Here is a 57,671-nt window from a genome sequence, read left to right as displayed (position 1 = left end):
CGGAACTCCCGTGATTGTTCATTATTAGAATGAGATATAAGATGATCTTCCCTGCGGGGAAGATCATCTCATGAAAAGCTGGTATTTTACCAAGGGATTCAGACAAGAATGAAAGGTAAGGAAATAAAGGAAGCTATGTACGAATTAATCAAAAGAGACGGTCTTGCTAAGCGGGGCCGTTTTCACACGGTTCACGGAGTTATCGAGACTCCGGTATTTATGAATGTAGGAACTGCTGCGGCGATCAAGGGTGCGGTTTCTACCGATGATCTGAGAGGGATCAAGACCCAGGTGGAATTATCGAATACCTACCATCTGCATGTCCGCCCCGGAGATGAAGTTGTTAAAAAAATGGGCGGCCTGCACAAGTTTATGAATTGGGACAAGCCGATCCTTACGGACTCCGGTGGATTCCAGGTGTTTTCACTGGCGGATTTACGGAAGATCAAAGAGGAAGGAGTCCATTTTCATTCCCATATAGACGGCCGCAAGATTTTTATGGGGCCGGAGGAAAGCATGCGCATCCAGTCTAATCTGGCATCTACCATCGCAATGGCCTTTGACGAGTGCCCGTCCAGCATCGCGGACCGGGAGTATATGAGGGATTCCGTAGCGCGGACAACACGATGGCTTAAGAGGTGCAGGACAGAGATGGACCGGCTCAATTCTCTGCCGGATACGATCAACAAAGAACAGCTTCTGTTCGGAATTAACCAGGGAGGCATTTACGAGGAGATCCGTATCGAGCATGCAAAGCAGATCACAGAGCTGGACCTGCCGGGGTATGCAATCGGCGGTCTTGCGGTAGGAGAGAGCCATGAGGAAATGTACCGTATCCTGGACGCAGTCGTGCCTTACCTGCCGGTGGAAAAGCCCACATATCTGATGGGGGTCGGTACTCCGGCCAATATCCTGGAAGGTGTGGAAAGAGGCGTTGACTTTTTTGACTGTGTGTATCCGACCAGAAACGGAAGGCACGGACATGTATATACCAACCATGGAAAACTCAACCTTTTTAACGCAAAATTTGAACTGGATGACAGACCGATCGAGGAGGGATGCCAGTGCCCGGCATGCAGAAGCTACAGCCGGGGATATATCCGTCATCTGTTAAAGGCGAAAGAAATGCTGGGAATGCGCTTATGTGTCCTGCATAATCTGTATTTTTATAACACAATGATGGAAGAGATCCGGGCAGCCATAGAGGCTGGAGAATTTAAGTCATACAAGAAAAAGAAGCTGGAGGGCATGGAGCAGGGGAAAGATTCATGACCTTAAGTCAGGATATGGCAAAAGAAACGTAAAAAAGGCAAAAAAGTGGCGGAAATTCCAAAAGAATACTTGAAGATTTCTCCATTTTTGTGTATAGTTAACTTATTGTTTTGAAGATAGTAGTTAGGAGGAAGTAAGATGAATGGTTTATTAGCTGCAAGCGGAGCAACAGGAATGGGTGGTATCATCCTGATTTATGTTGTAATCATCGGTGGTATGTGGTTCCTGCTGATGCGCCCTCAGAAGAAGGAGCAGAAGAGAGTGCAGGCAATGCTTTCAACGATGGAAGTGGGCGATACCGCACTGACAACAAGCGGTTTTTACGGTGTAATAATCGACATCACAGATGACGATGTGATCGTGGAATTTGGGAATAACAAAAACTGCCGTATACCAATGCAGAAAGCTGCGATCGCACAGATAGAGAAACCTTCCGCAGAGTAGAGCTTTGGATGGTTGATGGATTTAAAAGAGTGGGTCCGCCTGTCAGGAGACACAGAGTGTTTTCCGGGGCGGACCGTTTGCGAAGAGGCACTGACAGTGAAAGAGCGGGGTTGAATGGCCCGCTCTTTTACTGTCAGTGCCTCTAATCGCTTACTATACACCCTGTGTCTTCTGACAGGCTGCGCCGTATCCGTTCAGAACGCAGCTGACAGGACAGGGAGGGGGCTTGGCTGCGGGCATCTTTGGAGGATTAGCAGCCCTTATAAAAACAGCACAGGAAATACAGACTGAAATCAGGCTCACAAAGCCTGATTTCAAGCAGACCTACAGGGTAAACGCATCCGGCGTTTACCCGCATGTCTGCGGTGTCTGCATTTCCTGTGCTATTTTCATTAGGGCTGTTTATCCCCCAAACAAGCCTGCAGCCAAGCCCCCTCCCTGTCCTGCCAGCGCCCCCCTTAACAAAAACTCCCTCCCCCCATATTTTCCACTTTTACGAATTAAAGGGTTGAAACGTGCCGAAAAATAAGTTATCATAGAAAATAGCATTTTTAATTCTATTTTTGGAAGGAAGTAATGGGTTATGAGATTGAATATTGGAGTGATTAAAGGGGACGGTATTGGACCGGAGATCGTGACGGAGGCCATGAAGGTCCTGGATAAAGTAGGTAAGGTATACGGACATGAGTGTTGTTATACCCAGTTATTAATGGGAGGCGCTTCGATCGATGTGCACGGAGTTCCTCTTACGGATGAGACGATTGCGGCGGCAAAGGCAAGCGATGCAGTGTTGATGGGGTCCATCGGAGGGGACGCGAAGACTTCACCGTGGTACCGGCTGGAGCCATCCAAGAGACCGGAAGCCGGACTTTTAAAGATCCGCAAGGAGTTGAATCTTTTTGCAAATCTTCGCCCGGCCGTATTGTATGATGAATTAAAGGGTGCGTGTCCGCTGAAAGAGGAGATCACAGAAGGTGGATTTGACATGATGATCATGAGGGAGCTGACCGGCGGGCTGTATTTCGGGGAGAGAAAGACAGTGGAAGTAGACGGGGTGATGACAGCTTTCGATGAACTTACATATAACGAGAATGAGATACGCCGTATTGCAAAGCGCGGGTTTGATATCGCGATGAAGCGCAGAAAGAAAGTGACCAGTGTGGATAAGGCGAATGTGCTGGATTCCTCCAGGCTTTGGAGAAAGGTCGTAGAAGAGGTTGCAGAGGAGTATCCGGAAGTAACATTGGAGAATATGCTGGTGGATAACTGTGCGATGCAGCTTGTGAAGGATCCGGGACAATTTGATGTCATCCTGACAGAAAATATGTTCGGCGACATCCTGTCTGATGAGGCCAGTATGGTGACAGGCTCCATCGGAATGCTGGCATCGGCAAGTCTGAATGAGACAAAATTTGGTCTCTACGAGCCAAGCGGCGGTTCCGCACCGGATATTGCAGGCAAAGGGATCGCCAACCCGATCGCTACGATCTTATCCGCTGCAATGATGCTGCGGTTCTCTTTCGATCTGGATAAAGAGGCAGATGCGATTGAGAATGCGGTTGCGCAGGTGTTGAAGGATGGATACCGTACGATCGATATCATGTCTGAGGGAAAGACTCAGATCGGAACAAGTGAGATGGGAGACAGGATCTGTTCTTATATAAGCAGATCATAAGTATAAGCAGATTATAAATATAAGCATATCATAAGCCGATACGGCATAAGTAGAAAGTGAGGTTTTTAAGATGAGAAGTGATACAGTAACCAAGGGGTCACAGCAGGCACCCCACCGTTCCCTGTTCAATGCACTGGGAATGACGCAGGAAGAATTGGACAGACCACTTGTAGGTGTTGTCAGTTCCTATAACGAGATCGTTCCGGGACATATGAACCTGGATAAGATTACAGAAGCAGTAAAGCTGGGCGTTGCAATGGCAGGCGGTACTCCGATCATGGTACCTGCCATCGCTGTCTGTGACGGGATCGCCATGGGGCATGTGGGAATGAAATATTCTCTTGTGACCAGAGATCTGATCGCAGATTCTACGGAAGCACTTGCAATGGCACATCAGTTTGATGCACTTGTTATGATCCCGAACTGCGATAAGAACGTACCGGGACTTTTGATGGCAGCTGCCAGAATTAATGTGCCGACGATCTTTGTCAGCGGAGGGCCGATGCTTGCAGGGCATGTAAAGGGCGGAAGGACCAGTCTTTCCAGTATGTTTGAGGCAGTTGGATCATATGCTGCAGGTACGATCACAGAAGAGGATCTATGTGAATTCGAGAATAAGGCATGTCCGACCTGTGGTTCCTGTTCAGGAATGTATACAGCTAACAGCATGAACTGCCTGACAGAGGCGCTTGGAATGGGACTGAAGGGAAATGGAACGATCCCGGCTGTCTACTCAGCAAGGCTTCAGCTCGCAAAGCATGCAGGAATGCAGGTCATGGAGCTGGTGAGAAAGAATATCCGTCCGAGAGACATCATGACAGAAGAAGCGATCCTCAATGCGCTGACGGTAGATATGGCACTTGGATGTTCCACAAACAGTATGCTGCATCTTCCGGCCATCGCCCATGAGATCGGCATGGACTTTGAGATTGAATTTGCAAATAAGATCAGTGAGAAGACACCGAACCTCTGCCATCTTGCACCGGCAGGTCCTACCTATATCGAAGACCTGAATGAAGCAGGCGGTGTCTATGCGGTGATGAATGAGTTGAATAAGAAGGGGCTTCTGAACACAGACTGTATGACAGTAACCGGAAAGACAGTGGGAGAGAATATCAAGGGATGTATCAATAAGAATCCTGAGGTGATTCGTCCCATCGATAATCCATACAGTGAAACAGGCGGTATCGCTGTCCTGAAAGGAAATCTTGCGCCGGACGGAAGCGTGGTAAAACGTTCCGCAGTCGTACCGGAGATGCTGGTACACGAGGGGCCTGCAAGGATCTTTGAGAGTGATGAGGCTGCAACAGAGGCGATCAAGACGGGTCAGATCAATCCGGGAGATGTGATCGTCATCCGCTACGAGGGACCAAAGGGAGGCCCGGGAATGAGGGAGATGCTCAATCCAACCTCCGCGATCGCAGGATATGGCCTGGGGTCCACGGTTGCCCTGATCACAGACGGACGTTTCAGCGGCGCATCCAGAGGCGCATCCATCGGTCATGTTTCACCGGAAGCAGCCGTAGGAGGACCGATCGCCTTAGTAGAAGAGGGAGATATCATCAAGATCAATATCCCGGAATTAAAGCTGGAATTAGATGTTTCAGATGAAGAGCTGGAAGCAAGAAGGGCAAAATGGCAGCCAAAAGAGCCTGAGATCACAACCGGATACCTTGCAAGATATGCGGCGATGGTCACATCAGGAAACCGGGGAGCTATTCTGGAAGTACCAAAGAAGAATTAGGAGGTCTTAGTATGCATTTAACCGGAGCAGAAATTGTCATTGAATGTTTAAAAGAGCAGGGCGTGGATACGGTTTTCGGGTATCCGGGCGGAGCGATTTTGAATGTTTATGATGCATTATATAAACACAGTGATGAGATCAGACATATCCTGACTTCCCACGAACAGGGGGCTGCACATGCGGCAGACGGATATGCAAGGGCCACCGGAAAAGTAGGGGTATGTTTTGCTACGAGCGGACCGGGAGCAACGAATCTGGTGACAGGTATTGCTACCGCTTATATGGATTCTATCCCTGTGGTGGCGATCACCTGTAATGTAGGTGTCTCTCTCCTTGGAAAGGATAGTTTCCAGGAGATCGATATCGCGGGGATCACGATGCCGATCACAAAGCATAATTTTATCGTAAAGGATGTCAATAAGCTGGCAGAAACGATCCGCAAAGCTTTTCGGATCGCGCAGACAGGAAGACCGGGACCGGTCCTGATCGATATTCCTAAGGATGTGACCGGGAATAAGACAGATTACAAACCTGTTAAGATCGAGCCAGTGGCGCCGATGGACCCGGCAGAGATCTGTGAAAAGGATGTGGACTCCGCAGTCGCCATGATCAGCAAAGCGAAACGTCCTTACATATTTGTTGGTGGAGGAGCCGTTTTATCAGGTGCCAGCAGAGAATTGATGGAATTCGTCAATAAGGTGGACGCTCCGGTTACCGATTCGCTGATGGGAAAAGGTGCATTCCCTGGAACAGACAGCCGTTATACGGGCATGCTTGGAATGCATGGAACCAAAACCTCCAACTATGGAGTCAGTGAATGCGATCTGCTGATCGTGATCGGCGCAAGGTTCAGCGACCGTGTGACAGGCAACACAAAGAAGTTTGCGAAAAATGCTAAAATCCTGCAGTTTGATATTGACGCAGCGGAGATGAATAAAAATGTCCTGATCACGGAGGGCGTTGTTGGTGATCTGAAAGAAGTATTGAAGAAGGTCAACGCTAAACTGGAACAGCAGTCCCATCCTGAATGGATGAAGAAGATCCAGGATTATAAGGAAAAATATCCGCTGAAATACCATGCAGATGTCCTGACCGGACCGTTTGTGGTAGAAGAGATCTATAAACAGACCCATGGGGATGCAATCATCGTCACAGAGGTCGGACAGCATCAGATGTGGGCAGCACAGTTTTATCAATATACAAAGCCGCGTACCTTCCTGACCTCAGGAGGTCTTGGGACAATGGGATATGGTCTCGGTGCATCCTTAGGTGCCAAGACGGGATGCCCGGATAAGCTTGTTGTCAATATCGCGGGGGATGGATGCTTCCGCATGAATATGAATGAGATCGCGACCGCGGTCAGACATCAGATCCCGGTCATCCAGGTGGTGATCAATAACCATGTACTCGGTATGGTTCGCCAGTGGCAGAATCTATTTTATGAACAGCGTTATTCCGCGACTGTGTTGAATGATGCGGTTGATTTTGTTAAGCTTGCCAAGGCTATGGGAGCAGCGGGAATCCGCGTCACCACACAGGAAGAATTTAAGGAAGCGTTTGCAAAAGCGTTGGAGATGAAAGCGCCGGTTGTCATTGATTGTCAGATCGACTGTGATGACAAGGTATGGCCGATGGTAGCTCCGGGTGCTGCCATCAGTGAAGCTTTTGACGAAAATGATATCAGCCACAGTTAAATATCTTTTCCTGCAGCTTTGCAGCATATCGGTGTGTATCCGGCGTCAATTATGGCTATGGATGCAGTCTCGCCGGATATGCGGCAAAGCTGTATGTTAAGGTGCTAATATATTTAAAAGTTCAGGAGGAAATAAGAAATGGGTAGAGTGTACAATTTTTCAGCAGGACCGGCAGTTTTACCGGAGGAAGTATTAAAGTCAGCAGCAGAAGAGATGTTAGATTATAACGGGACCGGAATGTCAGTTATGGAAATGAGTCATCGCTCAAAGGCTTTCGAGGAGATCATCACAACGGCAGAGGCCGACTTAAGAGAGCTGATGAATATTCCTGACAATTATAAGGTACTGTTCCTTCAGGGCGGTGCATCACAGCAGTTTGCCATGATCCCAATGAACCTGATGAAAAATAAAGTAGCAGATTACATTGTAACAGGACAGTGGGCAAAGAAAGCGGCCAGCGAAGCATCCAAATACGGGAAGGTGAATAAGATCGCATCTTCTGAGGATCAGACATTTTCCTATATTCCGGACTGCTCAGATCTGCCGGTCTCCGAGGATGCAGATTATGTATATATCTGTGAAAATAACACGATCTACGGAACTAAATTCAAGGAACTGCCGAATACCAAGGGGAAGACGCTTGTGGCAGATGTCTCCTCCTGCTTTTTATCCGAGCCGGTTGATGTGACAAAATATGGTATAATCTACGGCGGAGTCCAGAAAAATATCGGACCTGCAGGTATGGTCATCGTGATCATCCGCGAGGATCTGATCACAGAGGACGTTCTTCCGGGAACACCTACCATGCTTACATATAAGACACATGCAGATGCAAAGTCACTTTACAATACCCCTCCGGCATACGGGATCTATATCTGCGGCAAGGTGTTCAAATGGCTCAAAGCCATGGGAGGCCTTGAGGCGATGAAGGCACGCAATGAGAAGAAGGCAAAGCTTCTGTATGATTTCCTGGATCAGAGCAGACTGTTTAAGGGCACAGTAGAGAAGAAAGACCGTTCTCTGATGAATGTACCCTTTGTCACAGGAAATGCAGACTTAGATGCGAAGTTCGTAAAGGAAGCAAAGGAAGCAGGACTTGAGAACCTGAAAGGCCACAGAAGTGTAGGCGGCATGCGCGCAAGTATTTATAATGCAATGCCATATGAAGGGGTAGAAGCACTCGTTGCATTCATGAAGAAGTTTGAGGAGGAGAATCTGTAAGATGTATAAGTATAATTGCCTGAATCCGATCGCCCAGGTGGGATTGGAGAAATTTGATGAAAACTATGTTAAAACAGAGAAAGTAGAAGAAGCGGATGCAGTGCTGGTCAGAAGTGCAAGCATGCATGAGATGGAGTTTGGCGCAAATTTGAAAGTTATTGCCCGTGCAGGAGCAGGGGTCAACAATATCCCTCTCGATAAATGTGCAGAGAAAGGTATCGTTGTATTTAATACGCCGGGAGCGAATGCCAATGGGGTAAAGGAGCTTGTGATCGCAGGTATGCTCCTCGCTGCCCGTGATATCATCGGCGGCATCAACTGGGTCCAGGAGCACGAGGAAGACGGCGATCTGGTGAAGATGACAGAGAAGAAAAAGAAAGCTTTTGCAGGAACAGAGCTGGAAGGGAAGACCCTGGGTGTCATCGGACTCGGTGCAATCGGTGTACTGGTGGCAAATGCAGCGACACATCTGGGGATGGAGGTATACGGCTATGACCCTTATGTCTCTGTGGATGCAGCCTGGAAGCTGTCCAGGAATATCCATCATGCAAAGACGGTGGATGAATTATACAAGGAATGTGATTATATCACGATCCACGTGCCTGCATTAAAGGATACCATTGGCATGATCAATAAGGATGCGATCAGCCTGATGAAAAAAGATGTGGTCATCTTAAACCTTTCAAGAGACCTCCTGGTTAACAGTGAGGACATGGTAGATGCACTTGTATCCGGCCAGGTAAAATGTTATGTAACAGATTTCCCGACACCGGAGATCGCCGGAGTGAAGGGGGCGATCGTGATTCCTCATCTGGGAGCCTCCACAGAGGAATCCGAGGACAACTGTGCGATGATGGCAGTCAAGGAGACAAAGGATTACCTGGAGAACGGTAATATTACTCACTCGGTGAACTATCCGGACTGTGATATGGGTGTAAAAGGAGATGGTTCCAGGATCACCATCCTGCACCATAATATCCCGAACATGCTGGGACAGTTTACAGCACTGCTGGCAAAGGCAGACATGAACATTTCTCTGATGGCGAATAAGAGCAAGAAGGAATATGCTTATACCATGATCGATGTGGACGGGGATGTTGCTGCGGATGTAGCAGAAGAGCTTGAAAAGATCGAAGGGGTCTTAAAGGTCAGAGTGATCAAATAGGTCGTTTAGAAGATATTTGGGGAGAATGCATGAGGCGTTCTCCCCTTTTAGCTTTGGAAGGTCTTCTAATAATTCTGTGATTTAGTGTGTTAACGTATTGACAAAAGTTGTATGTTTGTATACAATTATACAAGGATGCAAAATATAAGAGCGTCCGAATATACTGACACGAGATAACAGAATGTTTTAGGAGGAATTTTATGATGGAAAACAGACAGGTTTATTTGAATAAGCATACAAATCTATTGGAACTCGAGGAGTACATGTACCCGCTGGTGGATGTGGAGACTCCGAATGTGTTCAGGAATCTATTCCATTATGATGAGATCCCGAAGATCGCCTTTAATGACAGGATCGTGCCTCACCACATGCCGGAGGAGATCTGGATCACAGATACGACCTTCCGGGACGGGCAGCAGTCACGGGCTCCTTATACAACCGAGCAGATCGTAACGATTTTTGACTATTTACATAAATTAGGCGGACCTAATGGGAAGATCAGACAAAGTGAGTTCTTCCTGTACAGCAAGAAGGACCGTGATGCAGTTTATAAATGCATGGAAAGAGGATATGAATTCCCGGAGATCACGAGCTGGATCCGCGCGAATAAGAAGGACTTCCAGCTGGTGAAGGATATCGGCTTGAAGGAGACGGGGGTTCTGGTAAGCTGCTCCGATTATCACATTTTCTACAAGCTTAAGATGACCAGGAGAGAAGCTATGGAGCATTATCTTTCTGTGATCAGAGAATGTCTGGAGACAGGTGTGCGCCCGAGATGTCATCTGGAAGATATCACAAGATCAGATATCTATGGATTTGTGATCCCGTTCTGTCTGGAGCTGATGAAGCTGATGGAAGAGTATAAGATTCCGGTGAAGATCCGCGCCTGCGACACTATGGGATATGGTGTGAACTATCCGGGAGCAGTGATCCCGCGTTCCGTACCTGGCATCATTTATGGACTGAGGACCCATGCAGGTGTTCCAAGTGAGCTGATCGAATTCCACGGACATAATGATTTCTACAAGGCTGTCAATAACTCTACAACAGCATGGCTGTATGGGGCATCCGGCGTGAACTGTTCTCTGTTTGGTATCGGGGAACGTACAGGGAATACTCCTTTAGAGGCAATGGTCTTTGAATATGCCCAGCTCAGAGGAACTCTGGACGGTATGGATACAAGGGTCATCACAGAGCTGGCAGAATACTATGAGAAAGAGATCGGATATGAGATCCCGGCCAGCACACCTTTCATCGGAAAGAACTTCAATGTGACACGTGCAGGTATCCACGCAGACGGTATGTTGAAAAATGAAGAGATCTATAATATTTTTGACACGGATAAGTTTCTGAACCGTCCGGCGCTTGTATCCGTTTCAAATACGTCCGGCATTGCAGGCATCGCATATTGGATCAATGCTTATTACAAGCTTGGGGCTGACCGTCAGGTGGATAAAAATTCCGAGCTTGTGAAGGCGGTGAAGCTGTGGGTGGATAAAGAATATGAAGAAGGTCGCGTTACGGTCTTGACAGATGAGGAATTAGTTGCCAAAATAGATAGTATATGCAGTGAACTGCATATGACACTCTAACTTGGGAGGACATAATAGTAAAATGGGAGAATATCAGGATAATTCCTTAAGCAGCCGCGTTTTCCAGAGAATCAGGGACGATATTCTAAAAGGAAAGTATAAAGAAAACGATGAATTAAGGGAGAACACTATTGGGAAAGAGCTTGGGGTCAGCCGTACTCCTGTTCGTGAGGCTTTAAGGCAGCTCGAGTTAGAGGGGCTTGTTTCTATCATTCCCAATAAGGGAGCGTATGTGACGGGAATCTCACCGAAAGATGTCAGCGATATCTACATGATCCGTTCTATGCTGGAAGGGTTGTGTGCAAGGTGGGCAACAGAGAATATTACTGAAGAACAGCTGGATGAGCTGGATGAGATCATGCTTCTTTCTGAATTCCATATGAAGAGAGAAGGGGGAGGCAGTGCGGAGCAGATGGCAGAATTGGATGGAAGGTTCCATGCGATTCTTTATGAAGCCTCTAATTCCAGGATCTTAAGCCATGTGCTGCTTGATTTCCACAAGTACGTCCAGATGGCAAGAGAGACTTCTGTTGTCTCAGAAGACCGTGCGCGAAAGTCTATCCGGGAGCATAAGCAGCTTTTACGTGCCATCCGGGATCAGGACGCAGACCTTGCGGAACAGCTCGCTAACGAGCATATTCTGCATGTGATACAGAACCTGAAAAAGCAAGGTTACGACGAAATTTTAGGAGGAGACAGATAAGATGGAAAAGATTAAGATGACCACACCGATTGTTGAGATGGACGGCGACGAGATGACACGGATTCTCTGGAAGATGATCAAGGATAATCTTCTGGAGCCATACATTGAACTCAACACAGAGTATTATGACCTGGGGCTGGAGCACAGAAATGAGACGAACGACCAGGTGACCATTGATTCTGCCAATGCTACGAAGAAATATAAAGTAGCCGTAAAGTGTGCAACTATCACACCGAATGCCGCACGTATGGATGAGTATGATCTGAAAGAGATGTGGAAGAGCCCTAACGGGACGATCCGTGCGATCCTGGACGGAACTGTTTTCCGTGCGCCGATCGTAGTTAAAGGAATCGAACCATGTGTAAAGAACTGGAAGAAGCCGATCACCATTGCAAGACATGCATACGGAGATGTGTACAAGGGTTCTGAGATGAAGATCCCGGGTGCAGGTAAGGTGGAATTAGTTTATACGGCAGAGGACGGAACCCAGACAAAAGAGCTGGTACATAATTTCGCAGGCCCCGGGATCGTACAGGGAATGCACAATATCAACCAGTCCATTGAGAGCTTCGCGAGAAGCTGCTTTAACTATGCGTTGGACACAAAGCAGGATCTGTGGTTTGCAACAAAGGATACGATCTCTAAAAAGTATGACCATACATTCAAGGACATCTTCCAGGAGATCTATGATGCGGAATATGATGAGAAGTTCAAGGCAGCTGGAATCGAATATTTCTATACACTGATCGATGATGCCGTTGCACGTGTGATGAAGTCAGAGGGCGGTTACATATGGGCATGTAAGAATTACGATGGAGATGTCATGAGCGACATGGTTTCCTCTGCATTTGGATCTCTTGCTATGATGACCTCAGTGCTGGTATCTCCGGACGGATATTATGAGTATGAGGCTGCCCACGGTACAGTGCAGCGTCACTACTACAAGCATTTAAAAGGCGAGGAGACCTCCACGAACTCTGTGGCAACGATTTTTGCATGGACAGGAGCGCTTAGAAAACGCGGAGAATTAGACGGAAACAAAGAGCTGATGGAATTTGCGGACAGACTTGAGAAGGCAACCATCGATACGATCGAATCAGGCAGCATGACAAAGGATCTGGCATTGATCACGACGATCGAGAATCCAACGGTATTAAACAGCGAAGACTTTATCAAAGCCATCGCAGAGCGTTTATAAGAAAAGAAGGCATAAAAAGGGGAAGGACAGCCTTCCCTTTTTTATGCCTCTCTCTTTTTCATCTCTGCAAGAGTCACCTATTCTGCCAGTTCCTCCCATTTCTCATAGAGGACTTCTAATTCTTCTTCATTTTCTGTCTTTTCCACAGCCAGTTCCTGACATTTTACAGAATTGGAATAGACATCCTCGTGGGTCATGAGCTCATCGATCTCAGCGTTTCGTTCTTCTAAAACAGCGATCCGCTCTTCGGTCTTTTTTAACTCATTTTGCCGCTTACGTTCCTTTGCCTGTTGTTCCTTTTGTTCCTGCCAGCTAAGTTTACCGGCTGAAACCGTCTCACCCGGGGCAGATTCTCCGGCCGGGCTTATGGATGCACCGGATAGGGCAGAAGCACGGTCTGACCTGGATATCGCGGAAGTACCTTTGGCAGGTGCGGCGTATACAGCGGTCAGTTCTTCTTTTTTCTCCAGATAGTAGTCGTAATTACCGATGTAATTTACAAAAGTCTGGTTCACCAGCTCTAAGATGCGTGTTGCAGTCTGGTTGATGAAGTAACGGTCATGGGACACATACAGGACAGTCCCGGTATACTCATTCAAGGCCTTTTCCAGGATCTCCTTTGAGGTGATATCCAGATGGTTGGTGGGCTCATCCAGGATCAGGAAGTTGGCTTCGGAGAGCATCAGCTTCGCCAGGGAAACGCGCCCCTTTTCACCGCCGCTCAGGTCGCCAACCAGCTTATAGACATCATCCCCGGTAAATTGGAAAGCAGCCAGGGTATTGCGGATCTGCGTATTGGTTAGTGTTGGATAATCATCAGAAATCTCATCAAAGATATTCTTATCCTCGTGCAGGACATGGTGCTCCTGGTCGTAATAGCCGATCTTTACCTTGGAACCGAGGGTGAAAAAGCCTGTATCCGGAGGAACTACCTGGTTCAGGATCTTGAGAAGAGTGGTCTTTCCTGTTCCGTTGTCACCGATCACGGCCACGTGCTCCCCGCGTTTGATCTCAAAGCTGATATTTTGGAATAATACCTGGGAATCGAACGCCTTGGAGAGGTCCTCGACCTTTAGTACGTCATTTCCACTGATGCAGGAGGGCTCCAGTGTCAGGTGCATCTCCTTTGCCGCATCCTGCGGCTTTTCTACCAGTGACATCTTGTTGAGCATTTTTTCCCGGCTCTCCGCACGCTTGATCGATTTCTCACGGTTGAAGGAGCGGAGCTTTTCGATGACTGCCTCCTGGTGCTTGATCTCACGCTGCTGGTTTAAATATTCCTTGAGCATCGCATCGCGGATCTGCTGTTTTTTATCGGCGTAATCCTTATAATTTCCGGAATACATACGCACAGCACCGTTTTCCACTTCAATGACCTTTGTGACGACCCGGTTCAAAAAGAAACGGTCATGGGACACGATCAATACAGCCCCCGGATAATTCAACAGATAAGTCTCCAGCCAGGTGATAGAGTTTAAGTCCAGATGGTTGGTAGGCTCATCAAGAAGCAGGATATCCGGCTTGGTCAGAAGCAGTTTCCCAAGGGAAACACGCGTTTTCTGACCTCCTGAGAGGGTATCAGTTCTTTTGGAAAAGTCCTCCTCGGTAAATCCGAGTCCCTTTAAAACACCGACGATCTCACTCTCATAGGCGTAACCGTTTAGTGCCTCAAATTGTGACATGAGGCGGTTGTAGGTCTCCAGACGCTTGGCAAGCTCCTCACCGCTTAAGGACTTTAATTCATGCTCGATCGAACGGATCTGGAGCTCCATCTCAATGATATCAGCCTTTGCCGTCTTCACTTCCTCATAGACCGTACGTCCGCCTTCCAGATTCTGCTGCTGGGCCAGATAACCTAGGGTGCGCCCCTTGGTCAATACGATCTCGCCGCTGTCAGCAGACTCCTCTTTTACGATCATCTTTAAAATAGTGGATTTGCCTGCGCCGTTTACGCCGACTAAAGCCGCCTTTTCTCTGTCTTCTATATGGAAAGAGCCATCCTTTACGATCAGCTGTTCTCCGAATGATTTATTGAGATTATGACATGCGAATATCATAAAAAACCTCCTGTATCTTAAGTGTATCTTGAGATTCCATTTTTGCGGATGCCCCAAGAGAATGCATACCCGGGAGCATATATTACAGGATGCCATTAGGGTACACTCCTTTCATTATAACGAAAATAGAGTAAAATACAACTAAAAAATTGACTTTGTCCACGCAATTCTATATAATAAAGTCTGGTACATTGTTTTGTAAACACCTATGTATGGACATATGATGCTGTCATAGATCTTTACAAAGCAATGTATTAGACTAAGTTTGGAGGGTGAATGCTGTGGAAGAGAGAGAAATATCACGTGCAGTAATAGGACGGCTGCCAAGATATTACAGATATTTGGGAGAGTTACTGGATGCAGGCGTAGAAAGGATCTCGTCAAACGATCTGAGCAAGAAGATGAATGTCACTGCTTCACAGATCCGGCAGGATCTGAACAATTTCGGTGGTTTCGGTCAGCAGGGATATGGGTATAATGTAAAGTATCTCTATACAGAGATAGGGAAGATTTTAGGATTGAACAGAGAACATAATATGATTATTATCGGCGCGGGTAATCTTGGACAGGCACTTGCCAATTATGCTTCATTTGAGAAGAGCGGTTTCCTTCTGAAAGGATTATTTGATGTGAATCCAAGACTGGAAGGGGTCAGCATCCGCGGCATACCGGTACGCATGATGGATGATTTAAAGAACTTCTTAAAGCATAACGATATCGAGATCGCAGCACTCACGATTCCGAAATCAAAAGCGATCGAAGTGGCAGACATACTGGTGGACAGCGGGATCAAAGCAATCTGGAACTTTGCACACACAGACCTGAATCTGCCGGATGATGTGATCGTAGAAAGCGTACATTTGTCAGACAGTTTGATGAAGCTTTCCTACAATATCAGCCGCTACAATGAAGAACATGGTAAATGATAGAGAATACAAAGCGTGTAACGAAGGCAGACTGCCTTTTTTACACGTTATTTATTTCAAACGAAGTTAGGATGGTGATAATATGAGATACCTCCCTACAGGAGAATGGATGCAGAAGGCTGATAATTACACGATCAACAAGATCGGGATTCCTTCTATGGTTCTGATGGAGAGAGCGGCCCTTGCTTTTGTGGATGTCATGGAAAAGGAGCAGCTAAATCTAAATAAAGTGCTTGTTTACTGCGGCTCAGGCAATAACGGGGGGGATGGGTTTGCCATTGCCCGGCTCTTGAAGGAAAAAGGATATGATGCAAGAACGGTTTTTGTGGGCCGGGAAACTTCTATGAGTGCCGACTGCAGGTGCCAGAGGCAGATTGCGGAAAATTGCGGTGTTCCCATGGTCACAACTGAGGAAGATGAGGAATATACTACTATAGTGGATGCTGTTTTTGGAGTGGGGCTGAACCGGGAGATCACCGGAGATTACCGGGATGCCATTGCCAGAATGAATGCACACAAGGGGACAAAGGCAGCCGTGGATATCCCATCGGGGATCTGCTCAGCCACAGGGAAAGTGCTGGGGACGGCTTTTGAAGCAGACTTAACCGTTACGTTCCAGTGTGAGAAGCTGGGCTGTATCCTTCATCCGGGGCATCTCTATGCGGGAAAGACCGTGACTGTGGATATCGGGATCAGCAAAAGTCTTTTCGAAGATGAGAATGCACTGTGTTACACCTACGAGAAGAAGGACCTGCCGGGACTGCTCCCGCCGAGGAGACCGAATTCCCACAAAGGGACATATGGCAGGGTGTTGATGATTACGGGAAGCACGGGAATGTCCGGTGCCGCATATTTAAGTGCGAAGGCCGCGTATATAAGCGGTGCAGGACTGGTACAAATCTATACGTCTGAGGATAACCGTGTGATCCTGCAGCAGCTCCTGCCGGAAGCGATTATTTCTACCTATACAGAGTTTGAAGAAGAAAAACTCAAGAGGCTTCTTTCCTGGGCAGATGTAGTCGGGATCGGATGCGGCCTGGGCCAGAACAGGATTTCAGAACAGATATTGAAGACGGCTCTGACAGAGGTGAAGGTCCCCTGCGTAGTGGACGCGGATGGATTGAATCTGCTTGCCTGCCATCTTGAGCTGCTTAAGGAAAAGGAGTCACCCATCGTTCTGACTCCGCATATGAAGGAGATGTCCGGGCTGCTTGGCTGCTCTGTGGCAGAGCTGATAGAAGATCGGTTCGTAAGGACCAGGGCCTTTACAGAAAAGTATGGGGTTGTCTGTGCTCTCAAGGATGCACGGACGATCGTGGTTAAAAGGAATCATCCTATTTTTGTCAATACGGCCGGCAACAGCTCCATGGCTAAGGCAGGTTCCGGTGATGTGCTGGCCGGTGTGATCGCAGGACTTCTTGCACAGCATATGGAAATCTATGATGCAGCGGCCTGCGGGGTATATCTGCATGCCTGCGGAGGGGATGAGGCTAAGAAAATGAAAGGGTCTTACAGTGTGCTGGCAGAAGACTTAATAGCAGGAATCGCCTGCTGTACGAAAAAGACAGAGGAGTGTATGGACAGATGAAACAATACAGCAGAGTGTATGCCAGGGTGAACCTGGATGCAGTCGAATATAATATGGAACAGATGAAAAAGCACATCGGGGAGGACGCAAAGATCATTGCTGTTGTAAAGATGGACGGCTACGGGCATGGTGCGGCTCCGATCGCGAGAATGTTTGAGGAGAAGGATTATATCTGGGGGTATGCGACAGCAAGCCTTGAAGAAGCTGTTTCCTTAAGGAAGGCAGGTATTGAGAAACCGATCCTTGTGCTGGGATGCATTTTCCCGGAACAGTACGAGGAGATGCTCGCCTATGATATCCGTGCTACTATTTATATGGAAGAAACAGCTCAGGAATTATCTGAAACGGCCGGCAGACTTGGGAAGACAGCCTGCTTTCATATTAAGATAGATACAGGGATGGGAAGACTTGGGTTTCTGCCTGACCAGGATAGCATTCAAAAGATCGCCAGGATCAGCCGGCTGCCTCATGTAGAGGTGGAAGGTGTTTTCACACATTTTGCAAAGGCAGACGAGACAGATAAAAGTTATACGCTTGCACAACATAAAAAGTTTGCCTGGGTGAAGGAAGCCCTGGAAGATAAGGGGATTCATATTACATATTATCATTGCGACAATAGCGCAGGAATCATTGATTTTCCTGAAATGAAACATGACCTGGTGCGGGCCGGGATCGCGACCTACGGCATGTACCCTTCCGATGAGGTGCAAAAGGAGTCATTAAGCCTTCGCCCGGCGCTGGAGCTGATCAGCCACGTCACTTTTGTAAAAGATGTTGAGCCGGGGGAATCTATCAGCTACGGCGGGATCTTTACAGCCGAGAAGAAGATGAGGGTGGCCACGGTGCCTGTCGGATATGGAGACGGCTATTCCAGAGGACTGTCCAATAAGGCAGACGTACTGATCCATGGAAAACGTGCCCGGATCCTGGGACGTGTCTGCATGGACCAGTTCATGGTCGATGTGACAGATATTCCGGACGTAAAGTTCATGGATCAGGTGGTGCTTGTAGGCTATGACCAGGATGAACATATTCCGGTGGAGGAATTAAGCGCGGTCTGCGGGCGTTTTAACTATGAATTTGTCTGCTGTCTCGGCAGGCGGATTCCGAGAGTTTACACAAAAGGCGGGAAAGTCGTGGAACAGGTAGAATATCTGTCCTAGTAAATTTTCCGTGCACTTGCATACATCCGAAAAAGCAGGGAATACTTTAGTATGCTTTCCAACCAGATAACAGGGAGGCATATATAACAGAAAGTATTCCTATACAGGGTGCTGTCCGGCTGAAAAAGCCATAGGGCATTCCTGCATATGAGAGTATGAGAATCGGAGTGTGAAGTGATTTGGTGATAAAAAGAGGAGATATATATTATGCGGACTTAAGTCCGGTGGTAGGTTCGGAACAGGGCGGCATCCGTCCGGTATTGATCATTCAGAATGATGTGGGAAATAAGCACAGCCCTACGGTAATCTGTGCTGCGATCACATCCAGGATGAATAAAGCAAAGCTGCCGACCCATATCGAGATCAGTGCGGAGAAATACCATATTGTCAAAAATTCAGTGATATTACTGGAACAGATCCGCACCATTGATAAACAAAGACTCAAAGAATTTGTCTGCCATGTAGACAGTGGATTGATGAGAAAAGTAAATGATGCAGTAAGGATCAGTCTGGAACTTTCTACATAACGAGAAATAAAAAAGTAATGTCAAGAAATAATTGAAATATTGGATAAAGAGTGATAAAATTGTAAAGCGAGTTTATCGGTTAATGTATGATAGAAAAAATATGATAGAACGAAAAGAGGAGATTAGAGATGTCAGGACATTCTAAATTTGCGAATATTAAGCATAAGAAAGAAAAAAATGATGCTGCCAAGGGTAAGATCTTTACAAAGCTTGGCCGTGAGCTTGCTGTTGCAGTAAAAGAAGGCGGCGGTCCGGATCCTAACAACAACAGCAGACTGCGCGATGTGATTGCAAAGGCAAAGTCCAATAACATGCCCAACGATACCATTGAAAGAAATATTAAAAAGGCAGCCGGGGAAGGCTCCGGGGATAACTACGAGCATATTACATATGAAGGGTATGGTCCGAACGGTACGGCGATCATCGTTAAGACCCTGACAGACAATAAGAACCGTACAGCTTCTAATGTAAAGAATGCATTTACCAAGGGAAGTGGAAATGTCGGAACACCGGGCTGTGTATCCTTTATGTTTGACGAAAAGGGACAGATCCTTGTGGATAAAGAAGAATGTACTATGGAGGCAGATGAGCTGATGATGCTGGCTCTGGATGCAGGTGCAGAAGATTTCGTGGAAAATGACGACAGCTTTGAGATTCTCACCTCACCGGAGGATTTTAGTGCAGTGCGTCTAAAGCTGGAAGAAGAAGGGATCGCTATGGCAGATGCAGAAGTGACGATGATCCCTCAGACATATGTAGAACTTACAAGCGAAGAGGATATTAAAAACATTCAGAAGACATTAGACTTACTGGATGAAGACGATGACGTACAGGACGTATACCACAACTGGGACGAATAACAGATCCTGTGAAACGTTATGGACGATCAGGATGACCGGGGGATGCTGAGAACAGGCATCCTCTTTTCTTTTTTACAAGGCATACAGACAGGCTTGAATAAAAGTCATCCTGTAAAATATCTTGCCTGCCTTACAGGGATATGGTACAATATTTGGTGATATAAAAATGAATTCTAATGTATTTACGTTAAGAGGAGATAAAATGAACCATGAAAACCTAAGGGCAGATATGATTTCCCTGTTTGGGGAGACTGCCGATTATGCGAAGAAGTTTCATAAGAGCACTTATGAAGCAGATATGGATACCCTGCTGAACCGGCATGGTGCACTGCTGGGGAGGATCCGGGAGGCTTTCGAGGAATCTGACGAATCTTTGGATAAGACTGCTTCCTACATCCCGGAATATGTGGAAGAGCTGCTTAATGCAGTGCCATCAAAGAGAAAAAGGGACATCGTATGTCTGGATCATAATATGAATATGGTGTCCTATTTTGTCCCGCTGATGGGAGAGATCACAAGTGTGAAGACAAAGGAGTTTACGGACCGGATGATCACACTCTGGAATCAGAAGATGCCGGGGAACAAGATCGGCCATTCCAGCCGGGAGCAGATCCAGGGCGGGTTTAAGAAGGGACTGTGCTATATCACCACGGCTGTCTGCAAGAGCCTTGACAAGCCGGATGACTGTTATGAGCTGTCTCTGCTGCGTACTTACCGCGATCAGTATATGCTGGGATCCAGGGAAGGGAAAGAGACGGTGGAGGAATATTATAATATTGCACCAACGATCGTGAAACGCATTGACCGTCAGGAGGATGCAGCCCAGATCTATGTAGGCATATGGGAGGAGTATTTAAGCCCGTGCGTCAGAATGATCGAGGAAGGCAGAAGGAAAGAGTGTCAGGAGCTTTACAGTGATATGGTACACAAGCTGGAAAAGAAATATTTATATTCATAGGAGGAAGAAAATGAGCAGCTATAAGATGGAAACAAAATGTATACAGTCCGGTTATGAACCGGGCAACGGGGAACCGAGAGTTCTTCCTATTTATCAGAGTACGACCTTTCGATATACAAGCAGCGAACAGATGGGAAGACTGTTTGACTTAGAAGAGTCCGGGTATTTTTATACCAGACTGCAGAACCCGACCAATGATGCGGTTGCGGCTAAGATCTGTGATCTGGAAGGCGGGGCAGCTGCAATGCTGACTTCATCCGGACAAGCTGCCAATTTTTATGCCATTATGAATATCGTGCAGGCAGGCGATCACATTGTCTGTGCATCTGCTCTTTACGGTGGTACATATAATCTCTATGCCCATACGATCAAAAAGATGGGAGTGGAAGCAACCTTTGTTGATCCTGACTGCACAGCAGAAGAGCTGGATGCTGCTTTTCAGGACAATACAAAAGCAGTATTCGGGGAGACGATCGCTAATCCGGCTCTTGTTGTCCTTGACATTGAGAAGTTTGCGAAGGCAGCACATGCGCATGGCGTTCCGTTTATTGTGGACAATACCTTTGCTACACCGATCAACTGCCGTCCGATCGAATGGGGCGCTGATATCGTGACCCATTCCACAACAAAATATATGGATGGACATGCAGCCTGTGTGGGCGGTGCCATCGTGGACAGTGGTAATTTCGACTGGGATGCCTATGCGGATAAATTCCCGGGGCTGACAACACCGGATGAGACTTATCACGGGATCGTTTATACGCAGAAGTTCGGGAAGGGCGCTTATATTACGAAGGCAACCGCACAGCTGATGAGAGATCTCGGCTCCATTCAGGCACCGCAGAATGCATTTCTTCTGAATATCGGCCTGGAGACACTGCACCTTCGTGTGCCGCGCCACTGCGAGAATGCCCTTGCCGTTGCGAAGTATCTTAAGAACCATGAAAAGGTGGCATGGGTCTCCTGTCCTTCACTGCCGGGAGACAAGTACTATGATCTGGCGCAGAAATATATGCCGAACGGAACATGCGGCGTGATCACATTCGGCCTGAAAGGCGGAAGAGAAGCAGCCGTGGAAATGATGGATAAACTGAAAATGGTTGCGATCGTGACTCATGTTGCGGATGCAAGAAGCTGTGTCCTTCATCCGGCAAGCCACACACACCGCCAGATGAACGAACAGGAGCTGATGGAGGCAGGCGTGCAGCCGGATCTGATCAGATTCAGTGTTGGAATTGAAAATGTGGAAGATATTATCGCAGATGTAGAGCAGGCACTGCTTTAAATGAGATGGTATGGATGTATACAATTTACATCCATACCTTTTTTAATGAAAATAACTGAAAAAATCCTGCATTTTGTATAATTCTTACGTTCTTTCAGATACTAAGTAAAGCGGCGGATGTTTCTGTGAATGAAGGGACATCTGACCATACTTAAACTGCCGTCAAATGGACAGTAGAAATCAATACAGACAGGAGTGTACAAGAACATGCAGAATGAGCAGGAAAAAGAAAACAGCCAGGAGATGAACAGCGGAAGTCCTGAAAAGGAGGAGCAGATCCAGAAGAATCAGGCAGGGGAGAATGAAGAAATAAAAGAGACCGGAACACTCCGCCTCGGGAAAGAGAGCGGACGGCATAACATCCAGTTAATGACGATCATCGGAGAGATTGAAGGCCATGAAGCTGTATCGGGGAATACAAAGGCGACAAAATATGAGCATCTGATCCCCCGTCTGGCAGAGGCAGAGGATAATGATGAGGTGGAGGGAATCCTGATCCTGCTTAACACACTGGGCGGTGATGTGGAAGCCGGACTGGCCATCGCGGAAATGATCGCATCTTTAAGCAAGCCGACCGTTTCGCTTGTGCTTGGAGGCAGCCATTCCATCGGAGGGCCTCTGGCAGTATCTGCGGATTATTCCTTCATCGTTCCAAGCGGTACGATGATCGTGCATCCTGTACGTTCCAGCGGAATGTTTATCGGCGTGGCCCAGAGCCTGCGTAATATGGAAAAGACCCAGGATCGGATCACGAAGTTTATTTCAACCCATTCCAGGATCACGCAGGAGAGACTGGAGGAGCTGATGCTGGATTCCACCCAGCTTGTAAAGGATGTGGGGACAATGCTGGAGGGAGAAGATGCCGTGAGAGAAGGAATCATCGATGAGGTAGGCGGAATCAGCCAGGCACTGCGTAAGCTGCATGATATGATCGAGGGGAATCTGGGGAGAGATTCATTAGAACTGCCGCCTTTATAGAATCCGCTTTATAGAATCTTAGCAGTTAGGGCTTGAAAAATTCTGCCTTAACTGCTAAAGTAAATTTTTAGGCGAAACGTCCCGGAGGTTAAAACACCTTCAGGCCAAACACCTGCATGAAAAAGTATTCAAAGAACAATTTGGGGCAGGAAAATTCTTTCAGGGATCTACCTGGATAAGAGGCAGAGTGAAAAAGCCAGACAAAATTTCATAATGACAGGCTTTTGAAAAAATGATATACTAGATATAGTATGTTTAAAAGCCAAGGGGGAAGTATTATGGCTGCAAAGTCGACAAAAAAGAGAAAAAGCACAAGAAGCAAGCCAAAGAAAACACAGGGGAATGCCGCTTTAAGAGATGAGATTTTAATCCTCTCTCTGCTGGCAGTCTGTATCTTGTTAGTCATCAGCAACTTTGGTTTTGGCGGAATCGCGGGGGAGGCTGTTTCGTCAGTTATGTTTGGATTATTTGGATTCATGGCATATTTTCTGCCATTTATCCTGTTTGGGGCAGCTGCCTTTACAATCTCGAATAAAGGCAATGCACATGCGTACATAAAAGTGAGCGCAGCGGTGGTCATGCTGCTGATGCTTACGGCATTCCTGGAATTGGTGATGAATTCCTACGATGCCAGGGCAGGCTTTCTTACCTATTACCGGCTCGCCAGCGAGCATAAGAATGCCGGCGGCCTTCTGGGCGGCTGTATCGTCAAGCTGTTATGCCCGCTGATCGGTGTCGCGGGGACCTACGTGGTGCTCGTCATCCTGCTGATCATCTGTACTATACTAATCACGGAGAAGTCACTGCTGACTCCGCTGAGCCATAAGAGCAAGAAAGCGTATGAGGACGCAAGGAGGCACAAAGAGATTTCTGCGACCAGGCGGATGGAGCGCCAGCAGGAACGTAAAAACGAGAAAAAGGCAGAGAAGGAAAAGAGACAGGACAAGAAGGTTTCAGGAGTTTCCTTTGCCACAACTCTGACGGGGCAGGCGGCTTTAAGGAAATCACCGGATATCAAGGAGCTGACTCCCACAGAGGAGCTGGGCAGTACGGCACCGATGCCGTCCCCGTTTGAGGATCTGGTGATCAACCGGCCGGAGCCGATAGCTGAGGTGACAGAGCCGGTGGAGGAGATCATTCCGGAAGAACCGGTGAGGACTGAGACAGCGGAGCCTGCCAGAAAGCGTAAGACACAGGAAAGTGCGCAGATCGTGGCAGCCGAGGCCGATCAGGTGGAGGCAACGATCAAAGCGCAGGAAGAAAAGCCGCAGAAGATATACCGTACACCTCCCATGTCACTTTTAAATCGTGGGAAGAAGGCAGGAGGGGACTCGGATGCCCATTTAAGGGCAACCGCCTTAAAGCTGGAGCAGACCCTGCAGAATTTTGGCGTGAAGGTCCATGTGACCAATGCAAGCTGCGGTCCTTCTGTTACCAGATATGAGATCCAGCCGGAGCAGGGGGTCAAGGTCAGTAAGATCGTGGGCCTTGCAGACGACATCAAGCTGAATCTCGCGGTGACAGACTTAAGGATCGAGGCGCCGATCCCGGGAAAAGCAGCAGTAGGGATCGAAGTGCCGAATAATGAGAATACGGCAGTCATGCTGCGCGACTTGCTGGAATCCAGTGAGTTCAAGAACAGCAGATCGGGGATTCCTTTCGCAGTAGGAAAGGATATCGCAGGCAAGACGGTAGTTGCGGACATCGCGAAGATGCCTCACCTTCTTGTTGCCGGGGCTACAGGCTCTGGTAAGTCTGTCTGCATCAACACGCTGATCATGAGCATCATTTATAAGGCAAACCCGGACGATGTCAAGCTGATCATGGTCGACCCAAAGGTAGTGGAGCTGAGTGTATACAATGGAATACCACATCTTTTGATCCCGGTCGTGACCGATCCGAAAAAAGCTGCCGGCGCCCTGAACTGGGCTGTAGCCGAGATGGAGAAGCGGTACAAGCTTTTTGCAGATTATAATGTCAGGGATCTAAAAGGGTTTAATGAGAAGATAGAGCAATTGGAGCCGGGAGACGGTGTCCCGAAGAAGATGCCGAAGATCGTGATCATCGTGGACGAGCTGGCAGACCTGATGATGGTGGCACCAGGAGAAGTAGAGGGTGCGATCTGCCGTCTGGCCCAGCTTGCAAGGGCTGCGGGGCTTCACCTGATCCTGGCGACCCAGCGTCCGTCTGTCAATGTTATTACCGGACTGATCAAGGCAAATATGCCTTCCAGGATCGCGTTTTCTGTTTCATCCGGTGTGGATTCGCGTACGATCATCGATATGAACGGGGCGGAGAAGCTTTTAGGCAAGGGAGATATGCTGTTCTATCCGACCGGATATCCAAAGCCGGTCAGGGTACAGGGCTCCTTTGTTTCAGATAAAGAGGTACAGAAGGTCGTAGACTATCTGATCGAACATAATGGCAATGCTTCCTACAGTGAAGAGATAGAGGAGCATGTCAACGCCAACACAGGAGCGGGCCAGGGAATGCCGGGTGCGGCTTTGGAGAGCGGCAGTGAAAGAGATACTTATTTCGTGGAGGCCGGGAAGCTGATCATCGATAAGGATAAGGCATCCATCGGTATGCTGCAGCGGATGTTCAAGATTGGATTCAACCGGGCTGCCCGCATTATGGACCAGCTGGCGGAGGCCGGTGTTGTAGGAGAAGAAGAGGGCACGAAGCCAAGAAAGATCCTGATGTCGCCCGAAGAGTTTGAGCAGTACATAGAAGAAAATATATAATTTTTAATTACAGGAGGTAGACAAATGAAAACAGATATCCAGATCGCACAGGAAGCAGAAATGCTGCACATTAAGGATGTAGCAGCAAGGATTGGGATCGAGGAGGACGACCTCGAGTTTTATGGAAAGTATAAAGCAAAATTATCCGAAGAATTATGGGATAAGATCAAAGATAAAGAGGATGGAAAGCTTGTCCTTGTTACGGCGATCAATCCGACACCGGCGGGAGAAGGCAAGACAACTACAACTGTAGGACTGGGACAGGCAATGGCAAAGCTAGATAAAAAGGCTTTGATCGCCCTGCGAGAGCCATCCTTAGGCCCCTGCTTCGGTATCAAGGGAGGAGCAGCAGGGGGAGGATATGCCCAGGTCGTGCCGATGGAGGATCTGAACCTGCATTTTACAGGAGATTTCCACGCGATCACTTCTGCCAACAATCTGCTTGCAGCAATGCTTGACAACCATATCCAGCAGGGCAATGCTCTTCGCATCGATCCCCGCCAGGTTGTCTGGAAGCGCTGTCTGGATATGAATGACAGAGTCCTGCGCAACATCGTGGTAGGACTGGGAAATAAAATGGACGGTATGGTCAGAGAGGATCATTTTGTAATCACGGTTGCTTCCGAGATCATGGCGATTCTCTGTCTGGCTGACGATCTTGCGGACTTAAAACGCCGTCTTGGCAGAATTATCGTTGCCTACAACTTTGACGGGGATCCTGTGACAGCAGACGATCTTCAGGCAACAGGTGCAATGACGGCTCTCTTAAAGGATGCCGTGAAACCGAATATCATACAGACATTAGAGCACACGCCGGCATTGGTACACGGCGGGCCGTTCGCGAATATTGCCCATGGCTGTAACAGCGTTCGTGCAACAAAGATGGCATTAAAGATCAGCGATATTACGATTACAGAAGCCGGCTTCGGTGCAGATCTAGGTGCAGAGAAATTCTTAGATATCAAATGCCGTAAGGCAGGCCTGAAACCAGATGCTGTAGTTTTAGTTGCAACTGTGCGTGCTTTGAAGTATAATGGTGGAGTTGCAAAAAGCGACTTGGGAGAAGAAAACCTGGAAGCACTTGCAAAAGGAATCGTAAATCTGGAAAAGCATATTGAAAATATACAAAAATATGATGTGCCGGTAATCGTCACATTGAATTCTTTTGTAACAGATACAGACGCAGAGAATGAATACATCCGCCGTTTCTGTGAGGAACGCGGATGCGAATTCGCCCTTTCAGAGGTTTGGGAGAAAGGTGGAGAGGGCGGTATCGAGCTGGCGAAAAAGGTGCTCGATACCTTAGAGAATAAGGAAAGCCATTTCCACCCATTATATGAGGATGGACTGTCATTAAAAGAGAAGATTGAAAAGATCTCAAAAGAGATCTACGGAGCACGCGGTGTTGTATATGAGCCGGCTGCTGAGAAGCAGCTTGCCAAGATCGAGGCAATGGGATTTAGTTCCTTCCCTGTGTGCATGGCAAAGAATCAATATTCTCTGTCTGACGATGCCAAGAAGCTTGGCCGTCCTGAGGATTTTGACATTCATATCCGTGAGGTTTATGTCAGTGCGGGAGCTGGCTTTGTTGTCGCCCTCACTGGCGCTGTTATGACTATGCCGGGTCTGCCTAAAGCACCGGCAGCTAATAATATTGATGTTGCAGAAGACGGTAAGATTATCGGCCTGTTTTAAAGGAGAATTAGATGGCACAGATTATTGATGGAAAGCTCATTTCAAAACAGATAAAAGACGAATTGAAGGAAGAAGTTCAGTCCATGAAGGCGGAAGGCACCAATATCTGTCTGGCTGTAATACAGGTCGGAGAGGATCCGGCGTCTACTGTTTATGTAAAAAATAAGAAGAAGGCATGCGCCTATACAGGCATTGAGTCCAGGGCATACGAACTCCCTGAGTCCACGACGGAGGCAGAATTGATCTCTCTTGTGAAGCGGCTCAATTTGGATGACGAAGTGAACGGGATCTTAGTCCAGCTGCCGCTGCCTTCTCATATGGATGAGGATAAGATCATCCGCACGATCTCACCGGACAAGGATGTAGATGGATTCCATCCGGTCAGTGTCGGAAGGCTCTGGATCGGGGAGGAGGGCTTTGTGTCCTGTACCCCGGCCGGGATCATACAGCTTTTAAAGCGCTCCGGGATTGAGATCAGCGGAAAAGAGTGCGTTGTGATCGGACGAAGCAACATTGTCGGAAAACCGATGGCAGCACTTTTACTAAGGGAGAATGGGACAGTCACTGTAGCCCATTCCCGGACTAAGAACTTAAAAGAAGTTGCAAAGCGTGCAGATATATTAATCGTTGCGATCGGAAAGAGAGAGTTCATCGATTCCGAATACGTGAAGGACGGGGCAGTTGTTATTGATGTGGGGATGCACAGAGATGAGAACAATAAGCTTTGCGGGGATGTTGATTTTAACGATGTATCAGGGACCGTCTCTGCAATCACACCAGTGCCCGGCGGAGTGGGACCGATGACGATCGCAATGTTAATGAACAATTGTGTGGCAGCTGCGCGCAGGCAGGAGGAATTAAGATGAGATGTACACATTGTGGTGCCATAATTCCGGACGATATGCTGCGGTGTCCGGAATGCGGTATGGAAGTTCAGATTGTACCAGATTATAATCCTCTGGAAGATGTCCTTGCACAGGAAGTGAAAGGTTCTGTTGAAGACGCCACAAGACAGATCAGAACGGACGATATCAGAAGATACCGCCGTGACGGGTCAAGGGAGTATAGTAATTCTACGAGAGTATTAAGCCAGGGAGAGCTGGATGAGATAAGGGCAAGAAGAAGTGCAGCCATGAGGCAGAGCCGCCAGGCCGGGAGACATACGGCTGGTTCCATGCGCCAGACCGGAAGGGGAGCGACCGGATCCATGCGCCAGGGTTCCAGAAACACGACCGGTTCCATCCGTCAGGAGAGGACGAATACAGGCTCCATGCAAAGACAGGCTACATCAACGATATATCCACGAAGCGAGGCGGAGGAAAAACGCCGCCAGCAGATTGCGCGTAAAAAGCGTCTGGCAAAGAAACGCCGTCAGAGAGCACTGATCATCGTCCTGATCCTGATCATACTGGCTGGTGTATTTGGTTTTGTATACTATCAGAATTCTTACGAGGGCCAGATACGGAAAGGGAATGAGGCACTCCAGTCAAGTGACTATTCTCTTGCAGAGAAATATTATAATAAGGCAATTGCTAAAAATAGTAAAAAAGCAGAAGCATACACCGGATTATCTAAAGCCTACATTCAGCAGGATGACCTGGAAGGGGCAGAGGCAGTATTTACTGCAGCGATCGCTTCCCAGCCGTCCAATGTAGAGCTTTATAAGGCTGCGATACAATTTTATGTGGATACAAAGCAGCTGATCAAGATCTCTGAGCTGCTGGCAGACTGCGAATATGATGAGGTACTTGAAGGTGTTAAGGATTATGTTTCCAGGGAGCCCCAATTCAGCCTGGAGGAGGGTACTTACGAAGAGGTTCAGCAGGTAACACTGGACTCAGATGGGGGAACCATCTATTATACAGATGATGGTTCTGAGCCGGATACATCCAGTAAGCAGTATACCGAACCGATCCTGTTAAAGGAAGAGGGCAAACACGTCATTAAGGCGATCACTGTGAATAAAAAGAAGGTGCCAAGCCTGACTGCATCCCGAACTTTTGTGATCCAGCTTCCGATCGCGGACGCACCGTCTGTGACTCCGTCGACGGGACAGTATGAGGCTGCGTGCCAGATTACGATCACTGTGCCTGAGGGGTATACGGCTTATTACACAACAGATAATACAGACCCTTCGGATCCGGCTGTGACACCGAATGAGTATACCGGTCCGATCGATATGCCGGAAGGACAGACGATGTTTTCTGCTGTCCTGCGCAACAATAATTCCGGAAAGTATACTCAGGTGACAAAAAGGAACTATTTGCTGGAGATTTCCCATTAGAATAAAAGGATAAAAAATACCGCTGTGTTAAAAAATAGACAAAAACACAGCGGTATTTTTGTGCAAAAATTAACGGAAATTTTACCTGCTAACGGTTGCGTTAAAAGTTTAACGGTGTTATAATGAACACGTTAAAAAAATAACATACTGATTAAAGGAGATGCAGCAAATGAGCAGATTTACATTACCAAGAGACATTTATCACGGAAAAGGATGTTTGGAAGAACTGAAAAATCTGAAAGGAAAGAAAGCAATCCTTGTAGTAGGCGGCGGTTCCATGAAGCGTCAGGGATTCCTTGACAAAGCAGTCGGATACCTGAAAGAAGCCGGAATGGAAGTTCAGTTATTTGAAGGCGTTGAGCCGGACCCATCCGTAGAGACCGTTATGAAAGGTGCAGAAGCTATGCGTGCTTTCGAGCCGGACTGGATCGTAGCAATGGGCGGCGGTTCACCAATAGATGCAGCAAAAGCAATGTGGGCATTCTACGAATATCCGGATGTGACATTCGAAGATTTATGTATCCCATTTAACTTCCCTGAACTGAGACAGAAAGCAAAATTTGCAGCGATTCCGTCAACATCAGGAACAGCTACAGAAGTAACAGCATTCTCAGTTATCACGAACTACCAGACAGGTGTGAAGTATCCTCTGGCTGACTTCAACATCACACCAGATGTTGCTATCGTTGATTCTGAGTTAGTAGAGCAGCTTCCTGCAAAACAGGTCGCTTACACAGGAATGGATGCATTGACACATGCGATCGAAGCATATGTATCCACACTGAATTGTGCGTTCACAGATCCTCTGGCTATCCAGGCAATCGAGATGGTATTTGATTATCTGCCGGCTTCTTACAGAGGCAATCAGGGTGCAAGAGAGCAGATGCATACAGCACAGTGTCTGGCAGGTATGGCATTCTCCAACGCACTGCTTGGTATTGTACACTCCATGGCTCACAAGACAGGAGCAGCTTTCTCTACAGGTCATATCACACACGGATGTGCAAACGCTATGTACCTTCCATATGTGATCAAATACAACGCAAAGGATCCTGTAGCTGCAAAACGTTACGCTGAGATCGCACGCAGAGTCGGACTTCCGGGAGCATCTGAGAAGGCCCTGATCAACAGTCTGTGTGAGAAGATCGACGATTTCAATGTACAGCTTAGTATTCCGAAGACATTGAAAGAATTCGGCATTAACGAGGACGAATTCAAAGAGAAGATCGCAAAGATTTCCGAACTGGCTGTCGGAGACGCATGTACAGGCTCCAACCCAAGAAGCATCACACCTGCTGAGATGGAAAGACTGTTTAACTGCATCTACTACGGAACAGAAGTAGACTTCTAAATATCAGTAAAAGAATACATATCCGGAAGAGAACGGTAGTATAAGGATTAGAACGGGGACTGGCCTGACATAAGCTGGTCCCCTGTTTTCTGTAAAAATGTAAATGCAAAACAGAGTTGGTTCCATTTTTATAAAGAATACTTGCCATTCCTTTATTTATGTCGTATTATAAGAAAAGAGTGATTTTTTATCCAAAAGGATAAGAAAGTCCGCCGGACGGAATGTACACTGCGGCATATGGGGTAAATGCTGCAAAGTGGCCGCCGCAGGCGAGAGTTTCACAGTGAAACTCTATTTTATATAAGGAGGAAGAAGATGTACAAGATATTGAAAGCAGAGAAGCTGGCTGATAAGATCTATCTGATGGACGTACACGCACCGCGTGTTGCCAGCCATTGCCAGCCGGGTCAGTTTGTGATCGTGAAGATGGATGATAAGGGCGAGAGGATCCCTCTTACGATCTGTGATTATGACAGAGAAGCAGGAACGATCACGATCGTATTCCAGGAAGTGGGAGCTTCCACAGTGAAGATGGCAGATTTAAAAGAAGGGGACAGCTTCCGTGATTTCGTAGGACCTTTGGGATGCCCGTCAGAGTTTATCCACGAAGACCTGGAAGACCTCAAAAAGAAGAAAATGTTATTTGTTGCCGGCGGTGTAGGTGCTGCTCCGGTATATCCCCAGGTGAAATGGCTGCATGAGCACGGCATTGACGCTGACGTGATCGTTGGTTCCAAGACAAAAGATATGCTGATCCTGGAAAAAGAATTGGAAGCCGTTGCAGGTAATTTATATGTAACAACAGATGATGGCTCCTACGGACGTTCAGGTATGGTTACGGCAGTGATCGAGGATCTGGTTCAGAACGAAGGAAAGAAGTATGATGTATGCGTTGCCATCGGACCGATGATCATGATGAAGTTTGTATGTCTGCTTACAAAGAAGCTGGAGCTTCCGACCATCGTCAGCATGAACCCGATCATGGTAGACGGAACTGGAATGTGCGGTGCATGCCGTCTTCAGGTAGGCGATGAGATTAAATTTGCATGTGTTGACGGACCAGAGTTTGACGGACATTTAGTAGATTTTGATCAGGCAATGAAGAGAAGCCAGATGTATAAGACAGAAGAAGGCCGTGCAATGCTGAAATTACAAGAAGGAGACACTCATCATGGTGGCTGCGGAAACTGTGGAGGTGACAACTAATGGCTGATGTATTAAAAAAAGTGCCTGTAAGAGAGCAGGATCCAAAAGTGCGTGCAACAAATTTCGAGGAAGTTTGTCTCGGATATAACCAGGAAGAGGCAATGGAAGAAGCACAGAGATGCATAGGCTGTAAGAATGCAAAGTGTATCGAAGGATGTCCGGTTGCGATTGATATCCCTGGATTTATCAAAGAAGTAAAAGAAGGCAAGATCGAAGAAGCTTATAAAGTGATCGGTAAAGCTTCTGCTCTTCCGGCTATCTGCGGACGTGTGTGCCCACAGGAGTCTCAGTGTGAAGGCAGATGTATCCGCGGAATCAAAGGCGAGCCGGTTTCTATCGGTAAGCTGGAGAGATTTGTTGCAGATTATGCCCTGGAGCATGATATTAAACCGGAATGCCCAGAGACGACCAACGGACACAAGGTGGCAGTCATCGGTTCCGGCCCGTCCGGACTGACATGTGCCGGAGACCTTGCAAAGATGGGATATGATGTGACCGTATTTGAAGCTCTTCATGAGCTGGGCGGCGTATTGGTATATGGAATCCCTGAATTCCGTCTTCCAAAGCAGAAGGTCGTTGCAAAAGAGATTGAAAAAGTAAAAGAATTAGGTGTGAAGTTTGAGCCAAACGTAGTCATCGGCAAGTCCACAACCATTGACCAGCTGATCGAGGAAGAAGGATTTGAGGCTGTATTTATCGGTTCCGGTGCAGGTCTTCCGATGTTCATGGGAATCCCGGGAGAGAATGCAAACGGTGTATTTTCAGCAAATGAATACCTGACAAGAAGCAACCTGATGAAGGCTTTTGATGACAATTATGATACACCGATCGTTGCAGGTAAGAAGGTTGCAGTAGTCGGCGGCGGCAACGTGGCGATGGATGCTGCGAGAACGGCCTTAAGACTTGGTGCAGAAGTACATATCGTATACAGAAGAAGTGAAGCAGAGCTTCCGGCCAGAGTAGAAGAAGTACATCATGCAAAAGAAGAAGGGGTCATCTTTGATCTGCTCACAAATCCGAAGGAGATCCTTGTGGATGAGAATGGGTATGTAAAAGGAATGAAAGTGATCAAGATGGAACTCGGTGAGCCAGATGCATCTGGAAGAAGACGTCCGGTTGAGATCCCGGGATCTGAGTACGAGATCGAGCTTGATACCGTAGTTATGTCACTTGGTACTTCTCCGAACCCATTGATCTCCTCTACAACAAAAGGACTGGAAGTCAACAGAAGAAAATGTATCGTTGCTGAGGAAGAGAACGGACAGACATCAAAAGAAGGCGTATATGCCGGAGGAGATGCCGTTACAGGTGCAGCAACCGTTATTCTTGCCATGGGTGCAGGAAAAGCAGGTGCAAAGGGTATTGACGAATATCTGAAAAACAAATAAAATAATAAAGTAAAATGAATCATACTTCTCCATAGCTGCAGTACATAAAAGATCGTGCTGCGGTTATGGAGAAATTACTTTATCAGGAGGAAATCATGACGAAAAAAGAACTTGCTTTAGAATACCATAAAAAAGGATATAACTGCGCTCAGGCTGTAGCCTGCGTTTTCTGCGAAGATTTTGGAATTGCAGAAGAAGAGATGTTCAGAATTGCAGAAGGATTTGGATTTGGAATGGGAATGATGGAGGTATGTGGTGCCCTGTCAGGTCTGTTCATGGTAATCGGACTGCAGAACAGTGTGGGTGATCTGGAAAAAGGGAAGTCTACAAAGGCAGACACCTATAAAAAGGTAAAGGCATGTGCCGCAGAGTTTAAAGAAAAGAATAAGTCAATTCTCTGCCGTGAATTAAAGGGGATCGGCTCAGACAGGCCGCTTTGCAGCTGTGACCAGTGTATCATGGATGCGGTAGAGCTGGCGGAAGAATATTTGAGGGAGAACCCGGTCAGAAAGTAGGGTAAGCCGTCAAAAAATGAAAATCTGCAGAGAAAAAGGATGAAAGAATGAAGATTACAGTCCTGACTGTTGGGAAAATAAAAGAAAAGTATTTAAAAGATGCGATCGCAGAATACAGTAAGAGGTTAAGCAAATACTGTAAGCTGGAGATGATCGAGGTGGCGGATGAGAAGACACCTGACCAGGCAAGTGAAGCCGTAGAGGAACAGATCCGCGATAAAGAGGGCGAGCGCCTGCTAAAGAATATCAAAGAAGGTGCCTTTGTAATTACATTGGAGATTAGAGGAAAACAGCTGACTTCTGAGGAGCTGGCTGATAAGATAGAAAAACTGGGAGTGAGCGGGGTCAGCCATATTGTATTTGTGATCGGCGGCTCGATTGGTCTTGGCCGGGCTGTTATGGAGAGGTCTGATTATGCACTGAGTTTTTCAAAGATGACATTTCCACATCAACTGATGAGAGTGATATTACTGGAACAGATCTACCGGAGTTACCGGATTATTCAGGGAGATCCATATCACAAGTAAATGAGGTTTTTAACCCGTTATCATGTATTGGGAGGATGTGACTATTTTTTGACTCCATTGTCACCTGATCTATTTTCAATAAAAGGTACCGAAAATCTTGGAAATAAATTCAAAATAAGGAAAGGAAAATTAAATGGCTAAAATTGAAAAGATCGTCCATGGTGATTTTGATACGATATTGGATACAATACACAGAGCAGTATTGAAAAAAGTTCTACTTCATCCTGTGAGGAGGGAAGTGAAGAGGCATTTCTGGAGACGATTTCCAATGCCATAGACAATATGTAACAGTGTACCATGAAAGGTGCAGGCGAAGCAGTATCATATCGGAATTCTGCTTACGGCCTGCTCCTTTTTAACATGTGGAAAGTAAGATGGCAGCTGCAAAAACAGGCTCTGTCTATCATACAGATGCATAAGATCTAAGAACAATATTCCTCATACAGCGCTTCAAATAATTTTACATGAAGTTCTTCATCCTCGATGATCCGTTTCAGACATTCTGTGATATATGTATCCTGGATCTTCGCACACTGATTTTGGTATTTCTGAATCGTCAATTTTTCCCGTGTTATGGAATTCAAAAGCATAGGTTTTAATTCGAGGGCATAGGTATTATATGCTGGTGTCCAATAATGCATCTGCCTCCCCTGGTGTGTCCAGAGCCTGGGGTTCTCGCCCATGAGCCTTGCAATCTCGCCAAATATGTGCAGATGGTGCATTTCAACGATACTGACCTGTTTAAAGATCCCAGACAGCCGCGCATCATCGTCGATCAGCAGGTTATTGTAAAGATAAATACTTACGGTTGACATTTCTGAGTGCTGCCCGCCCATGTTATCTAACATCATTCTTCCGTAAAGCGGATTGCGTTCATCGGCCCGTACAGGCGGATATGGGGCGGATGCCTGAAAACGTTCCTTTGGCTGTGCAGCGTCTGGATGCTGCTCCCGGGAAGAATCTTCCCGCTGTTTTTCATTTTGCATATGATATACTCCTTTTTACAGCAATTTCTAATATACAATTTATGTGAACAGGGAGAAAGATATACGGGAATCACAAGATCACATTCAAATTACTTCGCTATAATTAACATTGCCTCGAGAGGAAATCTGATATATAATGGGAATAACGTGAAAAAGGGCTGATATTTCCTGAAATATTCCCCGTTATCAGCTGAAAGAAATATAGAGAATGATAGTCATAGGAGTATTAGATGAGTACAAAAAATGCAAAAAATTATTATAGGGCTGTCATTTTGATCTGCCTGTGTTTTTTTATTGTCGGAATGGGGCTGACCCTCTATATGATGGAACGTGATAAGGAACAGAGCGTCAAACATTTTACGGAATCCGTCTGGAGTATTAACAGTTCACTGAATAATCTCATCAAAAGTAATATTGAAACATTGGATGGCGTGGCGCTGACGATCGGTGAGATCGAGGTGACAGATCTGGGCCGTCTGCTTCCTGTTATAGAGGAGATCAATAATCGGAACGCATTTTACAGAATGGGTTTTATCGATGCGGATGGAAAAGGGGATATGGTGGATATGGATGGAGTCATCCATCAGGATATCGACTTTTCTGATGAATGGTTCTATCAGCAGGCCATGGAAGGAAACAATTCCCTGTCAGGTACGATAAAAGATGCCTTTAGCGGCCAGTATTTGAATTATTACGGTGTGCCGGTGGTGATACAGGGAGAGAACATAGGTGTTCTTGCAGCGGCTGACAGAACAGAACGGCTCAGGAGTATTTTGGATACATCGGCATACAGCCGAGGCGGTTTTGCAAATCTGATCGATTACGAAGGAAACTATATCATCCGTTCTGTGAAGTCTGCTGATATCATAAACTTGAGCGAGCTGGGCGAGTTTCCTGCCGGGCAGCTTGAACAGGTAAGGAAAGGGTTGGAGGCAGGCAAAGAGGGTGTTGCGGAATTTAAGAATGACGGCTCCACCTTCTGGGTGATCTATCAGCCGCTGGGGATCAATAACTGGTTTATACTGGGCATAGTGAAAGAACAGGTGGTGAATGCGGCATACTATTCCATCATGGGAACAGTTGCCCTGGTCGCTGCTGCAATGATTATCTTTGTGTTTTTGATCTACAGCATGAACCGGATGCAGAGAAAGAGTGAGAGCCGCCTGGAAAAGCTGGCATACCAGGATCCACTTTTGAAAATGAATAATTTTGTCAGGTTTTCTATGGATCTGAAGGAGAAATTGAACAAGGAAGCTTTCAAAAAGGCGGCATTTTGGTACGGGGATATCGATAATTTTAAGATATTTAATGAAACCTTTGGGTATGAGGCCGGGGATCAGCTTCTGAAGAATATGGCAGGAATTTTGGAGGAATTCTCCAGGGAAGGGGAACAGTTCTGCAGGGAAAATGCGGATCATTTTGTGGGGATACGCTATTATGAGAACCATGAGGAGCTGGTCGGCTGGTATCATAGTCTGACAGAGAGGCTGGAGCAGTATGTCATGTTTGATCACGATTCCTTTAGACTGGTGTTCAGCATTGGATTTTATTGTGCTGACAGGCCGGAGGACTTTCTGACGGTAAACGAGATGTATAACAGGGCAAAGATGGCCCAGAAGTCTATTAAACAGGAGAAGAATATCAGGTATGCCTTCTATTCAGACGAGATACGCAAGAGGCTTTTGCGCGAAAATGAATTAGAAGCACGGATGGAAAGCGCATTGGAAGCAGGAGAGTTTCAGTTATTTATCCAGCCCAAGACGGCTACACTTGAAAATAACCGGATCACCGGAGGGGAAGCTTTAGTCAGATGGATGATTCCGGGGCAGGGAATGATCAGCCCGGGTGAATTCATACCTCTCTTTGAGAAAAATGGATTCATCGTTCCTTTGGACAGATATATGTTCAAAAGCGCCTGCGCCTGGCTGAAGACCTACCTGGATGAGGGCGGAAGACCCATCCGTATCGCAGTTAACGTATCCAGGCTTGGTATATTCCAGGAGGATTTCCTTAAATATTATACAAATATGAAAACGCAGTATGGGATTCCGGATGGGATGCTGGAGCTGGAGTTTACAGAAAGTCTGGCGATAGAAGATAATGTCCAGCTTGGGCGGCGTGCCCGTCAGCTGCAGGAACGTGGGTTTATCTGCTCCTTAGATGACTTTGGGGCAGGCTATTCTTCTCTGAATACGCTAAAGGATCTGCCCATCGATGTATTGAAGCTGGATATGCTGTTCTTTAAAAAGGGAACAGATGCATTAAAGGCACGTATTATTGTCGCTAATGTCATTCGTCTGGCTAAAGAACTGAATATCAGGATCGTTGCGGAGGGAGTGGAGGAGCCGGACCAGGTAGAATTTTTACGGGAAAGTGCCTGTGATGTGATTCAGGGCTTTGTGTTCGAACGCCCGATCCCTGCCAGTGATTTTAGGGAACTTTTAAGAAAGGACCCCACCGGAGACTGGGGAGCCGGATTTCAATAGGAAAGGATTATTTATGGAAAATCAGGAACAGAAGCATAAAAGACGTCCCCGCTATAAAGGGACGCATCCAAGAAACTATCAGGAAAAGTATAAGGAGCTGCAGCCGGAGAAATATGCGGACACGATTGAAAAGGTGATCCAAAAGGGAAGCACTCCGGCCGGGATGCACATTTCCATCTGTGTACAGGAGATCCTGGACTTTTTACAGATCCGGCCGGGACAGAAAGGCCTGGATGCCACACTGGGATATGGGGGGCATACCCAGGCGATGTTAAAATGCCTGGAGGGCCAGGGACACATCTATGCCCTGGATGTAGACCCCATCGAATCGGCAAAAACAAAAGAGCGCCTGGAAAAGCTGGGCTACGGGCCGGATATTTTGACGGTGAAGCTTCTGAATTTTGCCAATATCGACCAGGTGGCAGAGGAAGCGGGGCTGTTCGACTTTGTGCTGGCCGACTTAGGTGTCTCTTCCATGCAGATCGATAATCCGGACCGCGGATTTTCTTATAAGACGGACGGTCCCCTTGATCTTAGGATGAATCCTCAAAAAGGGATCACAGCGGCAGAACGTCTGCGCACCATAGAGGAAGAAGAACTGACGGGGATGCTGATCGAGAACGCGGATGAACCTTATGCTGCCGAGATCTCCCAGGCAGTTGTTACGAAGATTAAGAGGGGCGGCGAGATCGGGACGACGAAGCAGCTTCGGGATCTGATCGAGGACACCTTGCAGTTTCTTCCGGAAAAAGAGCGGAGGGAGGCTGTGAAAAAGTCCTGCCAGAGGACCTTTCAGGCGCTTCGCATCGATGTGAACCAGGAATTTGAGGTTTTGTATGAGTTTTTAGATAAACTTCCCCATATTCTCGCACCGGGCGGCCGCGCGGCGATACTTACCTTCCATTCCGGGGAGGACCGTCTGGTGAAGAAGTCCTTCAAGCAGTTCCATAAGGAAGGGCTGTACAGCGAGGTGGCCAGGGACGTGATCCGTCCTTCCGCGCAGGAGTGTGCAAGGAACAGCCGGGCACGGTCCACGAAAATGCGCTGGGCAGTAAAGGCATAGACGATGCAGTGCGGCCGCGGGGAGCACAAAGCAGGACACGTAATGTCTGCCAGCATTCGGAAAAGGTACCAGTTATTGCTTGTATCTTTTTCCGGCTGTACATGTTAACATCTTGTTTGTAACAATTATGTAATATTTAATTCATAATTACATAACAAAAAGATACAACAGGAGGTTTACATGAGAAAATTATCGGTTTTAGCAGTTATGACAGCCGCAGCCATCGCGGGAAGTGCAGCACTTCCGGTTCAGGCTGCCGACACAAAGGTGATGAAGAAGCCGGTCACAAGTCAAAGAGTGACTGTGATCCAGGGAAATGATCTGAATGAATTAAAAGATAAGCTGAATGAAAAGCTGAATGGACTGGAAGGCAGTATAGGTGATATTTACTGGCAGGTCTGCCCGCCGGATGTGATCCTTCCGGATGGAAATACCCCTGGTCAGCCGGGGCCTGATGTGCCGGACACTGACCAGCCGGGACCGGATAATAATGTGCCGGATACGGATCAGCCGGACACAGATGTGCCGGGCGGTAATGTGCCGGATACGGATCAGCCGGGCACAGATGCACCGGATAATAACTTACCGGATACTGATCAGCCGGATACCGATCAGCCGGACACAGATGCACCGGATACGGAAAAGCCGGACGGGGATGTGAATAAGCCGGGCGGTGATACCGGAAAACCGGACGGGGACAGCAGCAAGCCAGGGCCGGATTCTCATGACCGGACATTTGCACAGCAGGTCGTAGACCTGGTAAATGCGGAAAGAGTGAAGGCTGGATTGATGACGCTGACAGTGGATGAGAAGATCGAGGCTGCCGCGTTGGTGAGAGCTAAAGAGACAGAGGTTTCCTTCTCCCATACAAGACCGAACGGTACGTCCTTTAGTACAGCACTTACGGAACAGGGTGTTTCCTACAGAGGCTCCGGCGAGAACATCGCATGGGGACAGCGCACGCCTCAGGAGGTCATGACCGGCTGGATGAACAGCGACGGACACAGAGCCAATATCCTGAATCCAAAGTTTACGAAGATCGGAGTCGGATATTATCAGAATGCCGCAGGGCGTAATTACTGGACACAGCTGTTTACTTACTAAATAAGAATGGATACCTCTAAAGCAGACCGATGAAAGATTAAATCTGCTGCTTTAGAGGTATTTTTTTTCGCAGAAATCTGCTCTGCGAGTCAACCTTTCACCCACTGTAAGTGTTTTCTAAGAGAGTCTTCCTGTATAATAAACTTATCAAACAGCGGGGCCCGCGCTGGTGATAAAGATATTCGAAGGGAGAAGAACTGATGAAACAGAAGATTTTAGATATTCAGTCATTGAAAAAGAATTACGGAAAAGGAAGTAATCTTACAAAGGCGCTGAATGGGATCACATTTCAAGTTATAGAGGGGGAATTTTTAGGAATCATGGGAAGCAGCGGATCCGGAAAGACAACGCTGCTCAACTGTATTGCAACGGCTGTTCATCCGACGGAAGGTAAGATTCTTTTAAACGAAGAGGACATCAGCCGCTTTAAAGGCAGAAAACTGGCAGATTACCGTGGGAAACGGATCGGCTATCTGTTCCAGAACTTTGAACTTTTAGATAATCTGACCGGAAGAGAGAATATCCTTCTTCCTCCGGCGATCCACAATATCCCGGAAAAGGAAGGTACAGGCAGGCTGAAAATGCTGGCAGACTATCTGGAGATCGAGGATGTCCTGGACAAATTCCCCTCACAGATGTCAGGGGGACAAAAGCAGCGGATTGCGGCGGCAAGAGCCATGATCCTGACCCCGGAAATCGTTCTGGCGGATGAGCCGACAGGGGCGCTGGATACGAAGAATGCCAAATCCCTCATGGAAAAGCTGTCCATTCTGAATCAGCAGGAGCAGTCTACAATCCTTATGGTGACACATGACTGCAATGCAGCAAGCTACTGCTCACGTATCCTGTTCATACAGGACGGGAAGATCTTCCATGAATTAAGGCGGAAGTTCCCGAAAGAGTCACAGCAGGAATTTTATGAGAGGATCCTGATGGTCATGGCGCAGTTGGGAGGAGGCAGTGCAAATGTTCTTTAATCTTGTATGGAAAAACAGTAGAAAAAACAGGAAAGAAAATGGTCTGTTCTTTGCCTCGCTCATTGTTTCGATCATCGCATTTTATATCATTTTGTCCCTGGAAAATCAGGATGTCATGCAGTTTTTGCTGAAAATGGAAAGCGATGCGGTGAACAGAATCTACCAGCTGCTTCCGGCGCTTTACGGTGTTTCATTGATCCTTCTGTTTTCCCTGGTGTATTTTGCGGGAACATATCAGATGCAGCTTAGAAGCCACGAGCTGGGAATGTATCTGATGATGGGCATGCGGCGTTTTCGTATGTTTGTAATGCTGATGGCAGAAGACGTTTTCCACAGTCTGTTTGCTCTTTTGATCGGGATTCCCGCTGCAGTTTTTCTGTCGGAAATGATCAGCCTGATCACGGCAAAGATTGTGGGGCTGGGGATTATCGGACACAGCTTTCGTATTTCCTGGACCGCGGTTCTGTGGACCGTGATCGGTTTTATCGCAATCAAATCGGCGGCCATGCTGATCTTCTGCACCAGTGTGATGAGAAAAGAGATCATAAGTCTGCTGGCAGACACACAGGAAGAGAAGCAGAAGGTGAAAAAAAAGGGGATCGGAATCGTGGAATCACTGGCCGGGATCTGTCTGCTGGCCGGAGCGTATGGTCTGGCGATTCAAGGAAAGGCCTGGCAGAATGTGGGGAATATGGGGCTGACTCTATTACTGGGTATCACAGGAACCGTTCTTTTATTCAGGGGAATCGGGATCCTGTTAGAGATTCTGTTCAAGATCAAAAAACAAAAGAAGGGACTGGAGACCTTTACGTTCCGTCAGCTGCAGGAGAATGTTTTTCAGCGTCCGGGATCTCTGGCGGTGTCTTCCCTATTGATCCTGGCAGCGCTGTGCTGCTTTGGCTTCGGAGTTTCCGTCAGCTGGCAGCAAGACGGAAAAGAGGCTCATGTGTTCGATTATACCTTTGTGGTGGATGGAAAGTCCATAGAACAGGCTCTTCAAAAGGCAGGAGTAGAGGATGATTTTTCCCGGATGCTTGAGGTAAAGACGGGGATGGCGGATGACGAGGAGAATTTCTCCTGTCAAGAACTGATTCAGGCCGTGGATTCCCTGGAAGACTCGGAGGCCAAAGCGAATCTGATCAACAACCTGAGGTACTTCACAACTCCTTATTTTATATCCCTTTCTGGTTATAACCAAATCTTAATGCTTGCAGGGGAACAGCCGATCGAGTTGAAGGACGGCCAGGCGGCGCTTTATGGTGATGTGGAATTGAATACAGGCAAACAGAGAGAACTGCTCAATGCCGCTTTGCAAAAGAAGCCTGATATTGAGATTGGAGGAACCTCTTATCAATTATTAGAACGGATGTATCAGACAGATTTTGTAGTTGACCGTTCCATCACAATTGCATTCGGAGTGATCATTCCGGATTCTTTGTATGACCAGCTTGTGACGGAACGCTCCGATTCCTATCTGAATGCGGTTCTTAAGGAAGAACTGGTGAAAGAAAAAGGTCTGATGCAGGCAATGCAGTCAGTCAACGGGAAGCTGGACGGGACCGGGATAGAGTACGAGAGTTATCTGCAGAACATGGGAAGACAGCTGTTCTACAAGGTAGCACTGGGATATATCACGATCTATCTGGCGGTCATTTTCCTGATCATCGCCAACACCGTTATGGGAGTACAGTATCTGATGCACCAGCAAAAGACGAAAAAAAGATATCATACTTTAATCCGTCTGGGCAGCTCATACAAAGCACTGTGCCGCAGCAGCAACAGACAGATCGGATGGTATTTCGGTCTTCCCATATTCGTTGCTGTGCTCAGCAGTATTTTCGGAGTCCAGGCATTGTTTGCCGGATTTTTGACGGACAGTATCCGGTTTATGCAGGAGGGACTGCTTAAGATCACCGGGACTATGATTCTTTTCATTATTGTGATAGAATTTATTTATATGTCAGCCGTGATGCGGCTTGGCAGCCGGCAGATCCTTTGGAGGATGGACAACAAAAGAGAAGAGTAGGGACGTATGAGATCAAGAAGGAGCGGAGTGGAAAAATGAGCAGGATTGTCATTGTGGAGGATGAGATTTTTATGCGGGATGAGCTTCAGGATCTGCTTGAAAAGGCAGGGTATGAAGCCTGCTGCCTGGACGATTTTTCAGACACGGCTTCACAGGTCCTAAGCAGGGAGCCGGATCTTGTCCTCCTGGACATCAACCTGCCGGGGCAGACCGGATTCGAGGTTTGCAAGTTTATCCGGCAGAAAAGCCTCGTGCCGGTTCTTATCCTGACCAGCCGGGATGCCATGAAGGATGAGCTTCATGCCCTGGGGCTGGGAGCGGATGAATACCTGGCAAAGCCCTGCCATAAGGAACGGCTGCTGGCAAGGATCGCGAATCTTTTGCGCAGATCCGGACCACAGGATCATTTCCTGCAGGTACCGGGAATCCGTTTGGATTCCAATACGTTTACACTCTATACTGAAAAGACCTCTGTCGTTCTGCCTGAAAACCAGGGCAAGATCATGGAACAGCTTATGTCTTGTTATGGACAGATTGTATCGAGAGAGGATCTGTTCCAGACATTGTGGGGAACCGCACAGTACGTGGATGAGAATGCGCTGCAGGTGAATATGACCAGGCTGAAAAAGACGCTTGGCAGGCTGGATCTGGCCCATCGCATCGTGACCGTCAGAGGCACCGGATATTATTTAGAGCAGAGACAGGAGGAGAGATGAGATGCCGGGAAAATGGATCAGTCTTTGTAAGACTCATATCATCTGGCTTGGAATGCTCGGATGTACGGACCTTATGTTTGGTATCTTCTTATGGCTTTTGAATCCGGAGGCTTTCTGGGTGCTGTTTGGTGTCATGGTCTTTGTCTCTCTGGGCATCTTTGGACTTTCTATGTGCATCACATATAATAGGGAACGAAAAAAAGAGGAGGCTTTTTGGGAAATACTGGAGTACCCGGAATTATTCGAGGAAGAAAAGCTGCCCCATGTTTTTCAGGGAGCAGACCGCGGTATGGTGCTGGCGGCGGTACAGAAGCTACAGACGGAAGCGGCGAGGATCAGGGATCAGGATTCTCATATCCGGGAATATGAAGACTACATGGAGGCATGGGCACACGAGGTCAAAACGCCGCTGGTTCTTATGACATTTGTGCTGGACAACCGAAAGGATGAGATGTCCCTTAAGGCCTATCAGAAGCTGGAGTATGCCAGAAACCAGCTCCAGGAGGATATCAGCCAGGTTTTATACTATGCAGGGCTTTTTGCCCCTCATTCGAACAGCATTCTAGAGCGGCTTTCCCTGAGAGAATGCTGTGAGGAAGGGATGAGGGAGTATGCGGTTCTTTTGGAAGAGCACAGGTATATCGTAAAAAATGAGGTGGAGGAGCTTTTTGTTGTATCGGACAGAAAAGGCCTGACCTTTATGATCAGCCAGGTGGTCAGCAACAGCATCAAATATGCGGACCAGACGAAGGAAAAGAACGAATTACATTTTTACACAAAACGTTCCGAAAGCGGGAAGGAGATTTCTCTTCATCTTCGTGACAACGGCATCGGAGTTCCTGCGTATGATCTTCCCTTTTTATTTGATAAAGGGTTTACGGGACAGAACAGGGGAGAGCAGAAAAAGGCAACGGGAATGGGCCTTTATCTGGTAAAAGAGATTGCCCGGAAGCTGAAGATCGAGGTGGATGTCCGTTCTGAAAACGGGAAGGGATTTGAGATTATTTTTCAATTTCCCTGTGTAGATTCTATCAAATAAACCTGTGGTTAACTTTTTACCTGGTTTCGTTAAAAAGCGCTCAATTGTGGGAGCGTTTCTTAAAATGGTATAATCAGTTTAGCAACAGAGAAACACGTAAACGAGATCAGGAGGAAAAAATATGCCGATTTGTACAATTATTCATGACAGAAGAAAAGAACTTGGGCTTACCCAGGAGAAGGTAGCAGAATATCTGGGAGTATCGACCCCGGCTGTAAACAAGTGGGAGAAGGGCACTACGTTTCCTGATGTGACTCTGCTGGCGCCCCTGGCACGGCTGCTTGAGGTGGATATGAATGTCCTGTTCAGCTTCGAGGAAGAGCTTTCACAGCAGGAACTGGGGAAATTCTGCATGGAACTGTCGACCGTGGCAAAAGAACAGGGACTGGATCGCGGATTCGAACTGCTGGAGGAAAAGATGCGTAAATATCCGAAATGCGGCGCCCTGATTCAGAGTGCGTCCGTCACATTAGACGGTTTTGTGATGATGGCAGGCCTGCCGGTGGAGGAGAAGGAAAAGTATGAAAAGAAACTGATTGATCTGTATCAGCGTGCAGTGGAGGTTGGAGACGAGAAGGTACGGGCCTTGTCTTTTCACAGATTGACAAGTATGTATACGCAGAGAGGAGAATATCAAAAGGCCAGGGAAGTCCTGGAACTTATCCCGGAAAAGGTGACGGTGGACAAAAAACAGCTTGAGAGCAGGCTGTTGTTAAAAGAAGGTAAGGCCGATGAGGCAGCAGTTATCTTAGAGCAGTCCCTTGTTACCAAGCTGAATGAGCTGATGTCTCTGCTGATGTTTTTGCTGGAATGTGAGGTGGAGCGGGGCAGGACGGATGCAGTGGAGCATATCACAGGAGCCTGGAAGAAGACAGCGGGTGCATTCAAATTATGGAAATACGGCGAGGAGGTGCTTTCCTACCATGCCGCTGTGATCCAGAAGGATATACCGGAGACGATCACTCTCTTAAAGAGGCTTATGCCGCTGATTACCCGGCCATGGGATATGAAAGAGACGGTATTGTTCAAGGATCTGGCCCCGGAAAAAACGCAGAAGGCCGAGGTCCCGAATGTGGGAAAACAATTCCTGCCGGGATTGATCTCAGAGCTGGAACATAACCCAATGTATGATTTTATTCAGGGAAATGAAGAATTTCAGGAAGTGCTTGAGAGCTTTAAAAAGGCTGCGAAAGAGTAATGTAAGCGTTCATAGGGAGTAAAAACGGGACATCTTGCCGGTGTGGAGGAAGATGTCCCGTTTGATTATTCAGAAGTATCCATTTTTGTACCTACATCCAATTGATCAGGCTGCTTCATATAATGTTACCCCCTCTTTTTGAACATTTGTATAAAACGGATAAGAATTCCCCCAGTGCTTAAAGTGCTCTTCATTTTTTACAACGGACATTATCCAAATATCATGCTCCACATTGTACTGAAATCCTAACTCTGATAAGTAGTCCGAATATTTTTCAATTTCGCCCTCCGAAAGATCAACTAAAATCATAATATCTACATCCGAATCACTGGTGAAATCTCCTCTGGCATAGGAACCATATAAAATAACGCTTTTTAAATGAGAACCATATATCTTTTGTATTTCAGTCAGAACAAGAGTTTTGAGTACCTGGCGAAAAAGCTTTCACACTCAAAGGATTGCATCCATCCTAAAATCCAGGTATAATAACCCCACCGAACAATAATATAAGGGATGGAGATATCGAGAGGAAAATGAGAATTACAGCATTGAGATATAATTTCCGGCACAAAGGAGACACACATGGCATTTTTTGACAAGAAAACAGCACTTCAAAAGGAGTGGGAAAAACTAAAGAAACAGGAGCAGCGTTTCCTTTTAAAGCGGATGGAGAAGAAGGATACCCTTCTAAACAGAACGCTTGCCGATAAAGTGCCGCCGAAGCTTCAAAGTACGCTGGATACGGCGTTTTCGAAGGCATTTGAGCTGGTCTTTGAGAAAGGGACCGGAGTAATTGAGAAGACTTATAAAAAGGAAAAGCTTGAGCAGGAATATCAGGTTCACCATTATGCGGCCAAACTGAGCCAGGACAAAAAGTCTCTTCGCACATTTTCGAATAAGGCAAGGGAAACAGGGGCGAAAAATCTTCTCTTTTCCGGTGTGTCCGGGATCGGGATGGGAGTATTGGGGATTGGTCTGCCGGATATCCCTGTCTTTACGGGAATGATTCTGAAAAATATATACGAAATAGCACTGCAGCATGGATATGGGTATGAGACGAGGGAAGAGAAGTATTTTATTCTGCTGGTGATCCAGGGAGCGGTATCCTACGGCGAGGCATTGGAGCAGGCAGATAGAAAGCTGAATGAATTTATTGAAAACCAAAGAATCCCGGAAGGCTATGAAGAAAGGAAACAGATCCAAAAGACTGCAGGAATGTTATCCAAAGAACTGCTTTACATGAAATTTTTGCAGGGCATTCCCATCGCCGGAGTGGTGGGCGGTGCCTATGACGCTGTCTACATGCAGCGTATAACGGCATATGCGGGACTAAAATATAAGCGGAGGAAGTTTCATGATTTCATGAAAGGAGATTCGGAAGAAGAATTAATATGATAAGTGAAAGACCGCAAGATTCATGAAAACCTGCGGTCTTCTTTTTATTATAATCTAAGCGGAAAGGAGGGAGGCTGCATTGAACAGTAATCTGGAAAATATCGTAACTGTTATTCATTATATAGAAGAACATCTGACCGAGAAACTGAATCTGGATGCGATTGCCAGGGCAGCAGGCTATTCGAAATATCATCTGCACCGGATGTTTGCGGATACCGTGGGGTTATCGATCCATGAGTATGTGAAACGCAGGCAGCTGACAGAGGCCGCAAAGCTGCTCGTGTTTTCCGACCGGACGATCCTGGAGATCTCACTGCTTGCCGGATATGAAAGCCAGCAGGCATTTACAGATGCTTTCAGGCAGATGTACAAAAAATCGCCGAACGAATATCGGATCAAAGAAGAATTTTATCCCCTGCAGCTTAGATTTGACTTGGAAAAATATTTAAACCAAAATGTATCATATGAGGATATGGAGGACAAGATCTGCTTTGCAAAAGATGAGGATATCCCGTTGTGGATGGAGCTGGTCCGGCTGATCGTGGATGGCTATCCACACCTCAATGAGGAGGAGTACTGGGAAATATTAAAGCAGAGTATCAAGGAAAAGAGGGCACTGATCCTGAAACAGAAAAAAACGGCAGTTGGAGTTATGATGATAAACTATGAAACAGGCTGCATCGAATTTTTCGGGGTCCATCCTCTATACCGTAAGAGTGGGATCGCGAAAATGTTCCTGGATAAGGTGATGAATGAATTGCTTCCTGACATGGAGATATCCATCACGACATTCCGGGAAGGAGACAAGGCGGATACCGGTTATCGGGAAACATACAAAGCCTTAGGATTCGCAGAATCGGAGCTGCTCGTGGAATTCGGGTATCCAACACAGAAGATGGTGTTTTGCAAAAGCTGTGGAGGGCAGGCCAATGAGTAGAGAAAGAAATATGACTGGGGAAAGGGAATTAAGCGGAGAGGATAGACGCAGTGGAGAGCAAAGCGAAAATCCCCTTGACCAGGAGTTTACGCTTTTTTCTCTGCTCAAGTTTGCCTTGCCGACCATAGGCATGATGCTGTTTATGGGATTTTATACGATTACAGATACGGTGTTCGTGTCCCGGTTTGTAGATACGAACGCACTGTCAGCCCTGAATATTGTCTGTCCGGTCATCAATCTCATTGTGGGGCTGGGAACCATGCTTGCTACTGGGGGAAGCGCGGTCGTAGCGAAAAAGATGGGAGAAGGAAACATAGACAGGGCGAAAGCCGATTTTACCCTGATTGTTTTGTTTGGTGTTGCATTGGGGGTGGTGATCGCGGTCCTGGGGACGGTCTTACTGGAGGATATTGTGTGGGGACTGGGGTCCAGTAGTGTACTCTATCCCTATTGCAGGGAATATCTGCTCGTTATCCTTCTTTTTACTCCTGCCAGCATGCTGCAGGTGCTGTTCCAGAATCTGATCGTGACCGCAGGAAAACCAGGATTTGGTCTGGTGCTTTCTATGGGCGCCGGGGCAGCTAATATCATACTGGACTATATTTTCATGGTCCCATTGGATATGGGAGTGAAAGGAGCTGCTTTGGGGACTGGGATCGGATATGTGATCCCTGCTGCTGCGGGGATTTTCTTCTTTATGAGCAGAAAGGGCACACTGTCGTTTACAAAGCCAAGCCTGGATGTATCTGTTCTGCGAAAAAGCTGCGGAAACGGAGCATCAGAAATGGTCAGTCAGATTTCCACAGCAGTTACCACCTTTTTCTTTAACCTGACAATGATGAGACTTTTGGGAGAAAACGGGGTCGCGTCCATCACGATCCTTATCTATACACAGTTTTTACTGACCACGTTGTATATCGGATTTTCCATGGGAATTGCGCCTGTGATCAGTTTTCACTATGGGGCAGGGCATACTCTGCGGCTGAAGAAAATATTTCGGATGGCCCTGGGATTTATCCTCTCCAGCTCCCTTCTCATTTTCCTGATATCTATGACAGGAAGGCAGGAACTTGTACGACTTTTTACAGGGAGGGAAAAAGAGGTGTATCAGATCACTACCGCTGGTTTTCAGATTTTTGCATTCAGTTTTCTGTTTTCGGGCATCAACATCTTTTCATCCGCTGCGTTTACGGCACTGTCCAACGGAAAAATATCGGCGGCGATCTCATTTTTGCGAACCTTTGGGTTTCTTATGATCGGGCTGATCGTTCTGCCGCACATGCTGGGCGTGACAGGCGTTTGGCTTGCCGTCCCTTTAGCCGAGGCATTCACATTCTGCACAGCCTTGGTTCTGATGAAAAAAAGTGCAGTATTTTAAAGCGATTTTAGTAACTATCCTGAACCGCCGATATACCCCTGGTATCATATCGCCCTGGTTATAAGGGGGATATGATACCAGGGGAGCGGCGGTTTCGCTTTGTTATGTATCAAATCTGCAGAGGTGGAGAGTATCAGTATCCATATCATAAAGTCCTAATGTGAAATTGAATGAATTTCTATGCAGAATATCTGCTCCCGTGGCTTTCTCGGACTTGGCCTGTCTGTCAATTAAACAATAATATCCTCTTTGAATTTCTGGGATAAGTTCATTCCCTTCATCATCTGTCAAAATTGACCCCATGGTGGTGGTTTCATCTGATGTGCCATATATTAATGTTTTTACAGTTTCATTTAATGGAAACGCTTTCCATTGAGAGTGTTCTTTAATTTGTTCCAAAACTTTACCATCGGAAAAACTTAGAACAATATAAGTCGTTCCATCACCATGAAATCCTCCGTGATTATCCATATTGGATATCTCATCACCATTTGATACATCAATCCCTAGTTCATTTGAAATAGTGTTTAGAGGCTCTTGTGAACTACAGGCGTAAAGAAGGAGTAAAACAAGTAATATACCGATTACAGAAATTATTCGTTTCATAAATCAACTATGCACCTCCACAGATTTTAAACGTTTATATCTTTAAATTTGCTGCCTTGTTAAAAAAGGCTTTTTCTAAGTGTTCATATTCATCTTGTGAGCAGATAGATTTGCACTTTTCCTTATATACACAAGAACGTTTGAGCATACTGTTTATTTTGGCACAAGGAAATTCTGAACATTGATTACACTTATCGACCTTATGCTCTTTTATGCATTCAACTAACTGATATGTGCAGTCTTTATGTGAAGAACATCCTGTGCAGCGAATTTCATTATGTGACACAATGGTATCCCTCCATCCCACACGATACCATAATTCAGCCACATTATTTAATTCTTCTTCCGTTTTTGCTAAATATCTGGGACATTCCAAACAGTTATCTCCACACAAAGTGATTTTTTTCATTGTAGTTTCTCCTATAAATACGATTTTAGTTTAGAAAACTGGGATTATCTTATTTCTTCCGACTTATTGTATTTACTAATAAAATGGTGATAATCACAACTGCAATTCCTAATATTGTAAATACATTTTCTAAGTTGTCGGCTGCTGTTTCTCCAATTAAACAAGAAATAATAAGAAGCACGTCTGTTGCGATCATACAACTGCCCATTATGTGACATAGCCTTTTATAATTATATTTTTCTTTCTCTTCACTGCTCATAGCATTGTAGCCGGCTATAAGCCAGCCTCCTTTTCCACGAAAAAAAACAAGCGCTAAAATAGCAAATAGGACAATTAGTATATACCGATCTACCATAAGATTTTCCTCCTCGAATTCATAGGTTCAATTCTACCATTCTGCCTAATTGAGTAATTTTTTTGCTTTGAATATAGGTATTATTTCGTGCAAAATCAATGACTGGATTACAAAAATCTTTTACAGAATACCATAAATAATATTCCTTTTGTATTACAGCCCCTATCTATCGGACAACACTTTTGCGGCTGAAATACTATCATCTACGTTTCTACAAATATTATAGCACTATATTCCAATACCGTCATTTTTTTCTTCTTGTCAATCCTCCCATATTAACTCTGAATTTTCAGCAATAGCAGCATAGTCTATCAGACCTTCCAGCTCAAATTCGCCATAATATATCTGATCAATTTCATCTTTGTCCCCTAAACAAAAGGTATCTTTATAATCATCTTTTTTAAGAATTGGTTGAATGTATTTTGACCACGGTGTTTCATAATAGTAAAATACTGTTATGCTTTTTTCACTTCCATTTATTGTTGTTTTGGAAGGTGCAAGAGATACTGTTCCTCCTAAATTTTTATCCTGATAAGTAGCATAAAGTTTTCCGTCTACTTCATCAATGCTAATTATATCATTATCATATGGGATGCAAGTTTTCGCTAAAATCGCATAAGAATGGAAACCGATAGCTATAAGAATGGTAGCAATTATAGCACTAACCAAAATAATTGTGTTCTTTTTCCGCAAATGCGATTTCAGTTTTTTGAACACCCTTGCCTCGGAAAGCTGGATATTTTTAGTTGACGGTAAAATAATATCTTGTTTTAAGATCTCCGCCTCATTTCTACAAGAATCACATGAGCTTAAATGTTCCTCTACCATTTCTTTCGTAGCATTACTCACAACACCATCTAAGTAAAGAGGTAGAACATCTTTAATAATATCGCAGCTAATTTTTTTCATACTCTATCGCCTCCATATATTCTAATATTTGTTTTTTAGCTCTATAAAAAGTTACTCTTGCCCAACAGGGACTTTTCCTAAACAACATTCCAATTTTCTCAAACGGTAATTCTCCAAATACTCGTAAACTAAACACTTCTTTATATGGCTCGTTCATATCATGAAGAAACTGGTGAATGAGAAAAGCGTTTTCTTCATCTACAAACTGCTCTGTAAAATCAATTTGCACATCTGCAACATTTTCAGAGATTTCCTTGTCTGCATAAATTTTTTGCCGTTTGCAGAATGTATAATATGTATTCTTGGCGATCGTAAATAGCCATGCCCGAATATCCTTTGCGCCATCATATGTATCTATAGATTTTAGTGCCTTTGCAAAAGTTTCTTGTGTCATTTCTTCGGCAACATCTTCATTTGCTGATAGACTGCATAAATACAAAAAAACATCTCGAAAATATGATCTATAGATTTGTTCAAAGTCCACGCCTTTCACCCCCTTTCACTCTATTAACTATCTAGTTTAAAAAATGTTACAATGTTTATCAAAAAATTGATTTTTCTCTAACCAAAAGTTTATTGTATCTGCTGGAGAATTACAAGCAAATAACTATTTAAGAATAACAAAACAGCTAAAGGCGGTAGGAAATCTCTATCACCTTTATACTTTTTCTTGACATCTGTCACAGTGTGTAATACACTGTAATGGTAATAGTAATACAGTGTAAGGCGGGAGGAGAAAATTGGAGCTATTCATTAATAACCATGCAAGCAAACCCATATATGAACAAATATCAGACCAGATTAAAGCGCTGGTAATGAGTGGTGAATTACAGGCAGGCGAAGCGATTCCGTCCATTCGCGCAATGGCTAAATCACTACATATCAGTGTTTTAACAGTACAGAAGGCATACGATAAACTGCAGGAGGATGGATTTATTGAAACCACTGCCGGAAAAGGCTGCTTTGTATCTGCACAAAATCAAGATTTTTATTTGGAAGAACAACAAAAAAAGATTGAAGAACATTTCAACGAAGCAATCGGAATTGCCCGGTCAAGCGGTATAAAATTAGATAAATTGATTGGCCTTTTGTCACTGTTGTATGAGGAGGATTAAAAATGAATACAGCATTAACGATTACAGGATTAACAAAGAGATATAGCAGCTTTATACTGGATCATGTTTCTTTCAGCATACCATCTGGAAGTATTGTGGGATTGATTGGCGAAAATGGTGCAGGAAAAAGCACAACTATTAATTCTATCTTAGGTCTTATAAAAAAAGATAGCGGGAAAATCACGATTTTAGGTCACGATATAGAGAATTTAGATCGTTCTGTAAAAGAAAAAATTGGTGTTGTTTTTGACGGAAGTAACTTTTCTGAGGAATTAACTCCTGTTAAGCTAAGTAAAGTATTGCGGGATATTTATTCTTCGTGGGATCAGCCCTGCTTTAACAGACTATTAGACCAGTTGAATATACCTGCAGCAAAGAAGATTAAAACGTTCTCCAAGGGGATGAAAATGAAACTTTCTATTGCGGCAGCGTTTGCCCACCATCCTCAGCTGCTGATTTTAGATGAAGCAACCGGTGGTCTTGACCCGATCGTGAGGGATGATATTTTAGATATGTTTTTAGAGTTTGTGCAGGATGAAGAACATTCTATTTTAGTATCTTCCCACATCACAAGTGATTTAGAAAAAGTTGCTGATTACATTGTCTTTATCCACGAAGGGAAAATAATTTTCTGTGAGCCTAAAGACGAACTGTTGGAACACTATGGGATTATGAAATGCGGGGCAGCACAATTTGATGCTATTGATAAAAAAGATATTGTAGCATATCGCAAACAGGATTATGAGTGGCAGGTATTGACTGCTGACAGGGAAAAGGCAGCCAGGAAATATCCGAAGGCAATCGTTACCCCTGTCACGATAGATGAAATTATGCTGCTCTATGTGAAAGGGGAAAACGAATGAAAGGACTAATTCGCAATAACTTCTATTCAATGGAAAATAATATAAAAATATCCTTTATTGTTGCATTATTTTTGGCGGCTTCCACTTTCTTTGCAAAACACAGTGCCTTTATTCAAGTGGTTATAGCTATGCAGTTATTTATCTTTATAGCAAATGTAGGGACTTCACTTCATGCTGATGTAGTATCAAAATGGAACAAGTTTGAACTTACCCTGCCTGTGAAATGCAATGATATAATAAAAGCAAAATACATCTCATTTGCAATATTGTTTTTGTTTGGCATAATGATGGGCGGCATTACAGCCCTTTCTAACTTTGTTACAAGTGGTTCTTCCAATATGGAAGCTGTACTTTATGGTTATACATTTGGTTTAACGCTTTCAGCAGCCACGACAGCAATTATGTATCCGCTTATGCTAAAATTAGGGACAGAGAAAAATGAGTTAATTATGATTTTATCGGCGATGGTTTCGATTGGATTAGTAGTCTTAGCAGCTGGCGTTTTAACTCCGCTGACTGGCGAAATGAACATGAAACATCCACTTGTAGGGATCGTATCGATGATAGTTGCGTTAGTGATGTTTGCCGGTTCATACTTTGTTTCCATAAAAATATATCGGAATAAAGAATTCAACTAAATGGCATAAGAAAAACAAACTTGCAGACCGTAAACTGGTTTCAGAATCTATGTACCGCCGCATGGGTAACACCATAGCGGCGGTTTTGTATGTTCCGCTATTGTTTATCAAAATGCTACCTGAACCTCACCTCAGTTCCACGTTCATTAAATATCCTGAATCTATCAAATTACCAGGAGGTTGTAAACAGTCATAAAAATCTTTCACATAATGTAAGAAATATGTTATAATCGGCAGTAGAACATTTCGGTAAAGGTGGTGAGCAAGTGGCTGTTAAAGATAAGTATAAGTTTGATAGTAAAATTCACGTATTCAGAGCAACTAAAAGAATGAGTCAGCAAGAACTTGCAGACCTTGTGGGAGTATCAAGGCAGACAATCATTCAGCTTGAACGAAACAGATATAATCCATCTATGCTTTTAGCATATAGTATCGCAAAGGTCTTTGATGTTCATATCGAAGACATATTCGATTTTGAGGAGGTAAAAAAATAGTGACTTTTTATGAATTGATGAGTAATATGGCTTTGGCATATTTTCTACAGGCACTTGCACTAATAACCACTGTATTATTTATAGTATATGCAGTCTCTAAAGAAGGACGGGATGAACACGGTCGGGCAATACTAGGAACAGCTTGTTTTTATGGTATCATTGCGTTGCTTATTTTTATGAACATAACGAGTTACTATATGTATCATGTTATTGAGAATATTATTATTTTTGCAAATACTTTACGTTTAATGTACAATGGTTTTTTGTTAGTCGTATTGATTTCTATTGCAATATTAAGAAAAACAAAATAGATCCGTTATGGTTACCTATTTGCAATGCATTAATGTGAATAGGTAATTTTTTAATTCTAAATGTAAGAAATATTTGACTTATAGTGAAAAATAAATTATAATGTCATTACAGATAGACAATAATCATAAGTAAAATACATTGTCTGGGAAGGAGGAATATGTAATGGATAATTTATGGGTATATATTTTAATTGCTGCGCTTATTTTAGGCGGAGGATGTTCAGTGGCTGGTACTTGGTGGAGTAAAAATAAGAAAAAGAAAGAGGAAAAAGAAGAGGAATAATTCAGTTTTACAATCCACCTGTTGTTTTGCTGCGTTAGAATACAAATTTGAAGTAATCCCAGGAGGGAAGTCTCCTGGGATTTTTTATAAGGCACAAGTCTTTTCTGTAATCAATAGATACTTTACTGTATTGTCTGCTTCAAGTGACATATTTGCATTTTCCTGGTGGTAGAATACCATTAAAAAATACTTTATAATTGTGATAAGGGAGGTGGCATCTATGAAATTAGAAGAAAAGTTGCAAATATTGAGAAAAAAGAATGGATATTCTCAGGAACAATTAGCCGATAAACTTGGTACAGCTCGTCAAACTATAAGCAAATGGGAAACTGGACAAGCAATTCCAGAACTGAATGGATTGATAGCGTTAAGCAAATTATATGGTATAGCGATTGATCGGATTGTTAAAGATGATGATGAATGTAATTTACCTATTTATAAAGGCGCAGATATAAGTGTAAATGAAATGATTTCCTTTTTGGTCTATGCAAAAGCACACACTTATCCTGTAAATGAAAATAAAGTTGCTTCTTCTCGAACAAAGTCACATGATTATAGTTACAGTGAAAACGGATATAAGTATCTTGATACATATTTAGGTGGAGAAAGATTTTCCGGTTCTGAAGCTGTCTGGTATCATGATAATCCTATATGGAGCATGAATTATATGGGACGTATAATCGGAGATTTTTTTGATAATGATTTTCTAAAAGAAGTTTTATTAAATGTTTCGGATAATATCCCTTATCGTGGCCCTGAAATTTATGTAAAGGGCGATTACCATTATCACTGTAAAGTGGAAGGAGATTTCGTCTGGTTTCAGGGATATGAAGAAATCTTTTATATGAAAGAAAAAATCTATGAATGCTATTTTCACGGAGGTATTATCAGCTGATGGAAATAATAGAAAAGCAAATAAATACCAGAGATTATTTAACAAAATCGAAGCTGCCTGCCAGTGATTATGTCATAAATCCATATGTTGGATGTCCTCATGCCTGTAAATATTGTTACGCCAGATTTATGAAAAGATTTACAGGACATACAGAGGAATGGGGAACTTTTATAGACATAAAAGAATGCGATAAACCTATATCTTTAAAAAGACTTCAGGGAAAATCAGTTTTTATATCGTCTGTTACTGACTGTTATAATCAATATGAAAAAAAGTATTGCATTACTAGAAATATTTTGGAGCAATTAATAAACACCGATTGTCAAATAACCATTTCCACAAAATCAGATTTGATTTTGCGCGATCTTGATATTTTAAAAAAACTACCAAATCTTAAAGTATCGTTTTCCCTGAATACATTGGATGAAAATTTCAGAAAAGATATGGATAATGCGAGTACGATTGCTGACAGACTACAGACAATAAAAATACTACATAAAGCAGGAATATATACAGTTTTGTTTATATCTCCCATATTCCCATATTTAACTGACTGGAAGAAAATCATCGAAAAGACAAGGAACATAGTAAATGAATATTGGTTTGAAAACCTGAATCTTAGAGGTTCTTATAAACAAACAATCCTGACATACATTGATACAAATTATTGTAGTCTGTCAAATGAGTATAGAAAAATATTTTTGCAGAAGGATAATACTTATTGGGAT

At 45.4% G+C, this 57,671-nt stretch carries 56 protein-coding genes (1 of these 56 running past the window's edge); 48 read left to right on the top strand and 8 right to left on the bottom strand.

The genetic code is table 11. The features are described 5' to 3' along the window. The 12 genes from AC4OGX_RS06050 to AC4OGX_RS05995 all read left to right on the top strand — a co-directional run. Window positions 1-28: the end of a L,D-transpeptidase family protein gene (locus AC4OGX_RS06050; protein WP_493329107.1), read on the top strand. Its footprint begins 1,820 nt before the window's first position; 28 of the gene's 1,848 nt are visible here — the last part of the coding sequence; its start codon lies beyond the left edge, outside the window; its stop codon occupies window positions 26-28. Window positions 29-135: 107 nt separating this feature from the next. After that, window positions 136-1,272 (top strand): tRNA guanosine(34) transglycosylase Tgt, encoded by a 1,137-nt coding sequence (gene tgt / locus AC4OGX_RS06045; RefSeq protein WP_493329174.1) that lies wholly within the window; start codon window positions 136-138, stop codon window positions 1,270-1,272. 138 nt (window positions 1,273-1,410) lie between these two features. Then, a complete protein-coding gene (yajC, locus tag AC4OGX_RS06040; RefSeq protein ID WP_288861953.1) occupies window positions 1,411-1,716 on the top strand; it encodes a preprotein translocase subunit YajC in 306 nt (101 codons plus the stop codon). A gap of 226 nt (window positions 1,717-1,942) precedes the next feature. Beyond that, window positions 1,943-2,245 (top strand): hypothetical protein, encoded by a 303-nt coding sequence (locus AC4OGX_RS06035; RefSeq protein WP_493329105.1) that lies wholly within the window; start codon window positions 1,943-1,945, stop codon window positions 2,243-2,245. Window positions 2,246-2,299: 54 nt separating this feature from the next. After that, window positions 2,300-3,391: a 3-isopropylmalate dehydrogenase gene (leuB, locus tag AC4OGX_RS06030; protein ID WP_493329103.1), complete on the top strand. Its 1,092-nt coding sequence runs from the start codon at window positions 2,300-2,302 to the stop codon at window positions 3,389-3,391. A 70-nt stretch (window positions 3,392-3,461) separates the two neighbouring features. Continuing rightward, a complete protein-coding gene (ilvD, locus tag AC4OGX_RS06025) occupies window positions 3,462-5,135 on the top strand; it encodes a dihydroxy-acid dehydratase (protein WP_493329101.1) in 1,674 nt (557 codons plus the stop codon). Window positions 5,136-5,146: 11 nt separating this feature from the next. Then, window positions 5,147-6,829 (top strand): biosynthetic-type acetolactate synthase large subunit, encoded by a 1,683-nt coding sequence (gene ilvB, locus AC4OGX_RS06020; protein WP_493329100.1) that lies wholly within the window; start codon window positions 5,147-5,149, stop codon window positions 6,827-6,829. Between the two features lie 138 nt (window positions 6,830-6,967). Then, the gene (gene serC / locus AC4OGX_RS06015; protein WP_493329099.1) at window positions 6,968-8,050 is read left to right on the top strand and encodes a 3-phosphoserine/phosphohydroxythreonine transaminase; all 1,083 of its coding nucleotides are present in this window, start codon (window positions 6,968-6,970) and stop codon (window positions 8,048-8,050) included. 1 nt (window position 8,051) lies between these two features. Continuing rightward, window positions 8,052-9,215 (top strand): phosphoglycerate dehydrogenase, encoded by a 1,164-nt coding sequence (locus AC4OGX_RS06010; RefSeq protein ID WP_493329098.1) that lies wholly within the window; start codon window positions 8,052-8,054, stop codon window positions 9,213-9,215. A gap of 203 nt (window positions 9,216-9,418) precedes the next feature. Then, window positions 9,419-10,807, top strand: coding sequence for a hydroxymethylglutaryl-CoA lyase-like TIM-barrel protein (locus tag AC4OGX_RS06005; RefSeq protein WP_493329172.1), 1,389 nt, complete (start codon window positions 9,419-9,421; stop codon window positions 10,805-10,807). Window positions 10,808-10,829: 22 nt separating this feature from the next. After that, a complete protein-coding gene (locus AC4OGX_RS06000; RefSeq protein ID WP_493329097.1) occupies window positions 10,830-11,510 on the top strand; it encodes a GntR family transcriptional regulator in 681 nt (226 codons plus the stop codon). Between the two features lies 1 nt (window position 11,511). After that, entirely contained in the window at window positions 11,512-12,708 is a 1,197-nt protein-coding gene (locus AC4OGX_RS05995) for an NADP-dependent isocitrate dehydrogenase (RefSeq protein WP_493329096.1), read from the top strand. A gap of 77 nt (window positions 12,709-12,785) precedes the next feature. Here AC4OGX_RS05995 and AC4OGX_RS05990 read toward each other — a convergent pair whose 3' ends face one another. Beyond that, the gene (locus tag AC4OGX_RS05990; RefSeq protein WP_493329094.1) at window positions 12,786-14,765 is read right to left on the bottom strand and encodes an ABC-F family ATP-binding cassette domain-containing protein; all 1,980 of its coding nucleotides are present in this window, start codon (window positions 14,763-14,765) and stop codon (window positions 12,786-12,788) included. Between the two features lie 281 nt (window positions 14,766-15,046). Between AC4OGX_RS05990 and AC4OGX_RS05985 the strand changes: the two genes are divergently transcribed. From AC4OGX_RS05985 to AC4OGX_RS05900, 18 genes are all read left to right on the top strand, one after another. Further along, complete coding sequence (locus tag AC4OGX_RS05985; protein ID WP_493329093.1) at window positions 15,047-15,691, top strand: redox-sensing transcriptional repressor Rex; 645 nt, start codon at window positions 15,047-15,049, stop codon at window positions 15,689-15,691. A gap of 82 nt (window positions 15,692-15,773) precedes the next feature. Then, window positions 15,774-17,279: an NAD(P)H-hydrate dehydratase gene (locus tag AC4OGX_RS05980; protein WP_493329092.1), complete on the top strand. Its 1,506-nt coding sequence runs from the start codon at window positions 15,774-15,776 to the stop codon at window positions 17,277-17,279. Further along, window positions 17,276-18,442 carry an alanine racemase gene (alr, locus tag AC4OGX_RS05975; protein WP_493329091.1) on the top strand — a complete coding sequence of 389 codons (1,167 nt, stop codon included), beginning with the start codon at window positions 17,276-17,278 and terminating at the stop codon, window positions 18,440-18,442. Before AC4OGX_RS05980 ends, alr begins: the two co-directional genes overlap by 4 nt. Before the next feature lie 179 nt (window positions 18,443-18,621). Continuing rightward, on the top strand, window positions 18,622-18,969 hold the full coding sequence (locus AC4OGX_RS05970) for a type II toxin-antitoxin system PemK/MazF family toxin (RefSeq protein WP_216241576.1): 348 nt from the start codon (window positions 18,622-18,624) through the stop codon (window positions 18,967-18,969). Between the two features lie 128 nt (window positions 18,970-19,097). After that, a complete protein-coding gene (locus AC4OGX_RS05965; protein ID WP_493329090.1) occupies window positions 19,098-19,829 on the top strand; it encodes a YebC/PmpR family DNA-binding transcriptional regulator in 732 nt (243 codons plus the stop codon). Between the two features lie 166 nt (window positions 19,830-19,995). Then, window positions 19,996-20,787 carry a CFI-box-CTERM domain-containing protein gene (locus AC4OGX_RS05960; RefSeq protein ID WP_493329089.1) on the top strand — a complete coding sequence of 264 codons (792 nt, stop codon included), beginning with the start codon at window positions 19,996-19,998 and terminating at the stop codon, window positions 20,785-20,787. Window positions 20,788-20,797: 10 nt separating this feature from the next. Further along, window positions 20,798-22,072 carry an O-acetylhomoserine aminocarboxypropyltransferase/cysteine synthase family protein gene (locus AC4OGX_RS05955; protein WP_493329088.1) on the top strand — a complete coding sequence of 425 codons (1,275 nt, stop codon included), beginning with the start codon at window positions 20,798-20,800 and terminating at the stop codon, window positions 22,070-22,072. 243 nt (window positions 22,073-22,315) lie between these two features. Then, entirely contained in the window at window positions 22,316-23,050 is a 735-nt protein-coding gene (locus AC4OGX_RS05950) for a ClpP family protease (RefSeq protein WP_493329170.1), read from the top strand. Between the two features lie 278 nt (window positions 23,051-23,328). Continuing rightward, entirely contained in the window at window positions 23,329-25,794 is a 2,466-nt protein-coding gene (locus tag AC4OGX_RS05945) for an FtsK/SpoIIIE family DNA translocase (RefSeq protein ID WP_493329087.1), read from the top strand. A gap of 24 nt (window positions 25,795-25,818) precedes the next feature. Next, entirely contained in the window at window positions 25,819-27,489 is a 1,671-nt protein-coding gene (locus AC4OGX_RS05940; RefSeq protein WP_493329086.1) for a formate--tetrahydrofolate ligase, read from the top strand. Between the two features lie 11 nt (window positions 27,490-27,500). Continuing rightward, a complete protein-coding gene (gene folD / locus AC4OGX_RS05935) occupies window positions 27,501-28,355 on the top strand; it encodes a bifunctional methylenetetrahydrofolate dehydrogenase/methenyltetrahydrofolate cyclohydrolase FolD (protein ID WP_493329085.1) in 855 nt (284 codons plus the stop codon). After that, window positions 28,352-29,773: a chitobiase/beta-hexosaminidase C-terminal domain-containing protein gene (locus tag AC4OGX_RS05930; protein ID WP_493329084.1), complete on the top strand. Its 1,422-nt coding sequence runs from the start codon at window positions 28,352-28,354 to the stop codon at window positions 29,771-29,773. The genes folD and AC4OGX_RS05930 overlap by 4 nt, the downstream gene beginning before the upstream one ends. Before the next feature lie 169 nt (window positions 29,774-29,942). Continuing rightward, the gene (locus tag AC4OGX_RS05925) at window positions 29,943-31,124 is read left to right on the top strand and encodes an iron-containing alcohol dehydrogenase (RefSeq protein ID WP_493329083.1); all 1,182 of its coding nucleotides are present in this window, start codon (window positions 29,943-29,945) and stop codon (window positions 31,122-31,124) included. 315 nt (window positions 31,125-31,439) lie between these two features. Beyond that, window positions 31,440-32,330, top strand: a complete 891-nt coding sequence (locus tag AC4OGX_RS05920) for a sulfide/dihydroorotate dehydrogenase-like FAD/NAD-binding protein (protein ID WP_493329082.1) — start codon at window positions 31,440-31,442, stop codon at window positions 32,328-32,330. Continuing rightward, window positions 32,330-33,718 carry an NADPH-dependent glutamate synthase gene (gltA, locus tag AC4OGX_RS05915; RefSeq protein ID WP_493329081.1) on the top strand — a complete coding sequence of 463 codons (1,389 nt, stop codon included), beginning with the start codon at window positions 32,330-32,332 and terminating at the stop codon, window positions 33,716-33,718. Before AC4OGX_RS05920 ends, gltA begins: the two co-directional genes overlap by 1 nt. A 95-nt stretch (window positions 33,719-33,813) precedes the next feature. Next, on the top strand, window positions 33,814-34,233 hold the full coding sequence (locus AC4OGX_RS05910) for a C-GCAxxG-C-C family protein (protein ID WP_493329080.1): 420 nt from the start codon (window positions 33,814-33,816) through the stop codon (window positions 34,231-34,233). A 47-nt stretch (window positions 34,234-34,280) separates the two neighbouring features. Beyond that, complete coding sequence (gene rlmH, locus AC4OGX_RS05905; RefSeq protein ID WP_493329078.1) at window positions 34,281-34,760, top strand: 23S rRNA (pseudouridine(1915)-N(3))-methyltransferase RlmH; 480 nt, start codon at window positions 34,281-34,283, stop codon at window positions 34,758-34,760. A gap of 133 nt (window positions 34,761-34,893) precedes the next feature. Beyond that, entirely contained in the window at window positions 34,894-35,037 is a 144-nt protein-coding gene (locus tag AC4OGX_RS05900; protein ID WP_493329077.1) for a hypothetical protein, read from the top strand. Window positions 35,038-35,182: 145 nt separating this feature from the next. Here AC4OGX_RS05900 and AC4OGX_RS05895 read toward each other — a convergent pair whose 3' ends face one another. Beyond that, entirely contained in the window at window positions 35,183-35,746 is a 564-nt protein-coding gene (locus AC4OGX_RS05895) for a ferritin-like domain-containing protein (protein ID WP_493329076.1), read from the bottom strand. Window positions 35,747-35,976: 230 nt separating this feature from the next. Here AC4OGX_RS05895 and AC4OGX_RS05890 point away from each other — a divergent pair, with 230 nt between their 5' ends. The 8 genes from AC4OGX_RS05890 (at window position 35,977) to AC4OGX_RS05855 (ending at window position 46,355) form a co-directional block, all read left to right on the top strand. Continuing rightward, entirely contained in the window at window positions 35,977-38,232 is a 2,256-nt protein-coding gene (locus tag AC4OGX_RS05890; protein ID WP_493329075.1) for a bifunctional diguanylate cyclase/phosphodiesterase, read from the top strand. 13 nt (window positions 38,233-38,245) lie between these two features. After that, window positions 38,246-39,295 (top strand): 16S rRNA (cytosine(1402)-N(4))-methyltransferase RsmH, encoded by a 1,050-nt coding sequence (rsmH, locus tag AC4OGX_RS05885; protein ID WP_493329074.1) that lies wholly within the window; start codon window positions 38,246-38,248, stop codon window positions 39,293-39,295. A 180-nt stretch (window positions 39,296-39,475) separates the two neighbouring features. Continuing rightward, the gene (locus AC4OGX_RS05880) at window positions 39,476-40,399 is read left to right on the top strand and encodes a CAP domain-containing protein (protein WP_493329073.1); all 924 of its coding nucleotides are present in this window, start codon (window positions 39,476-39,478) and stop codon (window positions 40,397-40,399) included. Between the two features lie 200 nt (window positions 40,400-40,599). After that, window positions 40,600-41,376, top strand: coding sequence for an ABC transporter ATP-binding protein (locus AC4OGX_RS05875; protein WP_493329071.1), 777 nt, complete (start codon window positions 40,600-40,602; stop codon window positions 41,374-41,376). After that, complete coding sequence (locus tag AC4OGX_RS05870) at window positions 41,366-43,402, top strand: FtsX-like permease family protein (protein WP_493329070.1); 2,037 nt, start codon at window positions 41,366-41,368, stop codon at window positions 43,400-43,402. Before AC4OGX_RS05875 ends, AC4OGX_RS05870 begins: the two co-directional genes overlap by 11 nt. 35 nt (window positions 43,403-43,437) lie before the next feature. Next, on the top strand, window positions 43,438-44,118 hold the full coding sequence (locus AC4OGX_RS05865; RefSeq protein WP_493329069.1) for a response regulator transcription factor: 681 nt from the start codon (window positions 43,438-43,440) through the stop codon (window positions 44,116-44,118). Between the two features lies 1 nt (window position 44,119). Further along, complete coding sequence (locus AC4OGX_RS05860) at window positions 44,120-45,157, top strand: sensor histidine kinase (RefSeq protein ID WP_493329068.1); 1,038 nt, start codon at window positions 44,120-44,122, stop codon at window positions 45,155-45,157. Window positions 45,158-45,278: 121 nt separating this feature from the next. Next, window positions 45,279-46,355, top strand: a complete 1,077-nt coding sequence (locus AC4OGX_RS05855) for a helix-turn-helix domain-containing protein (protein WP_493329067.1) — start codon at window positions 45,279-45,281, stop codon at window positions 46,353-46,355. 105 nt (window positions 46,356-46,460) lie between these two features. Here AC4OGX_RS05855 and AC4OGX_RS05850 read toward each other — a convergent pair whose 3' ends face one another. Then, window positions 46,461-46,766 (bottom strand): nucleotidyltransferase domain-containing protein, encoded by a 306-nt coding sequence (locus AC4OGX_RS05850; protein ID WP_493329168.1) that lies wholly within the window; start codon window positions 46,764-46,766, stop codon window positions 46,461-46,463. Between the two features lie 171 nt (window positions 46,767-46,937). Here AC4OGX_RS05850 and AC4OGX_RS05845 point away from each other — a divergent pair, with 171 nt between their 5' ends. The 3 genes from AC4OGX_RS05845 (at window position 46,938) to AC4OGX_RS05835 (ending at window position 50,065) form a co-directional block, all read left to right on the top strand. After that, complete coding sequence (locus tag AC4OGX_RS05845) at window positions 46,938-47,750, top strand: EcsC family protein (RefSeq protein WP_493329066.1); 813 nt, start codon at window positions 46,938-46,940, stop codon at window positions 47,748-47,750. A 79-nt stretch (window positions 47,751-47,829) separates the two neighbouring features. Continuing rightward, complete coding sequence (locus tag AC4OGX_RS05840) at window positions 47,830-48,687, top strand: helix-turn-helix transcriptional regulator (protein ID WP_493329065.1); 858 nt, start codon at window positions 47,830-47,832, stop codon at window positions 48,685-48,687. Window positions 48,688-48,697: 10 nt separating this feature from the next. Then, entirely contained in the window at window positions 48,698-50,065 is a 1,368-nt protein-coding gene (locus AC4OGX_RS05835; RefSeq protein ID WP_493329166.1) for an MATE family efflux transporter, read from the top strand. 102 nt (window positions 50,066-50,167) lie between these two features. Here the strand turns inward: AC4OGX_RS05835 and AC4OGX_RS05830 are convergent, their stop codons facing one another. The 5 genes from AC4OGX_RS05830 to AC4OGX_RS05810 all read right to left on the bottom strand — a co-directional run bounded on the left by AC4OGX_RS05830 (window position 50,168) and on the right by AC4OGX_RS05810 (window position 52,828). Then, the gene (locus tag AC4OGX_RS05830) at window positions 50,168-50,671 is read right to left on the bottom strand and encodes a hypothetical protein (RefSeq protein ID WP_493329064.1); all 504 of its coding nucleotides are present in this window, start codon (window positions 50,669-50,671) and stop codon (window positions 50,168-50,170) included. 34 nt (window positions 50,672-50,705) lie between these two features. Then, window positions 50,706-51,080 carry a DUF3795 domain-containing protein gene (locus AC4OGX_RS05825; RefSeq protein WP_493329062.1) on the bottom strand — a complete coding sequence of 125 codons (375 nt, stop codon included), beginning with the start codon at window positions 51,078-51,080 and terminating at the stop codon, window positions 50,706-50,708. Window positions 51,081-51,129: 49 nt separating this feature from the next. After that, complete coding sequence (locus AC4OGX_RS05820; RefSeq protein WP_493329060.1) at window positions 51,130-51,435, bottom strand: DUF3784 domain-containing protein; 306 nt, start codon at window positions 51,433-51,435, stop codon at window positions 51,130-51,132. A gap of 261 nt (window positions 51,436-51,696) precedes the next feature. Further along, window positions 51,697-52,344, bottom strand: coding sequence for a zf-HC2 domain-containing protein (locus AC4OGX_RS05815; protein WP_493329058.1), 648 nt, complete (start codon window positions 52,342-52,344; stop codon window positions 51,697-51,699). Then, complete coding sequence (locus AC4OGX_RS05810) at window positions 52,331-52,828, bottom strand: RNA polymerase sigma factor (protein WP_493329057.1); 498 nt, start codon at window positions 52,826-52,828, stop codon at window positions 52,331-52,333. The genes AC4OGX_RS05815 and AC4OGX_RS05810 overlap by 14 nt, the downstream gene beginning before the upstream one ends. Window positions 52,829-53,084: 256 nt before the next feature. Here AC4OGX_RS05810 and AC4OGX_RS05805 point away from each other — a divergent pair, with 256 nt between their 5' ends. From AC4OGX_RS05805 to AC4OGX_RS05775, 7 genes are all read left to right on the top strand, one after another. Beyond that, window positions 53,085-53,459: a GntR family transcriptional regulator gene (locus tag AC4OGX_RS05805; protein ID WP_493329056.1), complete on the top strand. Its 375-nt coding sequence runs from the start codon at window positions 53,085-53,087 to the stop codon at window positions 53,457-53,459. Between the two features lie 2 nt (window positions 53,460-53,461). Continuing rightward, window positions 53,462-54,322 (top strand): ABC transporter ATP-binding protein, encoded by an 861-nt coding sequence (locus tag AC4OGX_RS05800; RefSeq protein ID WP_493329055.1) that lies wholly within the window; start codon window positions 53,462-53,464, stop codon window positions 54,320-54,322. Further along, the gene (locus AC4OGX_RS05795) at window positions 54,319-54,960 is read left to right on the top strand and encodes an ABC-2 transporter permease (protein ID WP_493329054.1); all 642 of its coding nucleotides are present in this window, start codon (window positions 54,319-54,321) and stop codon (window positions 54,958-54,960) included. The genes AC4OGX_RS05800 and AC4OGX_RS05795 overlap by 4 nt, the downstream gene beginning before the upstream one ends. Window positions 54,961-55,226: 266 nt before the next feature. After that, entirely contained in the window at window positions 55,227-55,454 is a 228-nt protein-coding gene (locus AC4OGX_RS05790; protein WP_493329053.1) for a helix-turn-helix transcriptional regulator, read from the top strand. Beyond that, window positions 55,454-55,765, top strand: a complete 312-nt coding sequence (locus AC4OGX_RS05785) for a hypothetical protein (protein ID WP_493329051.1) — start codon at window positions 55,454-55,456, stop codon at window positions 55,763-55,765. Before AC4OGX_RS05790 ends, AC4OGX_RS05785 begins: the two co-directional genes overlap by 1 nt. A gap of 503 nt (window positions 55,766-56,268) precedes the next feature. After that, entirely contained in the window at window positions 56,269-56,943 is a 675-nt protein-coding gene (locus AC4OGX_RS05780; RefSeq protein WP_493329050.1) for a DUF5680 domain-containing protein, read from the top strand. Then, window positions 56,943-57,671, top strand: a 729-nt coding sequence (locus AC4OGX_RS05775) for a radical SAM protein (RefSeq protein WP_493329049.1), incomplete at its 3' end; no start/stop codon positions are given. The genes AC4OGX_RS05780 and AC4OGX_RS05775, both read left to right, overlap by 1 nt.

It is taken from the genome of Faecalicatena sp. (genome assembly GCF_058819085.1).
The sequence above is the reverse complement of the archived record's forward strand: the minus strand, read 5'-3'. Positions and strand labels throughout refer to the sequence as shown.

Bases quoted from the DNA above. Each gene is read 5' to 3' on its own strand.
- tgt (WP_493329174.1), top strand. From the start codon at position 136: ATGTACGAATTAATCAAAAGAGACGGTCTTGCTAAGCGGGGCCGTTTT.
- yajC (WP_288861953.1), top strand. From the start codon at position 1,411: ATGAATGGTTTATTAGCTGCAAGCGGAGCAACAGGAATGGGTGGTATC.
- leuB (WP_493329103.1), top strand. From the start codon at position 2,300: ATGAGATTGAATATTGGAGTGATTAAAGGGGACGGTATTGGACCGGAG.
- ilvD (WP_493329101.1), top strand. From the start codon at position 3,462: ATGAGAAGTGATACAGTAACCAAGGGGTCACAGCAGGCACCCCACCGT.
- ilvB (WP_493329100.1), top strand. From the start codon at position 5,147: ATGCATTTAACCGGAGCAGAAATTGTCATTGAATGTTTAAAAGAGCAG.
- serC (WP_493329099.1), top strand. From the start codon at position 6,968: ATGGGTAGAGTGTACAATTTTTCAGCAGGACCGGCAGTTTTACCGGAG.
- AC4OGX_RS06010 (WP_493329098.1), top strand. From the start codon at position 8,052: ATGTATAAGTATAATTGCCTGAATCCGATCGCCCAGGTGGGATTGGAG.
- AC4OGX_RS06005 (WP_493329172.1), top strand. From the start codon at position 9,419: ATGGAAAACAGACAGGTTTATTTGAATAAGCATACAAATCTATTGGAA.
- AC4OGX_RS06000 (WP_493329097.1), top strand. From the start codon at position 10,830: ATGGGAGAATATCAGGATAATTCCTTAAGCAGCCGCGTTTTCCAGAGA.
- AC4OGX_RS05995 (WP_493329096.1), top strand. From the start codon at position 11,512: ATGGAAAAGATTAAGATGACCACACCGATTGTTGAGATGGACGGCGAC.
- AC4OGX_RS05990 (WP_493329094.1), bottom strand. From the start codon at position 14,765: ATGATATTCGCATGTCATAATCTCAATAAATCATTCGGAGAACAGCTG.
- AC4OGX_RS05980 (WP_493329092.1), top strand. From the start codon at position 15,774: ATGAGATACCTCCCTACAGGAGAATGGATGCAGAAGGCTGATAATTAC.
- alr (WP_493329091.1), top strand. From the start codon at position 17,276: ATGAAACAATACAGCAGAGTGTATGCCAGGGTGAACCTGGATGCAGTC.
- AC4OGX_RS05965 (WP_493329090.1), top strand. From the start codon at position 19,098: ATGTCAGGACATTCTAAATTTGCGAATATTAAGCATAAGAAAGAAAAA.
- AC4OGX_RS05960 (WP_493329089.1), top strand. From the start codon at position 19,996: ATGAATTCTAATGTATTTACGTTAAGAGGAGATAAAATGAACCATGAA.
- AC4OGX_RS05955 (WP_493329088.1), top strand. From the start codon at position 20,798: ATGAGCAGCTATAAGATGGAAACAAAATGTATACAGTCCGGTTATGAA.
- AC4OGX_RS05950 (WP_493329170.1), top strand. From the start codon at position 22,316: ATGAACAGCGGAAGTCCTGAAAAGGAGGAGCAGATCCAGAAGAATCAG.
- AC4OGX_RS05945 (WP_493329087.1), top strand. From the start codon at position 23,329: ATGGCTGCAAAGTCGACAAAAAAGAGAAAAAGCACAAGAAGCAAGCCA.
- AC4OGX_RS05940 (WP_493329086.1), top strand. From the start codon at position 25,819: ATGAAAACAGATATCCAGATCGCACAGGAAGCAGAAATGCTGCACATT.
- folD (WP_493329085.1), top strand. From the start codon at position 27,501: ATGGCACAGATTATTGATGGAAAGCTCATTTCAAAACAGATAAAAGAC.
- AC4OGX_RS05930 (WP_493329084.1), top strand. From the start codon at position 28,352: ATGAGATGTACACATTGTGGTGCCATAATTCCGGACGATATGCTGCGG.
- AC4OGX_RS05925 (WP_493329083.1), top strand. From the start codon at position 29,943: ATGAGCAGATTTACATTACCAAGAGACATTTATCACGGAAAAGGATGT.
- AC4OGX_RS05920 (WP_493329082.1), top strand. From the start codon at position 31,440: ATGTACAAGATATTGAAAGCAGAGAAGCTGGCTGATAAGATCTATCTG.
- gltA (WP_493329081.1), top strand. From the start codon at position 32,330: ATGGCTGATGTATTAAAAAAAGTGCCTGTAAGAGAGCAGGATCCAAAA.
- AC4OGX_RS05910 (WP_493329080.1), top strand. From the start codon at position 33,814: ATGACGAAAAAAGAACTTGCTTTAGAATACCATAAAAAAGGATATAAC.
- rlmH (WP_493329078.1), top strand. From the start codon at position 34,281: ATGAAGATTACAGTCCTGACTGTTGGGAAAATAAAAGAAAAGTATTTA.
- AC4OGX_RS05900 (WP_493329077.1), top strand. From the start codon at position 34,894: ATGGCTAAAATTGAAAAGATCGTCCATGGTGATTTTGATACGATATTG.
- AC4OGX_RS05895 (WP_493329076.1), bottom strand. From the start codon at position 35,746: ATGCAAAATGAAAAACAGCGGGAAGATTCTTCCCGGGAGCAGCATCCA.
- AC4OGX_RS05890 (WP_493329075.1), top strand. From the start codon at position 35,977: ATGAGTACAAAAAATGCAAAAAATTATTATAGGGCTGTCATTTTGATC.
- rsmH (WP_493329074.1), top strand. From the start codon at position 38,246: ATGGAAAATCAGGAACAGAAGCATAAAAGACGTCCCCGCTATAAAGGG.
- AC4OGX_RS05880 (WP_493329073.1), top strand. From the start codon at position 39,476: ATGAGAAAATTATCGGTTTTAGCAGTTATGACAGCCGCAGCCATCGCG.
- AC4OGX_RS05875 (WP_493329071.1), top strand. From the start codon at position 40,600: ATGAAACAGAAGATTTTAGATATTCAGTCATTGAAAAAGAATTACGGA.
- AC4OGX_RS05870 (WP_493329070.1), top strand. From the start codon at position 41,366: ATGTTCTTTAATCTTGTATGGAAAAACAGTAGAAAAAACAGGAAAGAA.
- AC4OGX_RS05865 (WP_493329069.1), top strand. From the start codon at position 43,438: ATGAGCAGGATTGTCATTGTGGAGGATGAGATTTTTATGCGGGATGAG.
- AC4OGX_RS05860 (WP_493329068.1), top strand. From the start codon at position 44,120: ATGCCGGGAAAATGGATCAGTCTTTGTAAGACTCATATCATCTGGCTT.
- AC4OGX_RS05855 (WP_493329067.1), top strand. From the start codon at position 45,279: ATGCCGATTTGTACAATTATTCATGACAGAAGAAAAGAACTTGGGCTT.
- AC4OGX_RS05845 (WP_493329066.1), top strand. From the start codon at position 46,938: ATGGCATTTTTTGACAAGAAAACAGCACTTCAAAAGGAGTGGGAAAAA.
- AC4OGX_RS05835 (WP_493329166.1), top strand. From the start codon at position 48,698: ATGACTGGGGAAAGGGAATTAAGCGGAGAGGATAGACGCAGTGGAGAG.
- AC4OGX_RS05830 (WP_493329064.1), bottom strand. From the start codon at position 50,671: ATGAAACGAATAATTTCTGTAATCGGTATATTACTTGTTTTACTCCTT.
- AC4OGX_RS05825 (WP_493329062.1), bottom strand. From the start codon at position 51,080: ATGAAAAAAATCACTTTGTGTGGAGATAACTGTTTGGAATGTCCCAGA.
- AC4OGX_RS05820 (WP_493329060.1), bottom strand. From the start codon at position 51,435: ATGGTAGATCGGTATATACTAATTGTCCTATTTGCTATTTTAGCGCTT.
- AC4OGX_RS05815 (WP_493329058.1), bottom strand. From the start codon at position 52,344: ATGAAAAAAATTAGCTGCGATATTATTAAAGATGTTCTACCTCTTTAC.
- AC4OGX_RS05800 (WP_493329055.1), top strand. From the start codon at position 53,462: ATGAATACAGCATTAACGATTACAGGATTAACAAAGAGATATAGCAGC.
- AC4OGX_RS05795 (WP_493329054.1), top strand. From the start codon at position 54,319: ATGAAAGGACTAATTCGCAATAACTTCTATTCAATGGAAAATAATATA.
- AC4OGX_RS05780 (WP_493329050.1), top strand. From the start codon at position 56,269: ATGAAATTAGAAGAAAAGTTGCAAATATTGAGAAAAAAGAATGGATAT.